Origin of the sequence: Streptomyces monomycini (assembly GCF_022271435.1) — a bacterium.
In the GTDB taxonomy this organism is placed as follows: Bacteria; Actinomycetota; Actinomycetes; order Streptomycetales; family Streptomycetaceae; genus Streptomyces; species Streptomyces monomycini.
Map to the genome: position 1 here is coordinate 1 of NZ_JAFIQY010000051.1, position 57,671 is coordinate 57,671.

The following is a 57,671-nucleotide window of genomic DNA, read 5'->3' on the forward strand; positions in this document are numbered from 1 at the left end:
GGCGGCGGCCCGCCCAGCCGGCCGCGGCCAGCGGCGGCTGCTGCGCGTCGCGGCGGGCCAGCGCCATGCCCGCCTTGTAGGCGTCGTACGCCTGCGGGCTGGTGAACCATGGCGCCGGGTCCTCGCCGAAGAGCAGCGCGCGCTTGGCGAGGACGTAACCGAACTCCTCCGGGGTCAGATAGCCCAGCTTCTGCGCGAACGGCCCGTGTTCGCGGTACGCGTCCAGCAGCAGCCAGCCCGCGCCCAGGTAGGCGGTGGCGGTGTCGGTGAGGATCTCGTTGTCGCGGGTGCCGGGGAAGGACAGGTCGAGGCGGTGCAGATAGACGTGCATCACCTCGTGGGCGAGGGCGGCGCCGATGTCCCGGCGGTGCGTCTTGAAGCGGGAGTTCAGCTCGACGAAGTACTCGGGGCCGGCGTTCAGTTCGACATTGGCGGCGAGGGTCATGTCGCGGAAGGCGACGATCACCCGTGCGTCGGGCAGCCGCAGGTGCTGCACCATGGCGCGGGCCACCCGCTGCGCGCCCGCGTACAGCTCCTCCCCGTCGTCGAAGGCGACTTCGGCGGGCGGCACGCTCGTGTCGAAGGTGCGCACCGTGTCGTACGACAGGCGTCTGTAGAGCGCGGTGACGGCCGCGCGCACCGTGTCCAGATGTGGATACCCGTGCTCGATGTCACCGCCGGAACTGCCCGGTCTTCCCGTCGCCGCCACCCGACCACTGTACGTCTCGCCAGGAACGTCCGGTATGGGCTGTAGGTGACATGGGTAGAACAGGAGTTGGCCAGATGTACACCCTTGCCACTGTGATCGCCGAGTCCACATAATCCAAGGGCGCTTTGCGGGCTCATCCCCCACTGGGTCCGGACGCCTTGCGGCGTGCTGCCGACTCATCGGCACGTTCTACGGCGGTCCTTTCCGGTTCTCGCGTTGGCATGGGCCTGACATCGACGTGCAACCCCCCACGAAAGGAAGCCCGTTGCGAAGCCAGCTGAAGAACCTGAAGAGAGCCACCGCCACCGCGGCCGTCGCCCTCGCGGCCGTCAGCCTCCAGCCCGCCGCCGCCCACGCTGCGCCCACCCCCACACCGCAGGCCGACGGCGTCCACACCAAGATCGTCGGCGGCACCAAGGCGAGCCAGGGCGAATTCCCGTTCATGGTCCGGCTCTCGATGGGCTGCGGCGGCGCCCTCTACGCCAAGGACGTCGTGCTCACCGCCGCCCACTGCGTGGACGGCAGCGGCCCCAACACCTCCATCACGGCCACCGCGGGCGTCGTCGACCTGGAGGACTCCAAGGCCGTCAGCGTCAAGTCCACCGAGGTCCTCCAGGCACCCGGTTACAACGGCAAGGGCAAGGACTGGGCGCTCATCAAGCTCGCCAAGCCCATCGACCTGCCGACCCTGAAGATCGCCACCGACGACAAGCTCACCTCCGGCGAATTCGACATAGCCGGCTGGGGCGCCGACAAGGAGGGCGGCCAGCAGCAGCGCTACCTCCTCAAGGCCAAGGTGCCCTTCGTCGACGACGCCACCTGCAAGAAGGCCTACGGCGACCAGCTCACCCCCGGCGAGGAGATCTGCGCCGGCCAGCTGGACACCGGCGGCACCGACACCTGCCAGGGCGACTCCGGCGGCCCGATGTTCCGCAAGGACGACGCCGGCCAGTGGCTCCAGGTCGGCATCGTCAGCTGGGGCGAAGGCTGCGCCCGCCCCGGCAAGCCCGGCGTCTACACCGAGGTGAGCACCTTCGCCGCGGACATCAAGAAGGCGGCCGAGGGACTGGCGGGCTGACGGGTTGGCCTGCTGACGGGCTGGCCCGCTGGCGGGCTGGCCGGCTGGCGGGTTGGCCTGCTGATGGCCTGGCCGGCTGGCGGGTTGCCTGCTGATGGGGTGGCCCGCTGGTGGACTGAGGCCTGGCCGGCTGGCGGTCCGGTGACTGATGGGTGGGCGGGCTGATGGTCCGGCGATTGATGGGTCGGCGGGCTGACGGTCACCACGTAGCGAGGTCGCCGCGTCCCGGTGCCGGAGGGCATCGGGGCGCGGTCGCGCCTTTCGGCCCTCGGGGTCCGCTGGTCCGCTGGTCCTGGCGGGGGCCTGACGGGCTTGGCCGGGGTGTATGGGGCCTTGTTGGGGCAGTCTGGCTGGGGTGTACCGGGGCTTGTCGGGCATTGGCCGGGGTGCGCTGAGCCTTGTTGGGGCCTGACGGGTCTGACGGGTCTGACGGGTCTGACGGGCCTGGCCATGGGGCCTTGTCAGGGCTTGGCCATGGGGTCTCGCCAGGGCTTGGCTGGGGTGTACCGGGGCTTGTCGGGGCTTGGCCAGGGTGTACTGGGCCTTGTTGGGATATCCGGGCTCGTACCGAGTCCTGCTGAAGCCTGGCCGGGTTGTAGCGGGTCCTGCTGGGGCCTGGGCGGGTCGTAGTGGGTCCTGCTGGGGCCTGACCGGGTTTGTAGTGGGTCCTGCCGGGGCCTGGCCGGGTTTGTAGTGGGTACTGCCGGGGCCTGGCGGGTCCTACTGGAGAGGTACCCCGCTCGTCCTTTCGACCGGGGTGCGGGCGCCGACGCCTGGCCGGAAGGCCGATACCCGTCCGCGTGCCTTCTTCCTAGCGTGGGCCGGGTGACCACCGAGCCCCGCCACCGCCGCACGCCACAGCCTCCGGGGCACGGCCCCGCCCGCCCTGGCGACCACCGGACGACGGCGATCGCCGCCCTGCTGCTGGCCGCCTCCGCCGCGGCCGTCACCTGGCTGCTGCTCGGCAGCGGCGGTCATGATCTTCGGCCTGTCCCCACGACGGCCTCCACCCTTGCCGGAACCGACCGGTCCGGCTGGGCCGACCGGTCCGGCTGGGCCGACCGGATCCCCTGGGCCCACCGAGCCGCCCATCCCGGCAGCGCCGCCCGCATCGGTGGCGACCGTGCCGTACGAGCACCTCGGCCCCGCGACTGCCCGGCCCCGCACTGTGCCGCTCGGGCTCCCAGACCCCGCGGCTTCGAGTACGCCGGACACCCGGACCCGCCCCCGCTGGCTTGCTGCCGACCCCTGTCCCCGCTGTCCTGCTGCCGACCCCTGCCCCCGCCGGCCTGCTACCGACCCCCGCCCCCGCTGTCCTGTTGCCGCCCCCCGCACCCGCCGCCCGCCTGCTGCCGCCCCTCCCACCACGACGGCCGGCCCGCCGCACCCGCGGCCCGCCGGTGACTGGTCCGGCCCGGTCCGGTCCGGTCCGGCCCCAGCGGTTGCGGGGCGCGAGCACCGAAGATCAGATGGAACGCAGCGGGAGCGGCCCGGACCGCTGCCGAGCACCGGGTACGGGGCGCGGCGCACGACGTACGACGCACGGACAGGGCGAGGGACACCGAGGCACATGGCGATCAGCGTGGTCATCGCGGACGACCAGGAAATGGTCCGGACGGGCTTCCGGATGATCCTGGAGAGCCAGCCGGACATCGAGGTCCTCGCCGACGTCGTGGACGGCGTGGCGGCCCTGTCCGCGGTGGAACGGCTGCGCCCCGACGTCCTGCTGCTCGACATCCGGATGCCCGAGGCCGACGGCCTGGAGGTCACCCGCCGGCTCGCCGAGCGCGCCGTCGCCCACCCCGAGTACGGGCACAAGCCGCGTATCGTCATCGTCACCACCTTCGACGTCGACGCCTATGTGCACGCCGCGCTGCACGGTGGCGCCTCCGGCTTCCTGCTCAAGGACGCCAGCCCCGCCATGCTCGTGGAGGCGGTACGCGCCGCCGCGGCCGGTGACGCGCTGATCTCGCCCGCGATCACCGTACGGCTGCTGCGCGAACTGGCCCCCGTGGCGGCCGGCGGTCCCACCCGTACCCTCACCGAGCCGCTGACCGACCGCGAACAGGACGTCGTACGCGCCCTCGCCCGCGGCCGGACCAACGCCGAAATCGCCGCCGAACTCTACGTCTCGCTGTCCACCGTCAAGACTCACCTCGCCAACGTCCAGGCCAAACTGGATGCCCGCAACCGCGTCGAGATCGCCGCCTGGGCCTGGGAGAGCGGACTCGCCACGGGCGGTACCGGCGGCGGACCGGCCGTACCGTGAGCCCGCTGACCGGTTGGGCACGCGCCCACCCGCGCAAGGCCACCGCCGGCAAAGCCGCCCTCGCCGCGGTCCTGCTCTTCCTCATCGGCTTCGAGAGCGTCGCGCTGGCCCGACAGCCCACCCGCCCGCACGCCACCGTCGTCGTCGCCGCTGTCGTCGTGTGCCTGTGCTCCGTACCCAACGCGCGGGTCCCGCTGCGCATCCGCGCCTGGACCGCCGCGAGCGTCTCCCTCGCCGCCTCGGTGGTCCTGATCGCCGGACAGCACGCCCTCGCGGTGTGGGGCCTCGGCGAAGGCATCGCCCTGCTGGTCCTGCTCACCGGCGTGGTGCACCGCGCCCCCGGACGCACCGCCGCCGTCCTCGGCCCCCTGCTGGGCCTGGCCTGCGTTCTCGCCCCGATGCGCGACATCCGGCTGGGTCTGTGGACCGTCGTCTACGGCGTGCTGACCGTCGTCGTCAGCGCCTATTCGATGATCCTGCGCTGGCAGGACGCCCAGCGGATACGCGACCTTGCCGCCGTACGGACCGCCGAGCGCCTGGAACTCGCCCGCGAACTGCACGACGTGGTCGCCCACCACGTCACCGGCATCGTCGTCCAGGCCCGCGCCGCCCGCTTCACCGCACTCGGCGGACCCCAGGCGGACGCCGCCTTCGAACGGATCGAGACCTCCGGCGGCGAGGCGCTGAGCGCGATGCGCCGCCTGGTCCACGTCCTGCGCGAGGGCGCCGCCCGCAGCCGGCCCCTCGCTGGGCTGGCCGACGTGCACACCCTCACGGAGACCTATGCGCGCACCGGCCCGCCCGTCACCCTACACATCGAAAAGGGCCTCGACGAGACGGTGCCCGCCGAAGTCGCCACCGCCGTCTACCGCATCGTCCGCGAAGGCCTCACCAACATCCGCAAGCACGCCGCGGACGCCACCGCCGTCCGCATCAAGCTCCGCACCGTACCGTCCGGCCTGGAACTGCGCGTCGCCGACGACGGCGGACACCCCGCCCCCCTCTCCGCACAGGCCGCCGGCGGCGGCTTCGGCCTGGCCGGCCTCACCGAACGCGCCGAGGCGCTGGGCGGCCGACTGACCGCCGGCCCCGCACCAGAGGGCGGCTGGGAGGTACGGGCCGTGCTGCCATTGGCGACGGTGAAGGACAGGGAGGACGGGGAGGATGGGCAGGACGGGGAGGCCTAGGTCGCTTCTTTCGGCTCATCTCGCCGACCAGATGAAGATGGCGGCGACGTGGAGTCCTGCGCGGTAGATGGTGGCGGTCTTGTCGTAGCGAGTGGCCAGGCCGCGCCACTGCTTGAGCTTGTTGATGCACCGCTCGACGGTGTTGCGTCGCTTGTATGCCTCGCGGTCGAAGGCTGGCGGACGGCCGCCTCGGCTGCCGCGGCGTTTGCGGTTGGTGGCCTGGTCGGAGGGCTGCGGGATCACCGCTCGAATCCCGCGCCGGCGGAGATGGGTCCGGATCGAGCGGGAGGAGTACGCCTTGTCGGCCAGGACCGTCTCCGGTGTGGTCCTGGGCCGGCCGACCGGCCGTGGCACCCGCAATCGAGACATGACCTCAGGGAACGCTGGAGCGTCACCTGCCTGGCCGGGTGTGAGGACGAAAGCGAGCGGGCGGCAGCGGCTGTCCGCGGCGAGGTGGATCTTGGTGGTCAGTGCGCCGCGGGACCGTCCGATGGCATGGTCGTCCGGTTCGCCGTCCGGGGCCCCTTTGGGCGGGCCCCGGCGGCGTGCTGGTGGGCACGGACGACGGCGGAGTCGACCGCGACGACCCAGGCGAGATCGCCTTCGGTGTCGGTCTGGGCGAGCAGGGCGGTGAAGATTCTCTCCCAGGTGCCGTCGGCGGCCCACTTCCGCAGGCGGTTGTGGGCGCCCTTCCACGACCCGAAGTGCTCGGGCAGGTCCGTCCACGGGGTCCGTGCGGTACTTGAACGCGATCGCGTCGATCAGCTGCCGGTGATCCCGCCAACGGCCACCCCGCTTCGGTGTCCGGTCCGGCAGTAGCGGCTCGATCCTCGCCCACTGGGCATCAGTCAACGACACACCAGGCCAACGATCAGATGATCCGAAGGCTACTGCTCAACTGCCTTGGCGCTGCTGACGCTCTCGCAGTCGCCGCACACGCCTGGCGTACTGCCCGGCCTGCGACCTCTGGGCACGATCAATCGAAAGCAGCTGGGGATCCGTCGCGCGCTCGTACAGCTCAACCTCGAAGGAGTCTGCGTCCGCCTCGACGAGCCGGGCCAGGGCGTCCCGATCCTGCTCAGCTGTCGGACGCGCTCGGACCTCGTCCCTCCACGCCTGGCCACTCGCCTCGACTTCGTCCATCTCGCCACTATATGAGCGGGTAGCAGCGTGCGAAGTCCTCCCGAACCAAGATCCGGAAGAAGCGCCCTAGGCCGCTGATGTGAAAGCTGCTGCCTAACTCCCTCGGCGCTGCCGGCGCTCTCGAAACCGTCGCACACGCCTGGCGTACTGCCCGGCCCGGGCCCTTCACACCTGACCGCTCGCCTCGGCTTCGTCCATCGCGCCAACATACGGGGGCAGCAGCGTGCGAAGTCGGCCCGAACCAAGATCCGGAAGAAGCGCCCTGGGAGCAAGGAGGGCACGAGGAGCAAGGAGGGTACGGGGCAAGTCCGTGCGGCCCGGCAACCAGTACGCGCCGCACCGGACGTACGAAACCTCCTCGGCACCGGTCCGTTAGTCCAACACCTCCCGCCCCTTTGTCCATGGGCGCGCCCGCCGCGCACCGAGCACCCTGTCCCGCGACGGACAGTGCCGGTGCGAAGGACGGAGAGCGCTCGTGAACGGACTGACAGGAGCGAAACAGCCGACGGGCGCGGAACAGCCGACGGGCGCGGGCCAACCGGCGGACGGGGGCCGACCGGTGGACGGGGGCCGACCGGTGGACGGGGAAGGCCCGTCCGCTGGGGGAGGAGCGGCGCCCGCGGACGTACCGGCACCCGCAGACGTACCGGCGCCCGTGGAAGCACCGATGCCCACGGAAGTACCGGCGGACGCCGGCCCACCGACCGGTGGGGAGCCCGGCCCCACCCGCAGAAAGCTCGTCGTCGGTACCGCGCTCGCCGGCATCGCCGCCACCCTCCCACTCGGCGCCACCAGCGCGTACGCCGGAAGCACCGGCTCCTACCCGCCACCCCGGGTTGGTGAGGCGGTGCTGCGGTCCGGAGCCCTGGAGGTCCGCGTCGACACCGGCTTTCCCCGCGTCCTCTCCTACACCGACCGGGGCACCGGCGCCGTCCTGTACGGCCAGCCCGACCTGGTCACCCGGCTCCTCGTCGACGGCACCGCCCGCGCGCCCCGGGTCACCCCCCGCCCGGCCGCCGACCGCATCACCTACACCCTCGCCTTCGACGGCGGCACCGAGATCGACGCCGAGATCACCGTCGGCGGATGGCGCGTCGACTGGCGCGTCACCAGGATCGCCGACACCCCGGCCCTCCGTGTAGGCACCCTCCAGATTCCCGGGCTCGCCCTGCTGAGCGTCCGCAGCGACCAGCCCGGCGCCGCCCTCCTGGCCGCCCGCATCGACCTGGACAAGGCCAAGAGCGGTGACACCCTCGTCCGGATCACGCCCGCCACCCCGTTGGACGCCGCCCCCACCGGGTGCGCGTACGCGGTCGCCGCCACCGGGAAGCTGGCCGCCGCCGTCGAGACCAACACTGTCTACGACACGCCCAGCGGCGCCACCACCTGGGAGAACGGGCGGCTGTGGCGGCAGACCACCGCGAGCGGCGGCCACCGCTACGCGCGTCTCGGCTGCGGCCAGTGGACCCACCGCGCGGCCACCGCGCCCCTGCACGACACCGAACCCCCGCCGTACGCCACCGTCGTCCTCACCCGCGACCGCAACGGCGACGGCACCGCCGACTGGCAGGACGCGGCCATCGCGCTGCGCGACATCATGGTCGACCCGCTCGGCGCCGACGAGCAGCACCTGCGCGTCGTCGCCCACATCCCCTTCAACTTCGCCAGCCAGGCCACCAACCCCTTCCTGACCACCCTCGACAACGTCAAACGGATCGCGCTCGCCACCGACGGGCTGCGGCAGTTCACCCTCCTGAAGGGCTACCAGTCCGAAGGCCACGACTCCGCCCACCCCGACTACGGCGGCAACCACAACACCCGCGCCGGGGGCCTCGCCGACCTCAACACCCTGCTGCGCGCCGGAAAGGCCTGGCACAGCGACTTCGCCGTGCACGTCAACGCCACCGAGTCCTACCCCGTCGCGCACGCCTTCTCCGAGACCCTCGTCGACAAGAACGACGCGCAATGGGACTGGCTCGACCAGTCCTACCGCATCGACGCCCGCCGCGACCTGGTCTCCGGCGACATCGTCCGCCGCTTCCGGCAGCTCCGCGAGGAGACCGACCCCGCCCTGAACACCCTCTACATCGACGTCTTCCGCGAATCCGGCTGGAACTCCGACCGCCTCCAGCGCCACCTGCGCGCCCAGGGCTGGCAGGTGACCACCGAATGGGGCCACGGCCTGGAGCGCTCCGCCCTGTGGGCGCACTGGGCCAACGAGACCGACTACGGAGGCGACACCTCCCGCGGCATCAACTCCCGGCTCATCCGCTTCGTCCGCAACCACCAGAAGGACGTGTTCGCGGACAAGTGGCCCACGCTGCTGGGCGGTGCCCGGATGGGCAACTTCGAAGGCTGGGTCGGCAAGACCGACTGGCACGCCTTCTACCGGATCATCTGGGTGGACGCGCTGCCCGCCAAGTACCTCCAGGCGTACCCGATCCGCACTTGGCGCGACCACGAGATCACCTTCGAGGGGCCGACCGGCACCGCCGTCACCGACACCGGCGGCACCCGCCGCATCACCACCGACGGACGCCTGGTGTACGACGGCGGCACCTACCTGCTGCCCTGGGAACCACGCTGCGCCACCGACCCCGAGAAGCTCTACCACTACAACCCCGGCGGCGGCACGACCACCTGGACGCTGCCCCGCGGCTGGTCCGGCACCCGGAGCGTGTACGCCTACCGACTCACCGACCAGGGCCGGAGCCGTCCGCAGCGGCTGTCCGTGCGCGGCGGCAAGGTCACCGTCACCGCCGCGGCCGGACAGCCGTACGTCCTCTACCGCCGCCCCGCCCCGGCCCAGGGCGGCCGCGGCTGGGGCCAGGGAAGCGGCGGACACGGCCGGCACGGGACCGGCCGGACCGGGCCCGGCTGGGGCGAGGGCACGCCGCTCGCCGACCCCGGCTTCCACTCCGGCACCCTCGACGCCTGGCAGGTCAGCGGCCCCGCCACCGTCGAGCCGAGCGCCCTCGGAGACTACGAACTGGTCGTCGGCGCGGGCGGCGCGGCAACCGTCAGCCAGCGGATCGCCCGCCTCGCGCCCGGCACGTACACGGCCTCCGTGCAGGTGGAGGTCGGCGCGCGGCCGGGGGAGCGGCGCCGGGCCGCACTGGAGGTACGCACCGGTGACGGCGTCACGGCCGCCAATTGGACCGACACCTCCACCGCCGCGAACTTCGTCGCCGCCGACCGTAAACACGGCACTCGCTTCCAACGGATGTTCACCCCCTTCACCGTCCCCGAGGGCGGCGGTCCCGTCACCCTCACCCTCCGCGTCGCGGCGGGCACTGTGCGTATTCGATTCGACAACGTGCGGGTCGTCGCCGCGGTTCCCGCGCACCGGCCGGGCACCGTCGCGTACGAGGATTTCGAGCACGTACCGCAAGGCTGGGGCCCCTTCGTCAAGGGCGACGCGGGCCAGGTCACCGACCCGCGCACGCACATCGCGCAGCGGCACGCGCCCTTCACCCAGCGCGGCTGGAACGGCAAGGCCGTCGACGACGTCATCGACGGCGGCCAGTCACTGAAGTCCCGCGGCGAGAACGCGGGACTGGTTTACCGGACCGTGCCGCACACCGTGCGTTTCCTGCCCGGACGCCGCTACCGGGTCAGCTTCCGCTATGCGAACGAGAAGGCCGGCCAGTACGCCTGGATCACGGCCGTCGACACCCCCGGAGCCCGCGAACTGAGCCGCACCCCGCTGCCCGTCGCCCCCCACCCCACCTCGCACACCTACGAGTTCACAGCCCCGGAGTGCGGCGAGGCGTGGGTGGGCCTGCGCAAGACGGGTGACGACGGGAAGGCGGAGTTCGTCCTGGACGTCTTCGAGGTACGGGAAGCCTGACGCGTCACACATCGGAGACCGGCCGGCCCGACGCGGAAGGCCGGCGCGTCGGGGCACGGACACCGACGTGTCAGGGCACCAGACGGGGCGCCCTTGCCCGCTCCCCCACACGGGCGGGGGCGCCCTCCAACTCCAGCAGGAGCAGCTGGTTGGCGCCCGGACACAGCACCGGGCCGGGGACGAACAGGGTCCGCTGCGGACCGGCCGCCCAGTAGCGGCCCAGGCAGAACCCGTTCACCCAGGCGAAGCCGCGCGTCCAGCCCGGCAGTTCGAGGGCGGCGTCCCCGGGGGAGGGAACGGTCAGCGTGGCCCGGTGGAGGCCCGGCCGCCCGGAACCGGAAGGACGGGCGCCGCATTCCCTGAACGGCACTTGCCGCACCGCCGCCGCGTCCTCCAACGCGTCCAGCCGCAGCCCCCGCGCCCGTACGCCGTGCAGGTACTGCCGCTCGTGCAGCACCCCGCCCGTGATGCCCTTCGACTCCCCGAGCCGCGGCCCGTAGTTGACCCGCCCCAGCGACTCCACCCACAGCTCCACGGTGGCGGGCCCGGCCACCGCCGCGCCGATCTCCGAGTCCTCCTCGTACAGGGTCGGCCCACGCACCCCGTCCACGTACGTCACCGCCAGATCGCGCAACCCCGCCACCCGCAACGGAAGCGGCCCGCGCGGCCCGGGAACCTCGAAGCGGTACCGCACCACACCACGGCCCACGTCCAGCTCCTCGAACGTCGGCGGCACACCCGACGTCACCTCGGGACCGCCGAGAACGTCCAGTACGTCCGCGAGCGGCGCCCACCCGCCGGACTCGGCCCGTACGGGCGCGGCGAGAACCGGCGGCGGAACGGGAACCTCCGGTAGCGGGCCCGGCGCGTACGCGGACAGGACGTCACGGAAACGGTGGAACTTCTCCGTAGGGCGCCCGCGTTCATCGATCGGCGCGTCGTAGTCGTACGACGTGACAGTGGGCCGCAGCGCCCCGTCGTGCAGCTCGCCGGAACGATTCGCCCCCGCCCACCCCCCGAAGTTCGTACCACCGTGCGCCATATAGACGTTGACCGACGCACCACACTCCAGGATCTCCCGCAGTGCGTCCGCCGCGTCCCCCGAAGAGCGCGCCACCGAAGCGTCACCCCAGTGGGAGAACCAGCCGCACCAGAACTCCATACACATCAGCGGGCCACGCGGCCGATGACGGCGCAACGCCGCGAACGCCTCCCGCGCCCCCGACCCGAAGTTCACCGTCGCCAGGACACCGGGCACCGAACCACCGGTCAGCATGTGGTCCTCCGGGCCGTCCGAGGTGAACAGCGGCACACTCACCCCCAGACCGCGCAGCAGCTCCACCATGTGCCCCAGGTACTCCCGGTCGCCGCCGTACGACCCGTACTCGTTCTCCGCCTGCACCATCACCACCGGGCCGCCGCGGTCGTACTGCCGCGCCACCACCTGCGGCAACAGCCGCCCGAACCACGCGTCCACCGCCCGCAGGTACTCCGTGTCACGGGTCCGCACCCGCCGCCCCGACGGGCCGGTCAGCCAGTGCGGCAGCCCGCCGTTCTCCCACTCCGCGCAGATGTACGGACCGGGCCTGACCAGCGCGAGCAACCCCGCCGCCCGCACCGCGTCCAGAAAGCGGCCCAGCGCCTCCGGGTCACGGTAGGTGCCGGGCCGCGGCTCGTGCAGATTCCAGGGCACGTACGTCTCGACGCAGTTCAGCCCCATGGCGCGCAGCATCGCCAACCGGTGCCCCCACTGCGCCTCGTGCACCCGGAAGTAGTGCAGGGCCCCCGACAGCAGCCGCACCGGCCGCCCGTCCCGCTCGAAGTCCCGCTCGCCCACCACGAACACGCCCATACCGCCCGCCCTGTCCCGTTCCGCCGTCCCGATCGGCCCGGCGTTCTGGTCCGTCCGCTGTCTCGTTCCGCCCGGTGCTCCGGTCCGTCCGCCGTCCCCGTCACCCTCAGCTCTGGCGGCACGGGAATCCATGGACAAAGATCGGCAGTGATTGGACGGAACTCAACCGGAACTCGGACGGAAATCGGGCGGCGCAGGGATCTCATCGGTCAGGAAACGCAAGCAACCGGCCGGACACGGACATGTCCCCGGTAGGCGGAGACGGGAGGACGTCCGCATGTACCACACCTGGATGCGGTACTTCACACCGCGCCCGGTCCACCACCGGCTCGGCCTGGTCTGCCTCGGCGTCGGACTCCAGCACGGCCCCCTGCCACCCGTCGGCCCCCGCGTCCTCGACCACCACGTCGCCGTCGTCGTCCACGCCGGCCGCGGCTGGTTCACCACCCCCGACGGCACCCGCACACCCGTCACCGCCCCCGCCCTCCTGTGGCTCCTCCCCGGCGTCCCCCACCACTACGGCGCCGACCCGCACACCGGCTGGGACGAGAGCTTCGTCGACTTCACCGGCCCCGCCACCACCACCTACACCGAACTCGGCTACATCGAACCCGACCGCCCCCTCGTCCCGCTCGCCGACACCGCCGCCGCCCGCACCGCCGTCGGCCGCATCACCCGCGCCGCCCGCCGCGGCAACCCCCTCCTGGAAGTCGAGACCGCCGCCGCCGTCCACGAACTCCTCGTCGCCCTGCGGCGCGCCCGCGCCGACACCGACGCGGACGGCGACCCCGTACTCCAGGCCCTCGCCCGCGACGCGTTCCTGCCCCTGTCCGTCGCCGAACACGCCGCCCGTCACGGCATGACCCCCGCCGCCCTGCGCACCGCCGTACGCCGCGGCGCCGGATGCAGCCCCAAGGACTACCTCCTGGCCATCCGCCTCGGCCACGCCAAAGAACTCCTCGCCGCCACCGAACTCCCCGTCGCCGCCGTCGCCCGCCGCGTCGGCTACACCGACCCGGCCTACTTCAGTCGCCTGTTCACCCGCCGCGTCGGCACCGCACCCGTCCGCTTCCGCGCCCGCCAGGGACACCACGTCCCCGGCGGCTGGTCCACCCGCGTACCCGACCCCGACGACCCGCCGCGGATCGGCTGAGAAAGCCCACGGCCCAGGGCGCGCCAAGGCCGCACCAAGGAGCGCCGGATCACGCGTCAAGGCGCGCGGAGCACCCGCCGAGCACGCCCGGGACCCGGCCGGGCCGGGAAAATCGCGGGTCGAGTGCGCGGTGTCAGTGCCGTACGGCAGCATGAGCACATGCCCGCACTGACGCGCGACGAGGCGCTGACCCGAGCCCGACTCCTCGACGTCCACCGCTACGCGATCGACCTCGACCTCACCCACGGACCCGACCACTTCGTGTCCCGCACGGCCGTCCGCTTCAGTGCGCGCACCCCGGGCGACACCTTCATCGACGTCGCACCGCACGAGCTGCGCTCCGCCACCCTCGACGGCCGCCCCCTCGATCCGGCCACCCTCGACGGCAACCGCCTGCCGCTCACCGGCCTCACCCGAGGCGACCACGAACTCCGCCTCGAAGCGACGATGCGCTACTCCCGCACCGGCGAGGGCATGCACCGCTTCACCGACCCCGCCGACGGCGAGACCTACGTCTACACCCAGCCGTTCCTGGACAACGCCCAGCGCGTCTTCGCCGCCTTCGACCAGCCCGACCTCAAGGCCGTCTTCGAAGTGGGCGTCACCGCGCCCGGCGGCTGGACCGTCCTCGGCAACGGCACCGCCACCCGCCAGGACGGCGAAGCCAACCACGTCGTCCTCGCCCCCACCCCGCTCATCAGCACCTACCTCGTCGCTGTCGCCGCCGGCCCCTGGCACACCGTCCGCACCGAGCACGCCGGACTGCCCTTCGGCATCCACTGCCGCCGCTCCCTGGCCCCCCACCTGACCGCGGACGCCGAAGAGATCTTCGACATCACCCGCCGCTGCTACGACCGCTACCACACCCTCTTCGACGAGCCCTACCCCTTCGACTCCTACGACCAGGCCTTCGTCCCCGAGTTCAACGCGGGCGCCATGGAGAACCCCGGCCTGGTCACCTTCCGCGAGGACTTCGTCTTCCGCTCCGCCGTCACCGACACCGAGCGCCAGAACCGCGGCGTGGTCATCGCCCACGAGATGGCCCACATGTGGTTCGGCGACCTGGTCACCCTCCAGTGGTGGGACGACATCTGGCTCAACGAGTCCTTCGCCGAATACATGAGCTACCAGGTGCTGTCCGAAGCCACCCGCTACACCGACACCTGGACCGACTTCGGCATCGCCCGCAAGAACTGGGGCTCCGACGCCGACCAGCGCCCCTCCACCCACCCCGTCGCCCCCGCCGCCGAGGACGTGCCCGACACCGACTCCGCCCTCCTCAACTTCGACGGCATCTCCTACGCCAAGGGCGCCTCCGCCCTGCGCCAGCTCGTCGCCTGGATGGGCGAGAAGGACTTCCTCGCCGGCGTCAACGACCACATCACCCGCCACCGCTTCGGCAACGCCACCCTCGCCGACTTCGTGGACTCCCTCGCCCAGGCCACCGACCGGGACGTGCACGCCTGGGCCGACAGCTGGCTGCGCACCACCGGCATCGACACCCTCACCCCCGTCGTCGACACCACGCCCGGTGGCGGCTGGACCCTGCGCGTCGACCGTGACGGCAGCCGCCCCCACCACCTCACCGCCGGCCTGTACGACCGCGACCCCACCGACCCCACCCGCCTCGTCGCCCGCGACCACCTCGCCTGGGACATCCCCGCAGCGGTACCCCAGGACCCCGGCACCGCACCGGCCGAAGGCACCGCCCTCACCGACACACGGGACGGCGCCCCGCAGCGCCGCCACACCGTGCCCGGCCCCCGCCCCGCCCTCGTCCTCCTCAACGACGGCGACCTCACCTACGCCAAGGTCCGCCTCGACCCCACCTCCTGGGACACCGTCCGCACCACCCTCTCCGGCCTGCCCGACGCCCTCACCCGCGCCGTCGTCTGGAACGCCGCCCGCGACATGGTCCGCGACGGCGAACTGCCCCCCACCGCCTACCTCGACGCCGCCCGCGCCCACCTCCCGTACGAAACCGACATCGCCGTCGTCTCCGGCGTCCTCGCCTTCGCCCGTGCCCAGATCGCCGACCGCTACCTTCCCGCCGCCGACCGGCCCGCCGCCCTGACCACCCTCAGCGCCATCGCCCGCGACATCCTGCGCCGCACCGAAGGCTCCGAGAACGGCGACGGCCAAGGACTGCGCCTGGCCGCCGTCCGCACCTTCATCGACAGCGCCACCACCCCCGACGGCATACAGGACTGGCTCTCCGGCGGCAGCGTCCCCGGCGGACCCGCCCTCGACCCGGAGCTGCGCTGGCGCATCCTCGGCCGGCTCGCCGTCCTCGGCGCCACCACCCCCGCCGCCATCGAGGACGAACTGGCCCGCGACCCCAGCGCCACCGGCCGCCAGGGCGCCGCCACCTGCCGCGCCGCCCTGCCCGACCCGGCCGCCAAACAAGCCGCCTGGGACGTCCTCTTCGCCTCCGACGAGCACACCGACCTGTCCAACTACCTCTTCAACGCCACCGCCGCCGGCTTCTGGGCCCCCGAACAGCTCGATCTCGTACGCCCCTACGTCACCCGCTACTTCCCCGAAGCGGTGGCCCTCGCCGCCCGCCGCGGCCCCGCCCTCGCCGATTCCGCCGGCCGCTACGCCTTCCCCACACCCTGCGTCGACCCGGCCACCCTCCACCTGGGCGAGGAGTGCCTGCGCACCACCGACCCGTCCCCGGCCCTGCGCCGCAAGCTCATCGACCAGCTCGACGACCTGAGGAGGGCGCTGCGGGTACGGGGCGAGTGACGGCACCGCGCGAGGGGCGGGCCGGCTGGGCCCACGGGTTCGACCGGTTCGGCAGATTCGGGCGGGCCGGCGGATTCGGGTGGCCCGGTGCGGCCGGTGGGTTCGGTGCGCCCGGCGGGGCCGTCGGCTCCGCCGGACCCGGTGGGACAGCCGGGGGAGTGACGGCGGGATCGAGGCCGCCGAGCCCACCGGGCCGCGCCCCCGTCCACCCCCGCCCCAACCCCTACGGACTGCATAGCAGGCAATCCGATCACCGCCGCCCCGCCCAGCACCTGGGTACCCCTTTCGGGTTGAGCTCGCCCAGCTCGGCAGGTACGCCACCCGGCCCCGGCCAGTCTGTGGTGTGCCCGCTGTCGCGCACCCGAAGGACTGCCCATGAACACCCCGCCCCTCGCCGGCGGAGCCGCAGGCCCCGATGCTCTGCGGCCCCTCCTCGGCACCGTCCTCGACGCACTGCGGGACGGTGCGGAAGCCCGGGGAGGGCCCCTGCCCGCCGGGGGCCCCGGCCGCGTCGCCGCGCGGCTGCGGGAGGTCACCGGGCCCGTCCTTCCCGAGACCGGCCGCGGTCCGCACGAAGCGCTGCGCGCCCTCGTCCACGCCCTGGCCGAAGGCGCGGCCGACCCCGCCGACCCGCACTGCGCGGCCCACCTGCACTGCCCGCCGCTGGCCCTCGCCGCCGCGGCCGACCTGGCCGCCGCCGCCCTCAACCCGTCCATGGACTCCTGGGACCAGGCCCCCGCGGCCTCCGCCCTCGAAGCCCGCACGACCCGCGAACTCGCCGCCCTCGTGTACCCGTACGGGCCGGACGACCCCACGCATCCGTACGGGCCCGGCAGCCCCACTCACCTGTACGGAGCTGGCGGCCTCACACCCCCGTACGGGCCCGGCGGTCCCACGCCCCCGTACGGACCGGAAGGCCCAACGCCCCCGTACGAGCCTTGCGGCCCCACGCCCCCGTACGGACCGGACGGCCTCACACCCACGTACCGACCCAGCAGCCCCCCACGCCCGTACGGACCCAAGAGCCACACGCCCCCATACGGACCCGGCGCCCCCGCCCACCCCTACAGGCCCGACACCCCCGCGACCCCCGGACGCCCGCACGAGGACGAACAGCCCGACGCCCTCGTCACCACCGGCGGCACCGAGGCCAACCAGCTCGGCCTCCTCCTCGCCCGCGAACACGCCCGTACCCGCCACACCGAGCCCCTGCGCGTCGTCTGCGGCGCCAACGCCCACCACAGCATCCACCGCGCCGCCTGGCTCCTCGGCCTCCCCGAACCCCTCACCCTGCCCACCCCCGACGGCACCCTCGACCCCCACACCCTCCACACCGCCCTCACCGACCTCCGCCACCCCGGCAGCCCCGGAGCCCCCACCGTCCCCGTTCTCGTCTGCGCCACCGCGGGCACCACCGACACCGGAGCCATCGACCCGCTGCCCGCCCTCGCCGACCTCACCCGCACCCACGGCGCCCGCCTCCACATCGACGCCGCGTACGGCGGCCCGCTCCTCTTCAGCACCACCCACCGCGCCCTCCTCGACGGCCTGCACCGCGCCCACACCGTCACCCTCGACCTGCACAAACTCGGCTGGCAACCGGTCGCCGCCGGCCTCCTCGCCGTCCCCCGCACCGCCGACCTCGCCGCGCTCACCCACCGCGCCGCCTACCTCAACGCCGACGACGACACCGAAGCCGGCCTCCCCGACCTCCTCGGCCGCTCCCTGCGCACCACCCGCCGCCCCGACATCCTCAAAATGGCCGTCACCCTCCAGGCCCTCGGCCGTACGGGCCTCGCCGACCTCGTCGACCGCACCCTCGCCGCCGCCCGCACCCTCGCCGGCCTCATCGACGGCCACCCCGCCTTCGAACTCCACTCCCACCCCACCCTCAGCACCGTCCTCTTCCGCCCCACCGGCACCGACGACACCACCGTCGCCACCATCCGCCGCCGCCTCCTGCACCACGGCCGCGCCGTCCTCGGCCGCGCCGCCACCCCCACCGGCCTCTGGCTCAAGGCCACCCTCCTCAACCCCTACACCACCACCGACGACCTCGCCTCGCTCCTCAAACTCGTGGAAGGCCACACCCCCCGATGAGCACCACCCCCCACCCCGAAGCCATCACCCTCCAACTGCCGTCCCCGGACCCCGGACGCCCCGCACACACCGGTCTCCACGCCACCGCCACCCGGCCCCCCGCTCCCGAACCCGCCACCACCCGGCCGCCCACCGACCCCGACACACCACTGGACCTCGCCGGCATCGGCATCGGCCCCTTCAACCTCTCCCTCGCTGCCCTCGCCCAGCCCCTCACCCACCTGCGCACCGCCTTCTACGACCAGCGCCCCGCCTTCCGCTGGCACCCCGGCCTCCTCATCGAGGACGCCACCCTCCAAGTCCCCTTCCTCGCCGACCTCGTCACCCTCGCCGACCCCGCCAGCCCCTGGAGCTTCCTGAACTACCTCAAGCACCGGGAACGCCTCTTCCCCTTCTACTTCGCCGAACGCTTCCACATCCACCGCGCCGAATACGACGCCTACTGCCGCTGGGTCAGCGAAAACCTCCCCGGCCTGCACTTCCGCCACCAGGTCGACGCCGTCCGGTGGAACAGCGACCGCGCCTCCTTCGAAGTCGACTACACCCAGCTGGGCGACGACGGCGAAGCCGAAGCCCTCGGCCGCACCCACGCCCGCAGCCTCGCCCTCGGCATCGGCACCGTCCCCCACGTACCCGACCCCCTCAAACCCCTCGTCGACGCCCCCGCCGTCCCCGTCCTGCACGCCGCCGACTACCTCGCCCACCGCGAACGCCTGCTGACCGCCGACCACATCACCGTCGTCGGCGCGGGACAGTCCGGCGCCGAAGTCTTCCTCGACCTGCTGCGCTCCCGCCCCGCCGGCCGCGAAGGCCTCCACTGGCTGGCCCGTACCGCCGCCTTCGCCCCCATGGAATACAGCAAACTCGGCCTCGAACACTTCACCCCCGACTACACCCGCTACTTCCACGCCCTCCCCGAACCCGTACGCGACCAGCTCCTCCCCGGCCAGTGGCAGCTCCACAAAGGCATCGACCACGCCACCCTCGCCGCCATCCACGACGAGCTCTACCGGCGCACCCTGCACGGCGGCTGGCCCGACGCCACCCTCACCCCCGGCGTCACCGTCCGCACCGCGGGACGCGTCGGCACCACCAAGGTCGAACTCCACCTCGACCACCCCCACCAGGGCGCCCGCTCCCGCCTGACCACCGACGCCGTCGTCCTCGCCACCGGCTACCGCGAAGGCCGTACCGACACCCTGCTCGCCGCCCTCGACCCCTACATGCGCCGCGACGCCGCCGGACGCCCCCGTATCGACGCCGACCAGCGCCTCCTCCTCGACCCCTGCGTCACCGGCTCCGTCTACGTGCAGAACGCCGAACACCACACCCACGGCGTCGGCACCCCCGACCTCGGCCTCTCCGCCTGGCGCAGCGCCACCATCCTCAACTCCCTCACCGACAGCACCACCTACCCCCTCCCCTCCCGCACCGCCTTCACCACCTTCGGCCTGCGCCCCTCCCCGCCCCGCAACCTCACCGACATCCCCCGCCCCAACTCCACCCTCATCGAAAACCCCTGACCCACCCGGCCCAGGCTCCACCCCTGCGGACACCTGGGCCGCCGCACACCGCGCCGGGTCAGCACACCCCGGGCTCACAACACCGGCACCCCACCCCGGGTCAGCACACCCCGTGGCTCAGAACACCGGCACCCCGTCCCGGGTCAGCCGCCAGTCCTCGGACGCGAACCGCGCCGGGTCGATCTCCCCGGTCTCCTTCACCCACCCGATGATCACATTTCGGATCTCCTCCGACGTCGACCACACCTGCGGCGCCTTCGCCACATGCGGGAAGTTGCCGCCGCCGCTCGCCCGGTAGTTGTTCACCGCCAGCACGAACCGCGCGTCGTCCGCCACCGGCTTCCCCGCGAACGACAGCTTCCCGATCCGCCGGCCCGGCTCCCTCGCGATGTCGATCTCGTACGACACACCGCTCACCGCGTCGTAGTTGTAATCCGGAATGCCGTCCGCATTCGTCAGCTTCGCCGGATCGACCGGACCGCCCGTCGGCGTCCGCACGTAATACCGCGCGGAGAACTCCAGATACTCCCGCAGCTGCTTCCCGGTCAGCACCCGCGCCTCCAGCGTATTGTCGAACGGATACAGCGCGGCCATCGACCGGATCGTCACCTCACCCGCCGGAACCGCCGCCGACCGCGAGAAACACGAAGCCTGCGACAGCACCGGCAACGTCGCGTACTCGCCACCAGCCAACGCTTCTCGCACCGCCTCCGCCTGCACGAACGCGATGAAATCCAGCACCGGCGTGTCCTTGTACGGCGCCTGCGCCGCGGTCATCTCCGCCTTCGACCGCCCGATGGCCTGATTGACGTACGCCACCACCTTCCGCTGCTCGGCACGCAGCAGCCGAGTGATCCGCGAATCCTCCGGCACGGTACGGGAATTCAGCACCTTCGCGGACACCGACTCCACCGACCAGCGTCCCCGCGACCGCACCAGCTCGAAGTCGAACAGGGTCAGCCGCTGCCCCCACTTCAGCGGCTCCGACAGCACCACCGCACGCCCCGACTCACGGTTCACCACCCGCCGCTCCGGCACCTCCACATGCGCGTGCCCCACCAGAATCGCGTCGATCCCCGGCACCCGCTCCGCCACCAGCGCCGCCGCGTTCTCCACATGCGGCAGCTGATCCCCGTACGACGACGTACCGCTCGTCCCCGAATGCGCCGACACGATCACCACGTCCGCACCCATCGACCGCAGCTTCGGCACCCACTTCGCTGCCTGCTCCTCCAGCCCCGGAAACGCCAGCTTCCCCTGCACATGCGCCTTGTCCCAGATCGCGACCCCCGGATTCGTCAGCCCCAGCACCGCCACCTTCACCTGGCCACCGCACGGCGTACGGAGCCGCTTCATCCAGTACGGCGGAAAAGCCGGCCGCAACGACTTCGCGTCCACCGCGTTCGCCCCCAGCAACGGGAAGTCGCAGTGCTCCTCGAACTTCCGCAGCACCTTCAGGCCGTAATTGAACTCGTGATTGCCGAGCGCCGCCGCGTCATATCCGATGGCGTTCATCGCCTTCGCCATCGGATGCACCGGGCCGTTCGGACCCGTGATCGGATCGACCTTCGCGTAGTAATACGCCAGCTGCGTACCCTGAATCGTGTCACCCGCGTCGATCAGCAGTGTATTGCGGGCACCCTTCTCCTCCCGGACCCGCCGCACCAGCGTGGAAATCTTCGCCAGCCCCACATCGTTGTGGTCCTTGTCGTCGAATTCCGCGTCGGCCGCGTAATCCCAGTTGAAGACATTGCCGTGCAGATCCGTGGTCCCCATGACCGTGAAGGCGTAACGCCGCGCGGGCCGCGCCCCGCCGCCGGACACCGGTGCGGCTGCCGCCGACGGTGCCCCCGTACCGATGAGCGCGGCCCCCGCGCCCGTGGCGACCGAACTCCCCAGGAACTTCCTACGGCCGAGCGGCATGAACATCTCCTTCGACGAAACACGGCGGCGGCGGGCATCGGCGGCGGACCGGCGGCGGGAACCGCGACGGGACCGCCGCCCAACGCGACACACCTGCCACCGCAACACTCATGGACAACGCGCGTAGATTCTGGCTCAGCAACCCCACCCGCAACAGCCCCCACAGGTTGCGATCAGATGACCGCCCACCCCGGGCCCTCCCTGACAAACACCCCGCCCCGTGCCAGGCTGCCCCCATGACCGACCCCGACACCCGGCCCGCCGCCCACCCGTACGGCACCCCCGACGCGCCCCGCCTCGCCGTACGCGGCGAAGCCCGCATCGAGGCCGACCCCGAGATCGCCCGCATCGACATCACCGTCCAGGCCCGCGGCACCGACCGCACCGCCACCCTCCACGACCTCACCCACCGCAACGACCAGGTCCTCACCCTCGTCAAGAGCTACGGCGACGCCGTCGAGAAACTCGACACCGGCGCCTTCTCCGTCACCCCCGAAATCACTGCCAAAGGCCGCCACGAACGCGTACGCGCCTACCACGGACGCGTCCGCGTCACCGCCACCCTCGCCGACTTCACCGCCCTCGGCGAACTCACCACCCGCCTCGCCGACCTCGACCTCACCCGCGTCGACGGCCCCTGGTGGGCCCTGCGCCCCGACTCGCCCGCCCACCGCGAAGCCCGCCGCCAGGCCGTCCACGACGCTGTCCAGCGCGCCCGCGAATACGCCGAAGCCCTCGGCGCGCGCCTCGACGCCGTCCTCGAACTCGCCGACACCGGCGCCGACGACGCCACGCCGATGCCGGGCCCTGGCGGCATGTTCCGCTCCGTCGCCTACGGGGGAGCGGCCGAGACCGAAAGCACCCCCGCCCTGGACCTCGAACCCGCCCGCCAAGAGGTGTACGCACAGATCAACGCCCGCTTCACGATGACCCGCCCCACCTTGTGACCCCGAGCGTCACCACTGGCACTTATCCGCTCATAGGAGCACCGGCGCGCGCATTCAACTACTTGTCAAGAGCCTTTCATGTAAAGGCCGTTGGGCAGTCACTTCCCCACAGTTCCCTACCTATGAGTAGGTCGTAGGGTCGAACCATGCGCCGAGCAAAGATCGTCTGCACACTGGGACCCGCCACCGACTCGTACGAGCAGATCAAGGCACTCGTCGAAGCCGGCATGGACGTGGCCCGCTTCAACCTCAGCCACGGCACCTACGCCGACCACGAGGCGCGGTACGAGCGGGTACGCAAAGCGTCCGAGGAGACCGGCTACAGCGTCGGCGTCCTCGCGGATCTTCAAGGTCCGAAGATCCGACTCGGCCGGTTCCGCGAAGGCCCCGTACTTCTCGAACGCGACGACGCCTTCACCATCACCGTCCGCCCCGGCGTCCAGGGCGACCGCCACTGCTGCGGCACCACCTACGAAGGCCTCGCCGACGACGTCACCCCCGGCGAACGCATCCTCGTCGACGACGGCAAGGTCACCCTCCAGGTCACCGACGTCCGCGACACCGAGGTCCACACCAAGGTCGTCGAAGGCGGCATGGTCTCCGACCACAAGGGCCTCAACCTCCCCGGCGTCGCCGTCTCCGTCCCCGCCCTCTCCGAGAAGGACTGCGAAGACCTCCGCTGGGCCCTGCGCATCGGCGCCGACATCATCGCCCTCTCCTTCGTCCGCAGCGGCGACGACATCGACGACGTCCACCGCATCATGCGCCAGGAGAACTGCTTCCGGCCCGTCATCGCCAAGGTCGAAAAACCCCAGGCCGTCGACGCCATCGACGACATCGTCGCCGCCTTCGACGGCATCATGGTCGCCCGCGGCGACCTCGGCGTCGAAATGCCCCTGGAAACGGTCCCGATCGTCCAGAAGCGCGCCATCAAACTCGCCAAACGCAATGCGAAGCCGGTCATCGTCGCCACCCAGATGCTCGACTCCATGATCGAGAACTCCCGGCCCACCCGCGCCGAAGCCTCCGACGTCGCCAACGCCGTCATCGACGGCACCGACGCGGTGATGCTCTCCGGCGAGACCAGCGTCGGCAAGTACGCCACCGAAACCGTACGCACCATGGCCCGCATCGTCGCCGCGGCCGAGGAGGACATCCTCACCAAGGGCCTGCCCCCGCTCACCGACCGCAGCAAACCCCGCACCCAGGGCGGCGCCGTCGCCCGCGCCGCCGCCGAGATGGGCGACTTCCTCGGCGCCAAGTTCCTCGTCGCCTTCACCCAGTCCGGCGACACCGTCCGCCGCCTGTCCCGCTACCGCTCACCCATCCCCCTCCTCGCCTTCACCCCCGAACCGGCCACCCGCTCCCAGCTCAACCTCACCTGGGGCGTCGAAACCTTCCTCGGCCCCAAGGTCGACTCCACCGACGAGATGGTCGCCCAGGTCGACGAGGAACTCCTGCGCATCGGCCGCTGCGAACGCGGCGACGTCGTCATCATCACCGCCGGCTCCCCACCCGGCGTCGCAGGCTCCACCAACCTCGTCCGTGTCCACCACATCGGCGAGGACGACTCCCCGAAGTAACCCGCCACCCGCGGACACCGCTTCAGTACTTGGGCCCGACGTGCGCATCCATCAGCGCCACAGACGCACGGCGGGCCACCGACACATTCTGCGCGCGCCGACTGTGACGGGCCTGCCGCCAGGCCACCCCCACCGCGTCCAACGTGTCCGTACAGAGCCGGACGATGTCGGCCGAGGCGTTGGTGAAGAAATACCGCGGATACTCGTACCGCTTGCGCACGCCGCCTACGAGGCGGGTCGCCCAATTGGTGATCCGGCAGCCGTCGGAATGGAAGAGGCCCCGGAGGAATTCCCAGGGGTGAGCGTCGACGATGCGCTGCTGCCAGGGCTCCAGAAGAATCGGGCGGTCGTGCTTCTTACCGGGCCCGTGCTGTGGGAACAGACAGGGCCAGTGCGCGCTGTAACAGGACACCATGACGCAGCCCTGCTTACGCACCAGGCAGACGCTGTTGCCGGTCCCCGCACGCAGCACGGCCGTACGGCATGCGTCGATGAGCCCCGGCCACGCATCCGCGCACGCGATCCGCATGACGAAGCCGCCGTGCGGGTGAGGACTGATGCAGCCGTCCCCCAAGTAGAGCCCGAGCAGATACGCGTACGCGGCGGCATCGGCGGGCGGCCGCGGCTCACTCGCGCACCGCACGCACTCCGTCCTCGGGCGGGCGAGAGGTTCCAGCCTGACGCGCCACTCGCGCATCGCCGACCGCGATATCCCGGTCTCCTTGCTGACGGAGTTGAGGCTGCGCCCTTGAGCCAGGAGGGCGAGGGCGCGTTTGCGGGTGGGGATGTCGTACATGGCCGAGTTCCGCCTTCAGGAGATCAGTATTTCGGACCGATGTGGGTGTCCATGAGGGCTACGGAGGCCCGCTGCGCCACGGAGATGTTGAACGGGTCGTCGAACTTCCGGGTGATCTTCCATTCGATGCCCACGGCCGTCAGGGTGTCGGAGCAGATTTTCAGGATGTCCTCGGATTTGTTGGTGAAGAAGTAGCGCGGGTATTCATACCGCTTGGACTGGCCACCGACGAGCTGTGTGGTCCAGTTGGTGACCCGGCAGCCGTCCGAGTGGATCAGGCCGCGGATCAGTTCCCACGGGTAGGCGTCGACGATCTCCTGTTGCCACGGCTCCAGGACGATGGGCCGCTCGTGCTTCCTGCCGGGACCGTGCTGAGGAAACAGGCACGTCCAGTGCCGGGTGTAGGACTTCACCTCCACGCACCCCGGCTTCTGGCGTCGGCCCGTGGAAGGAGTGGCCATCACCTTGCGCATGGCCTCCTCGGCCTCGTCGACGAGGCCGGGCCAGGCATCACCGCAGTAGATGGACAAGTGGTGCTGTTTCTTTTTCGAGACAATGTGGCCGTCGCCGAGGTAGAGGCCGAGTAAGTACGCATAGGCCCTGCGGTCGAAGGGCCGGGGTGCGCAACGGGGGCAGTCGTGGACGCGCTCGAACGGCTCGCCGCGGCGCTTGCGGTCTTCATGGCGCCACCAGCCGACGGTCCCGCGCGGGACGTCGAGTTGCTGCGCTACCTCGCGATTGGTGACACCCTGCCGAAGGAGGGCCAGAGCTCGCTGACGTGCATCAAGGTCGTACATGAATACGAGCTTGGCGAGATGTTTGCCCGAGCGGGCCGATTCACTACGGTGTTCACCGCGTAGAGTGAAGATCGCCAACCGGTGAATTGCCTTCGAATCGAAGGTAAAGTGCCCTGGGTGGGATTCGAACCCACGCTGTCGGTGGTTTGAGCACCGTGTCTCTTCCGCTGGACTACCAGGGCTTACCTTGAAAACCAAGGTTCGCGGAGACCCGCCGTGCCTCAAACATACAGGAGATAGGTAGGCTCATGGGGCACCACCTGCCTGGAACGAGGAGACCCGTGAGCGCCGCCGAGCCCGAGCAGCCCGTCGCCGAGGACGATCAGTCGCATGTCCCGCCGCAGACCACCCGTGTGGTCATCGCCGAGGACGAGGCCCTCATCCGTCTCGATCTCAAGGAGATGCTGGAGGAGGAGGGGTACACCGTCGTCGGCGAGGCCGGGGACGGGGCGAAAGCCGTGGAGCTGGCCCGGGAGCACCGGCCGGACCTGGTGATCCTGGACGTGAAGATGCCGATTCTCGACGGGATCTCCGCCGCCGAGAAGATCGCCGAGGAGAGCATCGCCCCGGTGCTGATGCTCACCGCGTTCTCGCAGCGCGAACTGGTGGAGCGGGCGCGGGACGCCGGGGCCATGGCGTACCTCGTCAAGCCGTTCAGCAAGAGCGACGTGGTGCCGGCGATCGAGATGGCGGTGAGCCGGTTCACGGAGTTGAAGACGCTGGAGAAGGAGGTCGCCGACCTCACCCAGCGGCTGGAGACCCGCAAGCTGGTGGACCGGGCGAAGAGCGTTCTGCAGACCCAGTACGGGCTGACCGAGCCGGCCGCCTTCCGCTGGATCCAGAAGACGTCGATGGACCGACGGCTGTCCATGCAGCAGGTCGCCGAGGCGGTCATCGAGGACGCCGAGGAGAAGAAGCAGCAGAAGGAACAGCAGAAGGACAAGAAGGTCAAGGAAGGCGAGTAGCGGTCAGGGCAGGCGCGCGGCGGCGGGGGTGCGCGGTGCCGGGAGGCCGAGCAGGGCGCGTACGTCGTCGGCCTCGGGGGCGCGCAGCGTCGTGAAGAGCCGTAGCGCCTCCTGCCAGGCGGCGTGCGCACGTTCCGACCGGTCTGCTGCCCGCAGGGCGTGGCCGAGGGTGACGAGGACTTTGGCGCGTCGCCAGGTGCCGCCGTTGCTCCGGAGTGCGCCGAGGGCGGTTTCCGCGTGGCGTGCGGCTTCTAGGGGCTGCCCGGCTTCGAGGCAGGCTTCGGCGAGCCGGTAGAGGGTGAGTCCGGCCCACAGGCTCTGGCGTTCTTCGTGGAAGAGCGCCAGAGCTTCGGTGTACCGGGACCGTGCCGTGTCCAGTCGGCCGGCCGCGGCCAGGGTGACGCCTGTTGTGTACAGGCCGTGCGCCAGCCGGGCGGAGGCGCCGAGGTCGCGGTGGTGGCGGAGGGCGCGGTCCGCGGCGGCCAGGGCTTCCGCTTCGCGTCCGAGCCCGAGCAGGGCGCGCGCCTGGTAGGCGAGTACCGCGGCTTCGCCGTACCGGTCGCCGTCGCGCCGGAAGGCGTCGAGGGCCTGGGCGAAGTGCGTGAGGGCGTCCCCGTGGCGGTGGGCGGTGAGTGCTTCGACGCCGCGGAGGTTCAGGGCTCGGCCGCGTACGACGGGGTCGTCGGCGAGCTGTCCGAGGGCGAGGGCGGCGCGGGACTGGTTCTCGGCTTCCCGGAAGCGTCCGAGCCGGGCGTGGGCGCGGCTCAGGAGGAGGCGGGCGCGGGCTTCGGCGGTGGTGTCTCCTGCTTCGTGGGCGGCTTCGGCCAGGGTGTGGGCGGTCTGCTCGTACTGGGGGAGGAGGGCGGCGGAGGCGAGCAGGTCCTGGGCGAGGAGGAGCAGGTCGGCGGCGGGGCGCAGCTCGTGGGGGTTCCGCTCGGGGGCGGTGGCTTGCCGTACGGCGGCCAGGAGGTTGTGGCCCTGGGTGAACACCCAGTCCAGTGCGGCGTTGCGGCTGGTGAACACGGTGCCGGGCCGAGTGGCCGGGGTGAGGTGGTCGAGCAGCCGGTCTCCGGGGCATTTGAGCTGGTGGGCGTCGGTGGCGGTGGCGAGGTAGTGGTGGAGCAACCGGGTGAGGGCTGCTGAGCGCGCTTTTGGGTGCTCGTCGCGTTCGGCGCAGGAGCGGGCGTAGAGGCGTACGAGATTGTGGAAGCGGTAGCGGCCAGGGGCGGCGGTCTCCAGGAGTGAGGTGTCGACGAGGGATTCGAGGAGTTCCTCGGTGCCGCTGGTCCCGTCGGTGTCGGTGTCCGTGTCGAGCAGGGCGGCCGCCGCGGGGAGCGAGATGTCCGGGCCGTCGGCGAGGCCGAGGAGCCGGAAGGCCCGTGCCTGCCGTGGTGTCAGCAGTCCGTAGGTGGGTTCCAGGGCGGCTGCCACGGCGAGGTCGCCGGCGCGCAGTTCGTCGAGTCGGCGGCGTCCGTCGGCGAGTTTGGCGGCGAGGGTGGAGACGGTCCAGGTGCGGCGGGCGGCGAGCCGGGCGGCGGCGATGCGGATGGCGAGCGGCAGGTGGCCGCAGGCGTGGACCACCTCCCTGGCGGCTTCGGGTTCGGCGGCGGCACGCTGTTCGCCGACGATCCGGGTGAAGAGGGTCACGCTCTGGGCCGGGCTCATGACGTCGAGGTCGACGAACCGGGCGCCGGCGAGGTCGACGAGGCGGGAGCGGCTGGTGACGAGGGCCGCGGAGCCGTCCGTGCTGGGCAGGAGGGGGCGGACCTGGGCGGCGTCGTGGGCGTCGTCGAGGACGACGAGGACGCGGCGGTCCGCGAGGAGGGCGCGGTAGTGGGCGGCGCGTTCGTGGGTGCCGTCGGGAATGTCGGGTTCGTGGGTGCCGAGGGCGCGGAGGAAGGAGCCGAGGACGGTTCCGGGGTCGGCGGGGGTGCGGGTGGCCTGGAGGTCGGCGTAGAGCTGGCCGTCGGGGAAGCGGTCGCGGGCGAGGTGGGCGACGTGGACGGCGAGGGTGGTTTTGCCGACGCCGGGAAGGCCGCTGACGGCCGCGATCGGTGTGAACAGCCCGTCGGTGGTGGTGAGGTGGTCGTGCAGGTGGGTCAGGGTGGTGTCGGGGGCGACGAAGTCCGGGACGGTGGCGGGCAGTTGCAGGGGGATGGTGGGGTTCGGTTCGTCGGTGTTCCGGGGCGCGGGGGGGCCCAGTTCGGGGTCGGCGGTCAGGATGCGCTGCTGGAGGTCGGAGAGGGCGGGGGCGGGGTCGACGCCGAGTTCGTCGGCGAGCAGGCGGCGGGTGTCGGCGAAGACGGCGAGTGCTTCGGCCTGCCGGCCGCTGCGGTACAGGGCGAGCATGAGGAGTTCGCGGAGGCGTTCGCGCAGGGGGTGGGCGGCGGTGAGCGCGGTGAGTTCCGAGACGGCTTCGGTGTGGTTGCCGAGTTCGAGGTCGAGTTCCAGGCGCGTCTCCGTGAGGGACAGGTGCCATTCCTCCAGGCGGGTGCGCTGGTTCTCGGCGTACGGTCCGGCGAGGTTGGCCAGCGGTTCGCCGTCCCACAGGGCGAGGGCGGAGTCCAGGAGGCGGCGGGCGGCGTGGCGGTCGCCGGCGGCGCGGGCGGTCTCGGCTTCGGCGGCGTACCTTTCCGCGTGATCGAGGTCGAGGTCGAGTGGCTGGTCGCGCAACCCGCGCAGCGCGTAGCCGCCGGATTCGGCGACCATCATGTCCGCGTGCGCTCCGAGTGATTTGCGGATGCGTGAGGCGTACGTGCGCAGTGCCGCGAGGGCGGCGTGCGGTGGTTCGTCGCCCCAGAGGGCGTCGACGAGTTCGGCCGCGGTGGCGGCCCGTCCGCCGCGGAGCAGCAGGATGGCGAGGAGGGCGCGCTGCTGCGGGGAGCCGGCCGCGAGTGGTGTCGTGCCGCGCCAGGCCCGTACGGGTCCGAGGACGGTGAAGCGGACGGAGTCCTGGTGGGCGGGGGGTGCGTCGGGGCTCGGCGGGGAGCTTCGGGAGGGGGCTGGAGGGTCTGGAGTGGTGGCGGGGCGGGGAGGGGTGGCAGTGACCGGGGCGGGTACGGCCGGGGCCTTCGCGTCGTTCTTGATCGCGGAATGGAGTGCCCGGAGGCGTGGCGGCAGCCCGGTTCCGTGTGCCGCCTCCAGGGCGTCCCCGAACTTTTCCAGGACGTGCAGTGCTTCCAGGGGGTGGTCGGTGGTGTGCAGGGCCGTCACGAGGTGGGTGTGGAGAGTTTCGTCGTAGGGGTGTTCGTCTATGAGGGCGCGGAGTCTGGGGATCGTCCGTGCGGCCCGGCCGGTTCGGATGTCGGCTTCGATGCGCAGGCCGAGGGCTTCGATGCGCAGGTCTTCCAGGCGTTGTACGTGGGGGGCGAGGCCGGTGCCGCTGTCCAGGCCGGCGAGTGCGGGGCCGCGCCAGGTGCTGAGGGCGTCGGCGAGCAGGGTGCGGGCGTTGTCGGGGCGGTCTTCGGACAGTTGGGTCCTGGCTTCGTCGAGGGCGGTGAGGAAGCGGGTCAGGTCGATGTGGTGGGCGGGGAGGCGGAGGGTGTAGCCGTCGTGTTCCCAGGTGAGGGTCCGGTGCCCGGTGCCGCGGCCGGTGGCCTGGTCGAGCCGGCGCCGGATGCGGTGGACGTGGGTGTGGATCTGTTCCTTGGGGGTGGCGGGTGGGGCGGTGCCCCAGACGTCCGTGGTGAGGGCGGTGACGGGGACGTGTCGGCCGTGGTGCAGCAGGAGGGAGGCGAGCAGGGCCTGTTGGCGGAGGGCGGAGGGGGTGACGTCGATGCCGCCGATGGCGAGCCGGAGCGGCCCGAGGAGCCGTGCTTCAAGATCCATCGCGCTGGTCCGTCGTGCCGGAGAGGAGGGTCGCACGAGCGCGTGCCAGGGCAGGTGGCCGGACGCCGTCGGTCCGGTGCCGTCGTTCGAGTTCTTCGCCGAGCAGGCGGGCGGCGCGGCTTTCGACCCCGGCCGCGCACAGGGCGCGGGCCAGGGCGACGACGGTGCTCTCGTCGTCAGGGTGCCGGTCGTGCAGTTCCTGGAGGGCGTGGGTGGCGCGGGAGACGGCTCCGGTCGCGAGCAGCGCGGCGGCCCGGCGTCTGCCGGTGTCCAGGTGGATCTCGGTGAGGGTGCGCCGGGTGGTGCGTACGAACGCGGAGGGCCGGAGGCCGGTGAGGGGTTCGCCGCGCCAGAGGGCCAGTGCCGCGTCGAAGTGGTCGAGGGCGCCGTGGTGGTCGCCCCGGGCCTGGCGGTCCGCGCCGTCGTCCGCGAGGCGCCGGAAGCGGTCGGCGTCGATCTGGCCGGGCGCGATGTGGAAGAGGTAGCTGACGGTTTCCGGGCTGTGCCCCGGGTGGGTGGTCAGACGGACCGGATGCTCGTCGTCCGGTCCGTCGTACGGCGCGAGGGCGCGGCGCAGGTGGTGGATGTGCAGGTGGATCGCGGAGATCGCCGAGGCGGGGGGCGGGCCGGGCCAGACGCGTCCGCGGAGGGCGGCGACGGTGAGGGCCTGTCCCGGGGGGAGGAGCAGGGCGGCGAGGACGGCCCGGCGCTGCGGTGGCCCCAGAGGGACGGGGACGTCGGCGTGGTGGGCGGTCACCGGTCCCAGCAGACCGAAGTGAAGCGTTGCCACGTTCGTGTGCCCCTTTCGGTGCTTCGGTGCTTCGGTGCTTCGGTGCTTCGGTGCTTCGGTGCGCGGACACGGCGCTGCTGTACGCGCTGTCAGGGAAGATAGCAGGGCGTTCAGTGGACGTTAAGTGGCTGTGGATCGCCGCTGGTTGTAGCCTTGGACTTGGCTGCTCGGAGTGGGTGGGTGCAGCGTTCATCGTTCGTTTACAGGCGGCCACCACTCTTGCAGGACAGCGTCCTGAGACTCATGCCTGGTCCGGCACGCTTTCGGCAGGGCCCCGGGGGTGGTAGCCCGGGCGCTCTGCCGTGCCGTATTTCTTCGCCAACTGTGGCCCATGGGGCCTGGTTTGGGCTACCGTCGTTCCGACTCTTCGCATCGCCGTGCACCGGTCGCGGGCTCCCTTACCACGGGCCTGTCCGGAGCGTTCCGCGGTCGTGCGCCGAGGTCGTCCGCTGGACCGGGCATGGTCGAAGGGAGAGTGTGTCGTGCACTCGGAAGTCTGGATGTGGCTTGCCGCCGGGGTGGTGGTGACACTGGCCTTCTTCGGGCTGGTCGCCTATCTCGTACGGGAGTTGAAGTCGACGCGTCGGCTGCCGGCGGTGCTCGCGGCCGTCGCGGTGCTCATCGGGGCGCTGCCGGCGGTGCTCTACGCGCTGTATCACGTCCTGGTGGCGACTCAGTAGAACGCGGCGGCCCCGGGTGGGCGTCGATCCGCCCGGGGCCGCCGCCGCGTTCAGTCCTCCCCCAGATAGGCCTTCCGCACGGACTCGTCGTGCAGAAGCTCCTGCCCGGTGCCGGACAGGACCACGGTGCCGGTCTCCATGACGTGGCCGTGGTCGGCGAGGGAGAGGGCGGCCTGGGCGTTCTGTTCGACCAGGAGGATGGTGGTGCCCTGGGTGCGCAGTTCGCGGATGGTGTCCATGATCTTCTGCATCATGATGGGGGACAGGCCCATGGAGGGTTCGTCCAGCATCAGCAGTCTGGGCCGGGACATCAGGGCGCGGCCCATGGCGAGCATCTGCTGTTCGCCGCCGGAGAGGGTGCCGGAGGCCTGGCGGCTGCGTTCGCCGAGGATGGGGAAGAGCTCGTAGACGCGCCGGATGTCGGCCTCGATGCCGTCCGGGTCCTTGCGCAGGAACGCGCCGAGCTTGAGGTTTTCGGCGATGGTCAGGCGGGGGAAGAGGCGGCGGCCTTCGGGGGAGTGGGCCAGGCCGCGCTCGACGATCTTGTGGGCGGGGACGCCGATGAGTGGCGCGCCGTTGAAGGTGATCTTTCCGGTGAGGGGTTTGAGGAGGCCGGAGAGGGTGCGCAGGGTGGTGGTCTTGCCGGCGCCGTTGGTGCCGATGAGGGTGACGACCTGGCCGGCCTCGACGGTGAAGGAGATGCCTTTGACGGCTTCGATCTTGCCGTAGGCGACGCGCAGGTCCTCGACCTGGAGAAGCGGGGGCGTGGTCATCGGGCGTCTCCTTCCGGGGTGTGGTTCCCGGGTGGGGAGTCGCCCGGTGGGCGGTCCTCGGGCGGGCGGTCGGCGCGGGGAGCGTCCTCCGGGGCGGCGGCGCGGGGGGTGTCCTCCTGGACGGCGGGGCCGTGGCCGGCGGCGCGGGCCTGTTCCTCCGCGGCCCGTACCTCGGCGGCCTCTTCGGCGCCGGGTGCGTCCTCGAAGGGCGTACCGAGGTAGGCGGCGACGACGCGTTCGTCGGCCTGGACGGCCTCGGAGCTGCCTTCGACGAGTTTCTCGCCCTGGACGAGGACGGCGACGCGGTCGCAGAGGTTGAAGATGAAGCGCATGTCGTGCTCGATGACGAGGACGGCGGTGCCCTGGTCGCGGATGGCGAGGACGAGGTCGCGGGTGGCGCGGGTCTCCTGGGGGTTCATGCCGGCGGTGGGTTCGTCGAGGAGGAGCAGGCCGGGGTCGCTGGCGAGGGCGCGGGCGATCTCCAGCTTGCGCTGTTCGCCGTAGGGCAGATTGCGGGCGAGGTGGTCGCGTTTGGCGGCGAGGCCGGTGAACTCCAGGAGCTGCATGGCGCGTTCCTCGGAGGAGCGTTCGGCCTTGCGGAAGCCGGGGCCGCGCAGGAGGGCGGACCAGAGCCCTTCCTTGGTACGGGTGTGGCGGCCGACGAGGGTGTTCTCCAGGACGGTCATGTTGGCGAAGAGACGGATGTTCTGGAAGGTGCGGGCGACACCGGCCTTGGTGACGAGGTGGGGTTTGCGGGAGAGGCGGGTGCCTCGGTAGCTGACGGTGCCTTCGGTGGGGATGTAGAGGCCGGTGAGGCAGTTGAAGAAGGTGGTCTTTCCGGCGCCGTTGGGGCCGATGAGGCCGACGATCTCGCCGGCCCGGACGGTCAGGTCGACGCCGCGTACGGCGGTCAGACCGCCGAAGCGCATGGTGACGCCGGCGGCTTCGAGGACGGTGTCGGCGGTACCGGTGGATGCCGTGGGTGTGGTCATGGTCTCGTCACGCCTTCGCCTGGTTGCCGCCGCCGAGGGCCTGGTCCCCGGCGGGCAGGCGCGTATCGGGTACGTCGAGCTGGCCGGTCTCGTGGAATTCGAGCTGTTTCCTGCGGTCGGGGATCAGGCCCTCGGGGCGGAAGCGCATGAGCAGGACGAGGGCGAGGCCGAACAGGAACAGCTGGTAGTCCTGGAGGAAGTCGAGTTTGGCGGGGATCAGGAAGAGCAGGGCCGCGCCGACGAGGGGGCCGCTGAGGGTGCCCATGCCGCCGAGGATGACGGCGGCGAGCAGGAACGCGGAGTTGGGCGGGGTGGGGCCGGCGAACTGGAACTGCTCGGGGGTGGCGGTGGTGACGACGTGGACGTGCACGGTGCCGGCGAATCCGGCGAGGGCGGCGCCGAGGGCGAAGGCGAGCAGGCGCAGCCGGAAGCTGTTGACGCCCATGGCGACGGCGGCGGTCTCGTCCTCCCGGATGGCGATCCAGGCGCGGCCGATGCGGGAGGCGGCGGCCCGGCGGAAGACCAGCACGACGACGGCGGTCACGAGGATCATCAGGAGGTAGTAGTTGCCGTAGGTGGCGATGGTGAAGCCGAGGATCTGGTGGGGTTCGCCGAAGTTGAAGCCGAAGATCTCCAGGTTGGGGATGTTCGGGATGCCCATGGCGCCGTTGGTGACGTCGGGGCCGGTGGTGCCGTTGAGGTTGAGCATGGCGATACGGAAGATCTCGCCGAAGCCGAGGGTGACGATGGCGAGGTAGTCGCCGCGCAGGCGCAGGGTGGGGGCGCCGATCAGCACGCCGAAGGCGAGCGAGGCGGCGGCGCCGGTCAGCAGGGCGGCCCAGAACGGGAAGTGGAGTCCGAGGGCCGATTCGGGGCTGCCGGAGACGAGGGCGGCCGCGTAGGCGCCGACGCCGAGGAAGGCCACGTAGCCGAGGTCGAGCAGGCCGGCGAGGCCGACGACGACGTTCAGGCCGAGCGCGACGGTGGCGAAGATCAGGATGTTGGCGCCGATGATCGTGTACTGGTCGGTGTCCTGGGTGAACGGGAAGCAGGCCGCGGCGACGAAGGCCGCGGCGAGCGCGACGCCGCGGTGCCGGGCGGTGATCTCCGTGAGGCGGCGGACGAGTCCGGCGCGGAGCAGGGCGGGCGTGGCGAGCGCGACGAAGATCAGGTAGCCGACGAAGGGCGCGCCGTCCTCCGCGTCGATGCCGTACGTGAAGACGTACAGCCCGGCGCCGAAGGCCGCGGCGATGACCAGGATCTCGCCCCAGGAGGGCAGCGGCCGTGCGGGTTCGCGCGGCGGTACGGAGGCCAGGGCGTCCGTGAAGCGCTGCCAGGCGCCGGGGGCCGGGGCGGTCTCCCAGCCTGCCGGGACGGGGCGGTCGGCGGGCAGGCCGAGGGCGCCGAGGAACGTGGCGAGCGCGGCGGCGCCCGCGATGTAGCCGCCGGCTTCTAGGTTGACCAGGCCGCCGAGCTGGACGGCGATGGCGCCGAGGGTGAACCAGGTGGCGGCCAGAGTGGCGAGGGACGCGAACAGGACGGGGGAGGTGCGGCCGGCCGGGGTGAGCCGGCCGAGGCCGCGGACGCCGAGGCCGGAGAGGGCGAAGAGGAGGGTGAGGACGCCGCCGGCGAAGGTGATCAGTTGCAGGCCGGCCGGGGAGCCGTAGTAGGTGAGGTCGCCGGGGAAGTCGCTGCTCCAGGTCCAGGGCAGGGCGGTGGAGGCGGCGGTGGCGAGGGCGGCGGCCGCGGTGCCGAGGAGGGCGCCGCGTTCGGGGAGACGGAAGACGCCCGGGGGGCGCCGCGTCGCGGTCCCGGCCGTCTTCCCGGGGCCGTTGCCGCCGTTGGCGGGTGTGGTGGTGGTCATCGCTATCACGCCCGATCCGCGACGCGTTCGCCGAGCAGGCCCTGTGGCCTGAGCAGGAGGACGAGGATGAGGAGGACGAAGGCCCAGACGTCCTTCCAGGCGCCGCCGCCGAACTGCTGCATGCCGGGTATGTCCTCGACGTAGCCGGTGGCGAGCGCTTCGGCGACGCCGAGGACGAGGCCGCCGAGCATGGCGCCGTAGATGTTGCCGATGCCGCCGAGGACGGCCGCGGTGAAGGCCTTGAGGCCGAGGATGAAGCCCATCCGGAACTGCACCTCGCCGGTGCGCAGCCCGTAGGCGACGGCGGCGATGCCCGCGAAGACCGCGCCGATGGCGAAGGCCAGCACGATGATCCGGTCGGTGTTGATGCCCATGAGCTTGGCGGTGTCCGGGTCCTGGGCGGTGGCCTGCATGGCGCGGCCGCTGCGGGTGCGGGCGACGAAGAAGCCGAGGGCGATCATGCAGACCGGGGCGGCGACGATCACGAAGATGTCGCCGCGCTGGACGGTGGCGCCCAGGATCTCGAAGGAGTCCCCTTTGAACTGCGGGAAGACCCGGGCCTTGTTGCCCTCGGGGTACCACATCCAGACGGCCTGCTGGAGGGCGATGGACAGGCCGATGGCGGTGATCAGGGGCGCGAGGCGGGGCGCGCCGCGCAGCGGCCGGTAGGCGAAACGTTCCGCTGCCACGCCGACGACACCGGAGACGAGGACGGCCCCGAGGAGCATCAGGGGCAGCGCGAGGAGGAGGGACGTGCCGGACGGCATGACGAGGTAGACGGTGAGCGCGCCGAAGCCGCCGACCATGAAGATCTCGCCGTGCGCGAAGTTGATGAGCTGGACGATGCCGTAGACCATCGTGTAGCCGATCGCGATGAGTCCGTACATCGCGCCGAGGATGAGTCCGTTGGCCAGCTGTTGCGGCAGTTCGTTCACCGCAGGGCCTCCGAGGGGTGGGAAGACGGTACGGGCGGTGGCGGCAAGCCCGTGTGCCTGAGGGCTGCGCCGGAGGGCGTTCGTGGCGTCCTGGCGCGGCCCGGGGGCACTGGCCGGTGGGGTGGAGCGGCGGGGTCCGGCGGCCCCGGGACCGCGGACGGTCCGGGCCCGCCGGCCTCGGCGGTACGGGACGGCCGGCCCTGTCGGTACGGGCCGGCCCGGCCGGGTCAGCTCTTGCCGGCCTTGTCGAACTTCTTGAACTCGGCGCTGAAGCGGGCGACCCACTTGCCCTGGTCGACCTGGTAGGCGGTGATCATGGTGTTGGTGGTGTCGCCGTACTTGTCGAAGGAGACGTGGCCGGTGACGCCGTCGAAGGAGACCTGGTTCATGGCGTCGACGACCTTCTTGCGCGCGTCCGCGGGCAGCTTGCCGCCGTTGTCGCCGACGACCTTCTTGACGGCCTGGATCAGGGCCCAGGTGGCGTCGTAGGTGGAGCCGCCGTACGCCTCGTAGCGGTCCTTGTAGCCGGCGGCCTGGTAGTCCTCGATGAACTTCTTCGCGGAAGCGAGCTCTTCGACGGGCTTGCCGACGGAGGAGGCGTAGTCGCCCTGCGCCTTCTTGTTGAGCTTGATGTAGTCGGCGCTGTACATGCCGTCGCCGCCCATCAGGGGCACGGTGACGCCGCCGTCCTTGAGCTGCTGGCTCAGCGGTCCGGACGCGGGGTACTCGCCGCCGTAGAAGACGACGTCCGGCTTGGCCGCCTTGACCTTGGCGACGACGGCCTTGAAGTCGCGGTCCTCCGGGTTGACGTGCTCGGAGCCGACGATCTTGCCGCCCAGCTTGGTGAACTGGGTGCGGAAGGAGGCGGCGAGGCCGGCGCCGTAGGTCTTCTGGTCGTCGATCACGTACGCGTTCTTGAACTTGGCCTTCTCCCAGGCGAACTGGCCGTCGAAGGCGCCCTGCACCTCGTCGGTGGTGGCCGTGCGGAAGTAGGTGGAGAACTGCCGCACGCGCTTGTTCTGCTTCCAGTCCTTGCCCTGGGTGAGGTCCGGGGTGGTGTTGGCGGGGGAGATCAGCGCCACGCCGTTCTGCTGGGCGACCTGCTGCATGGACTGGGCGACGCTGGAGTTCAGCGGGCCGACGATGCCCAGGACGTCCTTGTCGCCGGCCAGCTTGGTGGCGTTCTGCTGGCCGACGTTGGCCTGCGCCTTGTCGTCGAGCGGTTCGAGCTTGAACTCGACGCCCTTGACCTCGCCGGCCTTGTTGGCGTTGTCGACGGCGAGCTGGGCGGAGTTGCGGATACCGAGGCCGAGGGCGGAGAGTTCGCCGGTGATCGGGGCGTCGAGTCCGATGGTCACGGACGTCTTGGACCCCTCGCCGCCCTTCTTGTCGTCGCCGCGGGAACCGCATGCGGAGAGCGTGAGGGCGCCTGCGGTGACCGTGGTGGTGAGTATGAGCAAGGAACGGTGACGCACGATCAGTCCTTTCCCTGGCGCGGTCGGGCGCGTCGCACGACCGTTTCGCGCGCCGGGCTGTACGGGTGGTACAGGGTCCGTGCTCACAACGCGCGCCCGGCGGCGCGGTGACTGGCGGTGACTCTAGAGCGGTGCCCGGCGACCTGACAGCGGCGCTGACCGGGATGTGACGCTCTTGTTATGACCGTCGATGAGCGTTTTGCCCTCATGCTCCTTACATTCGGCGCGGACGCCGAGCGGAGCGTGAACTGGCACTTCCCGCAGGGGATTTGAGGCTGATCATGGTCCGGACGTCCGCATATCGGATGGGGCGCGCGGGGCGGGGGAGGGGCCGGTGCAGCGGAGGGGGCCCGGCGGCGGTGGCGCCCTCCGCGTGCGCTACGGAGCGTTACGGTGCGCGGGGGCGTACGGCGTGGCGCGCACGACGGGGCTCAGGCGCCCGGGGGCGTACGGCGGCGGCTCCGCTCCCTCTTCGGGAACGGGGCCGCCGGGACGCCGTGGGTGCCGCGCGGAGCACGGCAGTGCTGTCAGGGGATCAGCCGCGGTGGTACACCGACGCGTCCACGTCGCGCAGCATGCAGGTCAGCCGGGCGCTGCAGACGCGCTTGCCGTCCTCGTCGGTGATCGCGATCTCGTACGTGGCGGACGAGCGGCCGCGGTGCAGCGGGGTGGCGACGCCGGTGACCAGGCCGGAGCGGGCGCCGCGGTGGTGGGTGCAGTTCAGGTCGACGCCGACCGCCAGCTTGGTGGGGCCGCCGTGCAGCATCGCGCCCACCGAGCCGAGGGTCTCGGCGAGCACCGCGGAGGCGCCGCCGTGCAGCAGCCCGTACGGCTGGGTGTTGCCCTCGACCGGCATGGTGCCGACGATCCGCTCCGGCGCGGCCTCCAGGACCTGCACGCTCATCCGCGTACCGAGGTGACCGGCGGAGAACAGTGCGGCGAGGTCCAGGCCGAGACCGGCCCACTGGTCGATGATCTCCTGCGGAAACGTGGTCGCGCGCTGCTCGCCCATGTCCTGCGGCTCCGTTCGTGTGCCGGTGGCGGCGGTCGTGGCGCGCCGGAGCGGCGCCGGTCCGACGCCGGTCGTTGAGTCGTGCACGTTCTTATCAGGCCAGGGAGCGGCGGTACGGGCCGGGGCGGCGGCCCGTACCGTACGCGCCGTCCGGCCAGGTCCGTGCCGTCCGGTCAGGTCCGTGCCGTCCGGTCAGGTCTGCGGCGGCACCGGCTCCAGGCGGACCACCAGCGACTTCGAGGCGGGGGTGTTGCTGGTGTCGGCGGTGTGGTCGAGCGGCACCAGGACGTTGGTCTCCGGGTAGTACGCCGCCGCGCAGCCACGCGCCGTCGGGTAGTGGACGACGCGGAAGCCGGGCGCGCGCCGCTCCGTGCCGTCGGTCCACTCGCTGACGAGGTCCGTGTACGAGCCGTCGGCCAGGCCGAGCGCGCGGGCGTCCTCGGGGTTGACCAGGACGACGCGGCGGCCGTTCTTGATGCCGCGGTAGCGGTCGTCGAGGCCGTAGATCGTGGTGTTGTACTGGTCGTGCGAGCGCAGCGTCTGGAGGAGCAGCCGGCCTTCGGGCAGGTGCGGGTACTCCACGGGCGCGGCCGTGAAGTTGGCCTTGCCGGTGGCCGTGGGGAAGCTGCGGCTGTCGCGCGGGGCGTGCGGGAGGGCGAAGCCGCCGGGGCGGGCCACCTTGGCGTTGAAGTCCTCGAAGCCGGGGACGACGCGGGCGATCCGGTCGCGGACCGTGCCGTAGTCCTTCTCGAAGTCCTCCCAGGGCGTGCGGCTGTCCGGCCCGAGGGCGCGGCGCGCGAGGCGGGCCACGATGGCGGGCTCGGAGAGCAGGTGGGGGCTGGCGGGCGCGAGGCGGCCGCGCGAGGCGTGCACCATGCCCATGGAGTCCTCGACGGTCACGAACTGCTCGCCGCCCGCCTGCACGTCGCGCTCGGTGCGGCCCAGGGTGGGCAGGATCAGGGCGCGGGCGCCGGTGACGACGTGCGAGCGGTTGAGCTTGGTGGAGACGTGGACGGTCAGCCGGGCGCGGCGTACGGCGGCCTCGGTGACATCCGTGTCGGGGGTGGCGGAGACGAAGTTGCCGCCCATCGCGAAGAAGACCTTGGCGTCGCCGTCGCGCAGCGCGCGGATGGCCCGTACGACGTCGTAGCCGTGCTCGCGGGGCGGCGCGAAGCCGAACTCCTTCTCCAGGGCGTCCAGGAAGGCCGGTGCGGGGCGTTCGAAGATGCCCATCGTGCGGTCGCCCTGCACGTTGCTGTGGCCGCGCACCGGGCACACGCCCGCGCCGGGGCGGCCGATGTTGCCGCGCAGCAGCAGGAAGTTGACGACTTCCTGGATGGTGGGGACGGAGTGCTTGTGCTGGGTCAGGCCCATCGCCCAGCAGACGATCGTGCGGCGCGACGCCAGAACCATCTCCAGCGCGCGCTCGATCTCCTCGCGGGTCAGGCCTGTGGCGGCGAGCGTGGCGTCCCAGTCGTCGTCTGCGCGGGCGGCCGCGGCGAATTCCTCGAAGCCGTGAGTGTGCTCCTCGACGAACTCGGTGTCGACGGCGCCCTCGGTCTCCAGGATGAGCCGGTTCAGCGTACGGAAGAGGGCCTGGTCGCCGCCGAGGCGCACCTGGAGGAAGAGGTCGGTCAGGGCCGTGCCGCGCCCGGCGAGGCCGCGCGGGCTCTGCGGGTTCTTGAAGCGCTCCAGGCCCGCCTCGGGCAGCGGGTTGATCGAGATGATCTTCGCGCCGCCGGCCTTGGCCTGCTCCAGGGCGGAGAGCATCCGGGGGTGGTTGGTGCCCGGGTTCTGCCCGGCGACGATGATCAGATCGGCCTTGTACAGGTCCTCCAGCAGGACGCTGCCCTTGCCGATGCCGATGGTCTCGGTCAGCGCGGAGCCGGACGACTCGTGGCACATGTTCGAGCAGTCGGGCAGGTTGTTCGTGCCGAATTCGCGGGCGAAGAGCTGGTAGAGGAAGGCGGCCTCGTTGCTCGTACGGCCGGAGGTGTAGAAGACGGCCTCGTCGGGGGAGGTGAGCGCGGTCAGCTCCTCGCCGATGATGTCGAAGGCCCGCTCCCAGGACACCGGTACGTACCGGTCGGCGCCCTCGGCCAGATACATCGGCTGGGTCAGCCGGCCCTGCTGGCCGAGCCAGTAGCCGCTGCGGTCCGCGAGGTCGGAGACCGGGTGGGCGGCGAAGAAGTCGGGGGTGACGCGGCGCAGCGTGGCCTCCTCGGCCACGGCCTTGGCGCCGTTCTCGCAGAACTCGGCCGCGTGCCGGTGCTCGGGCTCGGGCCAGGCGCAGCCGGGGCAGTCGAAGCCGTCCTTCTGGTTGACCCGGAGCAGCGTCAGAGCCGTGCGGCGCACGCCCATCTGCTGCTGGGACACGCGCAGCGCATGGCCGATGGCCGGCAGGCCGACGGCGTAGTGCTCGGGCGGCGTGACCTCGGGCGAGTCCTGGATCGGGTCCGAAGCGGGCGGCTTGCCTGCCATGGCGCTCTCCCTTGAGCCGAGTGGTGTGCTGTTGGGGTACGGCGCCGCCGACACCGCGGGGCGACGATAGGTGCCGTATACAGAATCCTGTCACGGACGGCTGACGGCGGCGCCGCCGCGGTCGTCGCGGCGGGGATTGTCAGTGGGGCGTGGCAGGATCGGGGTGTGGCAGCAAAGGCAGCGAAGAAGAGCGAAGCGACCGGCACCGAAGCGGTGGGGGGCGGCCGTCCCCGGCTGCTCCTGATGGACGGGCATTCCATGGCGTACCGGGCGTTCTTCGCCCTGCCCGTGGAGAATTTCACCACCGCCACCGGGCAACCGACCAATGCGATCTACGGCTTCGCGTCGATGCTCGCGAACACCCTGCGTGACGAGGCACCCACGCACTTCGCGGTGGCCTTCGACGTCTCCCGCAAGACCTGGCGCTCCGAGGAGTTCCCCGACTACAAGGCGAACCGCACCAAGACGCCCGACGAGTTCAAGGGCCAGGTCGAGCTGATCGGCGAGATGCTGGACGCGATGCACGTCAAGCGTTTCGCCGTGGAGGGCTTCGAGGCCGACGACGTCATCGCCACCCTCGCCACCCAGGCCACCGCCCAGGGCTTCGAGGTCTCCATCGTCACCGGTGACCGCGACTCCTTCCAGCTGGTCACCGACGACGTCACGGTGCTGTACCCGACCAAGGGCGTCTCCGAGCTGACCCGCTTCACCCCGGAGAAGGTCCAGGAGAAGTACGGCCTGAGCCCCGCCCAGTACCCGGACTTCGCGGCGCTGCGCGGCGACCCGTCCGACAACCTGCCCGGCATCCCCGGCGTCGGCGAGAAGACCGCCGCGAAGTGGATCAACCAGTTCGGTTCGTTCGCGGAGCTGGTGGAGCGGGCCGAGGAGGTCAAGGGCAAGGCCGGGCAGAATTTCCGCGACCACCTGGAGGCGGTCAAGCTCAACCGCGTCCTGACCGAGATGGTGCGCGACGTGGAGCTGCCCTGCGGCCCCGCCGAGCTGGCGCGCGCGGCGTACGACCGCTCGGCGCTGACCGTCTTCCTGGAGGGCCTGGAGATCCGCAACCAGGGGTTGCGGGAGCGGCTGCTCGCCGCCGACCCGGGCGCGGCGGAGGCCGAGGACACCGGGCCCGCGCCCGCCGAGGTGGAGATCGACGGCACGGTCGCCGGCGCCGGCGAGCTGGCCCCCTGGCTGGCCGAGCACGGCGGCAAGCTGCTGGGCGTCTCCACGGTCGACACCTGGACGGTGGGCAGCGGCAGCGTCGCCGAGGTCGCCCTGGCCACCGCCGAGGGGCCGGCCGTCTGGTTCGACCCCACCGAGCTGGACGAGGCCGACGAGCGGGCCTTCGCCGCCTGGAGCGCCGACCCGACGCGCCACAAGGTCATGCACAACGTCAAGGGCCTGATGCGGGTCTTCGGCGAGCACGGCTGGAGCATCGAGGGCGTCACGATGGACACCGCCCTCGCCGCCTACCTGGTCAAGCCCGGCCGCCGCTCCTTCGCGCTGGACGCGCTGTCCGTCGAGTACCTGGGCCGCGACCTGGCCCCGGCCGCCGAGAGCGACGGCCAGCTGGCCTTCGGCGCCGACGACCGCGCCCAGGCGGACGCCCTGATGAACCAGGCCCGCACGGTCCTGGACCTCGGCGCCGCCATGACCACCAAGCTCGACGAGGTCGGCGCGGCCGGTCTGCTGCGCGACCTGGAGCTGCCCACCAGCGTGCTGCTGGCCCGGATGGAGCGGGCCGGCATCGCCGCCGACCGCGGCTGGCTGGAGCGCATCGAGCAGCAGTTCGCCGCCGCCGTCCAGCAGGCCGTGCAGGAGGCGCACGCCGCGGCGGGCCACGAGTTCAACCTCGGCTCGCCCAAGCAGCTCCAGGAAGTCCTCTTCGGCGAGCTGGGCCTGCCCAAGACCAAGAAGACCAAGACCGGTTACACCACCGACGCCGACGCCCTGGCCTGGCTCGCCGCGCAGACCGAGAACGAACTCCCCGTGATCATGCTGCGCCACCGGGAGCAGTCCAAGCTGCGCACCACGGTCGAGGGTCTGATCAAGACGATCGCGGCGGACGGCCGCATCCACACCACCTTCAACCAGACCGTCGCCGCCACCGGCCGCCTCTCCTCCACCGAGCCGAACCTGCAGAACATCCCGGTCCGCACCGACGAGGGCCGCGCGATCCGCCGCGGCTTCGTCGTCGGCGAGGGGTACGAATCCCTGCTGACCGCCGACTACAGCCAGATCGAGCTGCGCGTGATGGCCCACCTCTCCGAGGACGCGGGCCTGATCGAGGCGTTCACCTCCGGCGAGGACCTGCACACCACCGTCGCCTCCCAGGTCTTCTCGGTCGCCAAGACCGAGGTGGACCCGGAGATGCGCCGCAAGATCAAGGCGATGTCCTACGGCCTGGCGTACGGCCTGTCGGCGTTCGGCCTCTCCCAGCAGCTCGGCATCCAGCCCGACGAGGCCCGCCGCCTGATGGACACCTTCTTCGAGCGGTTCGGCGGAGTGCGCGACTACCTCCAGGACGTCGTCGACAAGGCCCGCGCCACCGGCTACACCGAGACGATCATGGGCCGCCGCCGCTACCTCCCCGACCTGAACAGCGACAACCGCCAGCGCCGCGAGATGGCCGAGCGGATGGCGCTGAACGCCCCCATCCAGGGCACCGCCGCCGACATCGTCAAGGTGGCCATGCTGCGGGTCGACGAGGCGATGCGGGCGGCCGGTCTCACCTCCCGGATGCTGCTCCAGGTGCACGACGAAATCGTGGTCGAGGTGGCGCCCGGCGAGCGCAAGCAGGTCGAGGAGCTGGTGCGGCGCGAGATGGCGGGCGCCGTGGAGCTGCGCGCCCCGCTGGACGTGTCGGTCGGCTCCGGCGGGGACTGGGAGTCGGCGGCGCACTGAGCCGTGTGACGAGTGGTGCACTGAGCCGTGTGCCGGAGGGGAGGCGCCGCGCGTACGGACGGGGGTGCGGCGCCTCTGCCGTCCGGCCGCGCGTGCGGCGCCTCCGCCTTCTGGCCGCTCGGGTGATGCCGCTGCCTCCCGGCCGCTTGCGCGGCGCCCTCGCCTCCCGGCCGCGCGGACGGCCGTTTACGGCCGCGCGCCGGAGCGGTCGTACGCGACTGTGCCGTCGGCCCGGCGCGTGCGGCGGTGCAGCAGCCGTACCGCCACCGCGTACAGCGGCAGCCCGAGGGCGAGCCCCGCTCCCGCGCCGAAGAGCACGGTCGGCACGTAGTCGAACCAGGTCACGGCCAGCTCCCCGAACTGGGCGCGGGCCCGCAGCGTACGGTGCACACCGCCGCCGACCAGGCACAGCGCGACCAGGGCCACGCCGAGCAGCCGCCGCCCTCCGGTCAGTACCGGCAGCCCGGCCGGAGCGGGGGTCTTTGGCGCCTGCCGCAGTGCGGTCCACAGGAACCAGCCGATCAGGGCCAGGGCCAGCGCCGACGTGCCGTACTGGACGTACGTGCAGAGCGGGAAGCCCCCGACGACCTCGTTGAGGACGGGCACCAGCCGGGTGCCCCAGCGGCCCGGATGTGTGAACGCGTCCCAGACGATGTGGGTCAGCGCGCCCAGCACCGCCGAGACGTAGAACCACACGGTGAACGCCGCGAGCGGCCTGCCGCCCGCCGGCCAAGGGCGGCCGCGCACCACCGCGTACACCCCGCCGCGCCAGGCCTCCGGCAGCAGTGCCACCAGCGGTTCGCGCAGCAGCAGCCAGCCGCCCACGAGCAGCGCGGTGACCAGCACGTCCACCGTGAGCATGCCCGGCAGCCCGTGCGTGACGTCGCCGAAGAGCATGGCACCGGGCACCACGGAGTCCGCGTAGTAGGTCAGGTCCGGCGCGAACGATCCGGCGACGAGAGCCGAGGCGACCAGCGGCCCGCGCGCCGTCCCGGTCCGCCGCAGGGCCGGGAGCACCGCGGCGGCATGGCTGAGTGTGAACGGCATGACTCTCTCCCTGATCGTTTAAGATCAGTATGTCTGGCGTTGAGAGCAGTAGATGCTCGCCGGAAGTTGTCGTAGTGTCACGTGAGTTGGGAGCGCCGGGGAGCGCATCACGGCGCCGTGCGCGCGGTGGATCAACGCGGAGGGGACGGGCAGCAGATGGCAGCCACATTCGGGCGGCGGCTCCGCAAAGGAGCGGCCTCGACGGCGGTGGCGGCGCTCGCGCTGGCCGCCCTGACCGCGTCCCAGGCGCCGGGCGCGGCCGAGGCCAGGACCGGGAACACCAACGGGGAGCCCACCGCGCCGTCGGGCGACACACCCATCGACGGCGGCTCGCCCTACTTCACCGACCTGCCGCCCCTGAACAGCCCGGTCAAGCCCGGGGGTACGCCCGGCACCGGCGGCCCGGCCGCCACCGGACCGGCCGAGGCCGGCATCCCCGCCACCGTCCTGGACGCGTACAAGAAGGCCGAGGCCCGCGTCGCCCAGTCCGACCCCGGCTGCCGGCTGCCCTGGCAACTGCTCGCCGCCATCGGCAAGGTGGAATCCGGCCACGCCCGCGGCGGCGCCGTGGACGACGAGGGCACCACCATCCAGCGCATCACCGGCCCGCAACTCAACGGCAACGGCTTCGCGAAGATCACCGACACCGACCACGGCGTCTTCGACGGCGACACCACGCACGACCGCGCGGTCGGCCCGATGCAGTTCATCCCCTCGACCTGGTCCACGGGCGGCCCCGACGGCACCGGCTGGGGCGCCGACGGCAACGGCGACGGCAAGAAGGACCCCAACAACATCTACGACGCCGCCCTCGGCGCCGGCCGCTACCTCTGCGCCAACAACCGGGATCTGTCCGTGCAGGGCGATCTGGACAAGGCGATCCTCGGCTACAACCCGTCGAGGGAGTACCTGAACACGGTCCTGTCCTGGGTCGCCTTCTACCGCAAGGGCACCCACGAGGTCCCCGACGGCAAGGGCCTGCTGCCGGTGCACCGCGGTGGCACGGGCAGCGGCCGGGACGTCGCCGCGGGCGCCGGGCCCACTCCGGGCCGTACGACGTTCCCCGGCCCCCGGACCGGCACCGGACACGGCGACGGCGGCAAGGACACCGGCGGCAAGACCACCGAGCCCGGCCCCGGCGGCAGCAAGCCGGGCGGCGGCACGCCGGGCGGCGGCAAGCCGACGACCCCGCCCACCGGCCCCGGCCCTGCCAAGCCCGACCCCACCAAGCCGCCGACCACCCCGCCCACCAAGCCGCCGACCAAGCCCGCGCCGGTCACCGCACTGGAGCGGCTCGGCGCCAAGGACCTCACGGCCACCGCGGGCGAGGACTTCGCCGAGCCGGTACGCGTACGGGCGAAGAACGCCGACGGCAAGCGGGTCGCGGGCGTACCGGTCGACTTCCGTGTCGTCGGCGAGACCGGCGCCCGTTTCGCGGGCAAGACCGACCACGCCACCGTCCTGACCGGCGCCGACGGCATCGCCACCGCGCCGAAGCTCAGCGCGGGCGACCGGGCCGGCAGCTTCACCGTCCGGGCGACCGCGGTGGGCCGCCAGGTGCCGCCGACCGACGTCCGCGCCACCGTCAAGGCCGAGCCCGCGCCCGAGCCCAAGGCCGACGCGCTGGCCCGCACCTCCGACAAGGAGCTGACGGCCAAGGCCGGCACGTCCTTCGCCGAGGGCGCCGTCGAGGTCAAGGCCACCTACCAGGGCAAGATCGCGGCGGGTGTCGCGGTGACCGCGACCATGGTCACCGACGACCCGAAGCAGCCCGTGGAGAACGACGAAGGGCCGTACTTCGCGGGTGGCGGCACGGGTGCGACCACTGGTGGTGCTGCCGGTGCTGCCGGTGCGGGCAAGGACTCCGGCACGGATGCGGGCAAGGCCAAGGCCGACGGCAAGGACAAGGCCGAGGACAAGCCGGTCCGCAGCCTCACCCTCAAGACCGGCGCCGACGGCCTGCTCAAGCTGCCGGAGATCCGCACCGACGGGCGGGCCGGCACCTTCCTGCTGCGCCTGACCACCGCCGACGGCGCGGTCCTGACCGTGAAGCTGACCGTCACGCCGTAACGGCCGCGCGTACGCCGAAGCCACTGCCACCGCCGTCCCGCTCCCACCGAGCCGGACGGCGGTGGCATTCGCGGTCCCGGGAGGCGGCCGTGGTGCAACGTGTTCTCATCTGCGCCGCCCGTTGCTACGGTGCCCCAGCCCTGATGCCCTGACGCCTTGGCGACGACCCGTTGACGCCCTGACAGCTCAAGGGAGGCCGACCATGCGCGCACTGACAGCCGTCGCGATCGGACTGGCCGCGGCCTTCGCCCTCGTCCTCGCCGTCACCGCGGCCGGTGTGCCCAGCGGCGAGACCTCACCCGAACCGCTGCGCACCACGGTCCCCGCACACCCCTGAGAGGGAGGGCGCCACCGCCATGCGACGCAAAGCCAGCCTGGTCCTGCTCGCCTTCGCCGTCTTCTTCGCCACGCTGTCCCCGCTGCTGCGCTGGTACGCCTTCCCCCGGCTCGCCAAGATCCCGCCGAACCAGTACCAGGACATGGTCCTGGAGGCGAAACCCGCCACCCTCCTCGACTACGGCACGATGCGGGCCCGCCAGGTCCCCAAGGTCTCCATCGTCCAGACCCTCAAGGGCAACGTCGAGGAGTCCGAACGCATCGAGCGGACCGCCGGCCGCGACGTCGTGGTCTGGGACGCCCTCTCCCACGTCGTGGGCCCCGACGGCAAGATGGTCTCCCAGATCCCCGAGCGCTACATCTTCGACGCCCACACCCAGGAACCCGTGCACGCCACCGGGGAAATGGTCGACGGCGATCCCGTACGGCGCACCGGCATCGAGTTCAAGTGGCCCTTCCTCACGGAGCCGCGCGACTACGACTATTTCGACGCGCAGACCCGTACCTCCGCCCCCATCCACTACCGGGGCACCCGCACCTTCCGTGGCCTGGACGTGTACTACTTCGAGCAGACCATCCCCTGGACCAAGGTCCCGCTCCCGAAGAAGATGCCGGTCCAGGGCATCACCCCGCAGGCCGTCGAGAAGGCCGGCACCAGCCGCTGGTACAGCACCAAGCGGATGTTCTGGGTGGATCCGGTCACCGGCGCGCCCGTCAACGGGGAAGAACTCCACCGCGAGGAGCTGCGCGGCGGCAGCCTCGTCCCCGGCGGCGGCAAGGTCACCGCCTTCTCCGGACACGTCAAGATGCGGCCGGACTACGTGGCGGCCACCGTCGACCTCGTGACCTCGCAGCGCCGGCTCGTCCTGCTCCTCACCAGCTACCTGCCCTGGGGTTTCCTCGGCCTCGGCGCCGCGCTCCTCACCCTGAGCCTCGTACTGGAGGCACGCGGCCGCCGCCCGGACCGGGGGCGCCCGGAGCCGGAGCGTGCCGAGCCCGTCAGCTCCGCGTGATACCGAGCCCGTCAGCTCTGCTGAACCGAGGGGGCCGGCTCTGCTGGCACCGAGCGGGTCAGCTCCGCTTGAACCGAGCGGGTCAGCTCCGCTTGAGGCGCGCCGTCGTGTACCGGGTCGGCTGGGCGCCCGACGGGTCCTCGGGCCAGGGGTGCTTCGGGTACCGGCCGCGCAACTCAGCCCGTACGGACCGGTAACCGTCCTTCCAGAAGGACGCCAGATCGGCCGTGACGGCCGCCGGACGTCCGGCGGGGGACAGCAGGTGTACGAGGACGGGGACGCGGCCGCCCGCAACCCGGGGAGACTCCTGCCAGCCGAACAGTTCCTGGAGCTTGACGGCCAGCACGGGCTGCTCGCCGCCGTAGTCCACCCGGATCCGCGACCCGCTCGGCACCTCGATGCGCTCCGGCGCCAGCTCGTCGAACCGGACCGCCGCCCCGCTCGCCCACGGCAGCAGCCGCGCCAGCGCCTGGCCCGCGTCGATCCGCTCCAGGTCGGCGCGCCGCCGTGCCCGGCCCAGCTCCACGCCGAGCCAGGCGTCGAGCTGGTTCAGGAGCGCCTCGTCCGAGACGTCGGGCCAGTCGCCGTCCAGTACCCGGTGCAGGAAGGCCATCCGCTGCCGCAGCGACCGGGCGCCGTCGGTCCAGCGCAGCAGGCCGAGGCCGTCCCCGCGCAGCCCGTCCCCGCGCAGACCGTCCTCCAGGGCCTCCCGGACGAGGGCGGGGGCCGGGGAGCGCAGTGGGCGGGCCACCAGTTCGACGGCGCCGAGCCGTTCGACGGAACGGGCCACCACGTCCCCGTCGGCCCAGCGGACCTCCTCGCCCGACGCGTACAGCGCTCCGGCCGCAGCGCGCGCGGTGTCCTCGTCGATCACGGCCGCCAGCCGGACCCGCGCGGACGCCGCCGCCACGGGCCGGTCGGCGACCGCCACGGCCAGCCACGGCGCGCTGCGCAGCCGTGAACCGTCCGTCAGCTCGGCTCCGGTCCCCGACGCCATCAGGAACGCGCCCGCGCCCCGGGCCCGCGCCACCCGCTCGGGGAACGCGAGGGCGGCCACCAGCCCGGCGGCCGCGTCGTCACCTTCACCGGCACCGGCGTCCGTACCAGCCCCCGTACTGGCCTTTGTACCCGCACCGGCCCTTGCGCCGGCACCGTTGGCGGAACGGTCCGGGCCGGCCTCCGGCGCCGCGTCCGTGCGCTCTTCGGGCCGCTTCCGCGAGCCGGTAGTCACCGCCGAGGCCAGCCGGCGGGCCTCCTGGCGCCAGCGGGCACCGTACGCGTCCTGCCCCCGCCGGGCCGTACGCCACGCGGCCGCCAGATCGTCCCCGTACTCGCGCGGCGGCTCCTCGCTCAGCAGCGCGACCACCTCGGCGGCACGGCGCTCACCGATCTGGTGTGCGCCGTCCAGCAGCGCGCGCGCCAGGCGCGGGTGCAGGCCGAGCCGGGACATCCGTACGCCCCGGTCCGTGACCCGGCCGTCCGCACCCACCGCGCCGATCGCCGTCAGCACCTCGCGCGCGGCGGCCAGCGCACCGGCGGGCGGCGCGTCGAGCAGGGCCAGGCCCGCCACGTCCGGATCACCCCAGCAGGCGGCCTGCAACGCGAACGCGGTGAGGTCCGCGACCTTGATCTCCGGCGCCGGGAAGCGCGGCAGCCGCCCGTCCTCGCCCTCGGACCAGCAGCGGTAGACCGTTCCCGGCGCCTCCCGCCCGGCCCGCCCCGCACGCTGCCGCGCCGACGCCTGGGAGGCCCGTACGGTCGTCAGCGCGCTCAGTCCCCGCGCATGATCGGTACGGGGTTCCCGCGCCAGTCCGCAGTCCACGACCACCCGCACACCCGGCACCGTCAGGCTCGACTCGGCCACCGAGGTCGCCAGCACCACCCGGCGCCGGTCGGCGTCCCCGGCCAGCACCGCGTCCTGGACGGCGGCCGGCGCCCGCCCGTGCACCTGCAACACCTCGGTACCGGCGTCCGCGACCTCACCCAACTGCCCCGCCACCCGCGCGATCTCGCCGACCCCCGGCAGGAAACACAGCACGTCCCCCGACTGCTCGCGCAGCGCCCGCCGCACCGTCGCCGCGACGTGCCCGAGCAGCGCCGGATCGACCCGCATACCGTGCGCGGGCCGCACCGGCCGCTCCGGCGGCGCCCAGACGACCTCCACGGGATGGGACACTCCGGCGGCCTCGACCACCGGGGCTGCGCCTTCCGCGCCGCTCGCGGTGCCGTCGCCACTGCCCAGCAGACGGGCCCAGCCCGCCGCGTCCGTCGTCGCCGAGGCCGCGATCAGCCGCAGCTCCGGGCGCAGCGTCGCCCGTACGTCCAGGAGGAAGGCGGCGGCGGTGTCGGCGTCCAGATGCCGCTCGTGACACTCGTCGAGCAGCACGGCGTCGACGCCCGACAGCTCGGGGTCCCGCTGCAACCGTTGCAGCAGCACACCGGTGGTCACGACCTCGACGACCGTACGGGGCCCGGCCCGGCGCTCGCCGCGCACGGTGAAGCCGACCCGGTCGCCCACCTGCTCACCCAGCAGCCAGGCCATCCGCCGGGCGGCGGCACGGGCCGCGATCCGGCGCGGCTCGGCGACGAGCACGCGGCGGGGGGCGTGCGCAGCGGTTCCCGAACCGTTCTGACTGGTCAGGCCGGCCAGCGCCAGCGGCACCAGGGTCGTCTTGCCGGTGCCCGGGGGCGCGCAGAGCACCGCCGCGCCGTGCCCGGCCAGCGCTTGCTCCAGGGCGGGCAGGGCGGTCCGTACGGGCAACTGGGCGAGGGCGTCGTGGCGGATCACGCCACCAGTTTCCCGGAACGGTCGGGGCGGGGTGGTGCGGGGCGTTGCCGGACCGTTCCTTCAGACCACGGCCCGGACCGTTCCTTCAGTCCGCGACGCAGACCCGTTTCTTCCGTCCGCGACGCAGACCGTTCCTTCAGTCCGCGACGCAGACGATCTCAGCCCGCGACGCAGGCCACCGCAGCCCGCGACGCAGGCCACCTCGGGCCCTGACGCAGGCCGCCTCCGCCCGCGGCCAGAGCCACCTCAGTCCGCGACGCACACGAAGATCGCCGTGCCGGGGATCAGGTTCCCGCGCAGCGGCGACCAGCCGCCCCATTCCTGGGTGTTCCACTCCGGCCACTCCGGCTCGACCAGGTCCACCAGCCGGAAGCCCGCGGCAGCCACGTCCCGCACCCGGTCGCCCAGCGTCCGGTGGTGCTCCACGTACACCGCCCGGCCCGTCTCGTCCTGTTCGACGTAGGGCGTGCGGTCGAAGTAGGACGCGCCGACGCTCAGGCCCTCCGGGCCCGGCTCGTCGGGGAAGGCCCAGCGGATCGGGTGGGTCACCGAGAACACCCAGCGACCACCCGGCCGCAGCACCCGCCGTACCTCCCGCAGCACGCGCACCGGGTCGGCGACGAAGGGGATCGCCCCGTAGGCGGAGCACGCGAGGTCGAAGGAGGCGTCACGGAAGGGCAGCGCGCCCGCGTCCGCCTCGACCAGTCCGACCTGCGCCGACACGCCCGGGGCCGGGCCCGGGCCGGTGGGCTCCGCCGGTTCGGCGGTGGGCTCCGCCCCCGTACCGATCCGCAGCGCGTGCTGGAGCTGCCGGTGCGAGAGGTCGAGGGCCACCGGGTGGGCGCCCTGCGCCGCCAGCCAGCGGGAACACTGGGCCGCACCCGCCCCGATCTCCAGGACGCGCCGTCCCTTCAGCTCGGTCGCGGGCCCCAGGAGCCCGGCCTCCGCCTCGTCCAGCCCCTCGGGGCCCCAGACGAACCGGTCGTCCCCCAGGAACGCACCGTGATCGTTCTGGTACTCGTCCGCATTGCGGTCCCACCAGCCGCGGCTGGCCCGGCTGCTCTCCGTGTCCGAGGCGGCACGTCGTGTCGCCTCCGGTTCGTACTCTTGGATCATTGCGCCCGTCGTCGTACTCTTCGCTGAGCTTGTGGCTGCCGGTGGCCCAGAGGCCCGCACGGCCTCGCGGAACATGGCGTGTGCCGGTTATGGGGCGTTCCGCCCCGGGTGTGCGTCTTCGCGCATTGACCGTGTCCGGCTGCCCCCGTATGCTACAAGTTGCGCTGCGGGCCTGCGCACCTCAGACGGAGCAGGTCGCGCTCGCATCTGTATGTATGTCCCCTCGGTTTTCGGGACGCTGCCGGTGCTTCGGTTGGTTAGGAGTGCCGGGTTCAGCCGTCCCTGACGCTGTCCGGTCTTATGCAGAAGCGATACAGGCTCTCGGCGTAGCAGTACCTACGACTTCAATGTCCGTACCGGAGCCCTTTCCCACATGACGAGCAGCACCGAGACCACCGCCACCACCCCGCAGGTTGCGGTCAACGACATCGGTAACGAGGAAGCCTTCCTCGCCGCGATCGACGAGACGATCAAGTACTTCAACGACGGCGACATCGTCGACGGCGTCATCGTGAAGGTCGACCGGGACGAGGTCCTGCTCGACATCGGTTACAAGACCGAAGGCGTTATCCCGAGCCGCGAGCTCTCGATCAAGCACGACGTCGACCCCAACGAGGTCGTCGCCGTGGGTGACGAGATCGAGGCCCTTGTTCTCCAGAAGGAGGACAAGGAAGGCCGCCTGATCCTCTCGAAGAAGCGCGCCCAGTACGAGCGTGCCTGGGGCACCATCGAGAAGATCAAGGAAGAGGACGGGATCGTCACCGGTACCGTCATCGAGGTCGTCAAGGGTGGTCTCATCCTCGACATCGGCCTTCGTGGCTTCCTGCCGGCCTCCCTGGTCGAGATGCGCCGCGTGCGCGACCTGCAGCCCTACGTGGGCAAGGAGCTCGAGGCCAAGATCATCGAGCTGGACAAGAACCGCAACAACGTGGTCCTGTCCCGCCGTGCCTGGCTGGAGCAGACCCAGAGCGAGGTCCGTCAGACCTTCCTCACCACCCTCCAGAAGGGTCAGGTGCGCTCCGGCGTCGTCTCCTCCATCGTCAACTTCGGTGCCTTCGTGGACCTGGGTGGCGTGGACGGCCTGGTGCACGTCTCCGAGCTGTCCTGGAAGCACATCGACCACCCCTCCGAGGTCGTCGAGGTCGGCCAGGAGGTCACGGTCGAGGTCCTGGACGTCGACATGGACCGCGAGCGCGTCTCCCTGTCGCTCAAGGCGACCCAGGAAGACCCGTGGCAGCAGTTCGCCCGGACCCACCAGATCGGTCAGGTCGTCCCGGGTAAGGTCACCAAGCTCGTTCCGTTCGGTGCGTTCGTGCGCGTCGACGAGGGCATCGAGGGCCTGGTCCACATCTCCGAGCTGGCCGAGCGCCACGTGGAGATCCCGGAGCAGGTCGTCCAGGTCAACGACGAGATCTTCGTCAAGGTCATCGACATCGACCTGGAGCGTCGCCGGATCTCGCTGTCGCTGAAGCAGGCCAACGAGTCCTTCGGCGCCGACCCGACGGCGGTCGAGTTCGACCCGACCCTGTACGGCATGGCCGCGTCCTACGACGACCAGGGCAACTACATCTACCCCGAGGGCTTCGACCCGGAGACCAACGACTGGCTGGAGGGCTACGAGGCCCAGCGCGAGGCGTGGGAGACCCAGTACGCCGAGGCGCAGCAGCGCTTCGAGCAGCACCAGGCCCAGGTCATCAAGTCGCGCGAGGCCGACGAGCAGGCTGCGGCCGAGGGCGCGGCGGCTCCGGCCGCGGGCGGCTCGGGCAACGCCGGCGGCGGCAACGTCTCCGGTGGCTCGTACTCCTCGGAGTCGGCGGACAACTCCGGCGCCCTGGCGTCGGACGAGGCCCTGGCCGCGCTGCGCGAGAAGCTGGCCGGCGGCCAGAGCTGATCGCGTCCCGGTGCCGGTGAGCGCCGTCGGCAGGAGCCGGTGAGCGCTGACAGGTAGGACATGGAAGGCCCGCTCCCCTTGTGGGGGCGGGCCTTCGTCGTGTTCGGGGCGGAAGGTGTTCGGGGTGGAGGGAGCCCGGGGGCGGGGGTGTCTGGGGCAGGGGTTGTTCTACGGGAGGCGGGGGCTTATCCGACCGGGACGCCCGGGGTGGCGGTCCCGCGTCCGCCCGTGACCGCGTTGTCGCCGGAAATCGTCACTGGACAGTTGGACGCGTTGTAGTTGGTGATGTGGAAGCTGTAGCGGTTCGGGCCCGACGCTCCGCTGAGGTCGGACCGGTTGCCGCGGAAGACCGTGCCGCAGCCCCAGCCCGGCTGCTGGCTGTGCGTCTCGTAACCGTTGTTACGGGTGTGCTTGCCGGTGTTGCCCTCCACCAGGACCTTGTTGCCCTTGATGTCGGCCCACGAGTCGTCGTAGTGGGCGCCGGTCAGCCCGCTGCCGTCGAACGTGTTACCGATGATCTTCGCCCCGGTGGTGCCCTCCTTGATGTCGATGTTCTCGCCACCGACACCGGGCCCGATGGTGTTGCGCAGGATCTGCACGTTGTCGCTCTTGTCCCCGGTCCCGCCCGCGCTGCCCACGTACACCCCCTCGCCCATGCCGCTGCCGTCCCGCCCGGTGTCGTAGATCCGCGAGTCCTTGATGACGCCGTCCTTGCTGGACTTGCGGAAGTGCACCCCCTCCATGTCCAGGCCGTGCACGGTGACGGAGTCGAGGACCACACCGTTCGCCGCGTCCGTCACGATGCCCTTCTGACCGCCGGTGACGGTGATGCCCCGTACCGTCCAGTACGAGGCGCCGTTCAGGTGGAGCCCGTAACCGCCGCCCGCGGTCAGTACGGCCTTGGCCGAGCCGGTGAGAGTGATCCGCGCGGAGGCGCCGGCCGCGGTGGCGGCCTTGAAATTGCCCTTGTACGCACCGTCCGCGAGCCTGATGGTGTCGCCGGGCTTGGCAGCTGACAGCGCGCTCTTGAGCTGCGCGGCGGTGGAGACCTCGATGGTGCGGGCAGGGACCGGAATGACGGCCGAGGCGGAGGCTGGGGCAGGCCCCGGAGTGCTCCCGTGCGCCGAGGCGGAGTCCGGGAGCAGAGCGCCGACGCTCAGCAGCGCGGCGGCGGGGAGCGGCAGAAGAAAACGCGTACGCATCGAGGCGCCTTCCTGTACGTGAACGGAGAACGTCACCATGAACAGGGAACGGTGGTGAAGGTAGCACCGATCGATGCGCGGTCAACTGTGGGAGGCCGGTGAGGTGTTGGGGGAGCGGTGGCGGCAGGATCGACCTCAGGGGCCGGATGGGAATCGACCGGCGTGGCGCGTCAGCCCGGGCGTCGGTGTGGCTGACTGGCCCACCAGGCTCCACCGCCCCACCAGCCCCCATCGCCCCAGACCTCCCTGACCTCGGATGTTCACCGACATGAACGTCCGAGTGTGTGTCTCGCCTCCGTCCCGAAACCTGCGACCCATGACCCGCGATCTATGACCCGCGACCCGTGACCCGCGACCCGCAAGGCGACGGTCGGCGTAGCGATCACGTACCCCCGTCCGTGCGGCACCGGCGGGTGGTGGATCGCCGCGGGAATGCCGGGAGCACGTACGACGTTCTGGGGGACGGACATCGAGGAGGAGCGGTCACTGTGTTGGATCCCCAGGGTTTGTACGAATGGGAGCCGAGCGGGCTCGCGGCGGTAGAGGCGATCACCGCGCGGGACTCCGCGGGGTTGGTGCTGCTGTACCACTTCGACGGCTACATCGACGCCGGTGAGACCGGCGACCAGATCGTGGAGCGGCTGCTGGGCAGCCTCACCCACCGGGTCGTCGCCCGCTTCGACCACGACCGCCTCGTCGACTACCGCGCCCGCCGGCCGCTGCTCACCTTCGAGCGCCACCGCTGGACCGCGTTCGAGACCCCGAGCATCGAACTGCGGCTCGTCGAGGACGCCACCGGTGCGCCGTTCCTGCTGCTGTCCGGCCCGGAGCCGGACGTGGAGTGGGAGCGTTTCGCCGCCGCGGTGCGGCAGATGGTGGAGCGGCTCGGCGTACGGCTGGCGGTCAACTTCCACGGCATCCCGATGGGCGTCCCCCACACCCGCCCCGTGGGCATCACCCCGCACGGCAACCGCACCGACCTCATGCCCGGCCACAGCAGCTTCTTCGACGAGGCCCAGGTACCGGGCAGTGCCGAGTCGCTGATCGAGTTCCGGCTCGCGGAGGCAGGGCACGACGTGCTGGGCGTGGCCGCGCACGTACCGCACTACGTGGCCCGTTCCCCGTACCCGGACGCGGCGCTGACGGCGCTGGAAGCGGTGACGGCCGCCACCGGACTCGTGCTGCCGACCGCGGCACACTCGCTCCGCACGGAGGCGTTGCGCACCCAGGAGGAGATCGAGCGGCAGATCTCCGAGGGGGACGAGGAACTGGTCGCGCTGGTGAGCGGCCTTGAGCACCAGTACGACGCCGTGGCCGGTGCGGAGAGCCGGGGCAACCTGGTCGCCGAGCCGATGGAACTGCCGTCCGCGGACGAGATCGGCCGGGAACTGGAGCGCTTCCTCGCGGAACGCGAAGGCGAGAACGGCGGCGCCTGAGGGCAAACCTTGAGGGCAGGCATTGAGGGCAGGCATTGAGGAACATCTGCTGCCCGTCGGTCGCCGGTCCGATGCCCGTGGCCGGGAGCGGACCGAGCCGTATAGCGTGGGCCCCATGGTGAAGGTGGGGCTTACGGGCGGTATCGGCGCAGGCAAGAGCGAGGTGTCGCGGCTGCTGGCGTCGTACGGCGCGGTGATCGTGGACGCAGACAAGATCGCACGTGAGGTGGTCGAGCCCGGCACGCCCGGACTCGCCGCCGTGACCGCCGAGTTCGGTGAGGACGTGCTGTCCGCGGACGGCACACTGGACCGCCCCAAACTGGGTGCGATCGTCTTCGCCGACCCGGAGAAACTCCAGGCCCTGAACGCGATCGTGCACCCGCTGGTGGGCGCCCGCTCGGCCGAACTGGAAGCG

The 57,671-nt window shown here is 71.9% G+C and carries 38 protein-coding genes, 1 tRNA gene and 2 pseudogenes (1 of these 41 running past the window's edge); 19 read left to right on the forward strand and 22 right to left on the reverse strand.

Annotation, left to right across the window (positions count from 1 at the left end; all coding sequences use genetic code 11):
• A partial coding sequence (locus JXZ78_RS35665) for a hypothetical protein (protein ID WP_372498474.1) occupies nt 1-709 on the reverse strand: 709 nt, incomplete at its 3' end.
• A gap of 265 nt (nt 710-974) precedes the next feature.
• Here JXZ78_RS35665 and JXZ78_RS35670 point away from each other — a divergent pair.
• The 3 genes from JXZ78_RS35670 (at nt 975) to JXZ78_RS35680 (ending at nt 5,243) form a co-directional block, all read left to right on the forward strand.
• Nucleotides 975-1,787 carry a S1 family peptidase gene (locus JXZ78_RS35670; RefSeq protein WP_238783600.1) on the forward strand — a complete coding sequence of 271 codons (813 nt, stop codon included), beginning with the start codon at nt 975-977 and terminating at the stop codon, nt 1,785-1,787.
• Nucleotides 1,788-3,357: 1,570 nt separating this feature from the next.
• Complete coding sequence (locus tag JXZ78_RS35675; RefSeq protein WP_030020970.1) at nt 3,358-4,056, forward strand: response regulator; 699 nt, start codon at nt 3,358-3,360, stop codon at nt 4,054-4,056.
• A 5-nt stretch (nt 4,057-4,061) separates the two neighbouring features.
• The gene (locus JXZ78_RS35680) at nt 4,062-5,243 is read left to right on the forward strand and encodes a sensor histidine kinase (RefSeq protein WP_050502605.1); all 1,182 of its coding nucleotides are present in this window, start codon (nt 4,062-4,064) and stop codon (nt 5,241-5,243) included.
• Nucleotides 5,244-5,258: 15 nt separating this feature from the next.
• Here JXZ78_RS35680 and JXZ78_RS35685 read toward each other — a convergent pair.
• Both JXZ78_RS35685 and JXZ78_RS35690 read right to left on the reverse strand, forming a co-directional pair.
• Nucleotides 5,259-6,101: pseudogene (locus tag JXZ78_RS35685) on the reverse strand (IS5 family transposase).
• A 36-nt stretch (nt 6,102-6,137) separates the two neighbouring features.
• Entirely contained in the window at nt 6,138-6,386 is a 249-nt protein-coding gene (locus tag JXZ78_RS35690; protein WP_030020974.1) for a hypothetical protein, read from the reverse strand.
• Between the two features lie 667 nt (nt 6,387-7,053).
• Here JXZ78_RS35690 and JXZ78_RS35695 point away from each other — a divergent pair.
• Complete coding sequence (locus JXZ78_RS35695; protein ID WP_050502597.1) at nt 7,054-10,236, forward strand: endo-alpha-N-acetylgalactosaminidase family protein; 3,183 nt, start codon at nt 7,054-7,056, stop codon at nt 10,234-10,236.
• A 70-nt stretch (nt 10,237-10,306) separates the two neighbouring features.
• On the opposite strand, the gene JXZ78_RS35700 is transcribed toward JXZ78_RS35695, so the two are convergent.
• Nucleotides 10,307-12,088 carry a glycoside hydrolase family 35 protein gene (locus JXZ78_RS35700; RefSeq protein ID WP_030020977.1) on the reverse strand — a complete coding sequence of 594 codons (1,782 nt, stop codon included), beginning with the start codon at nt 12,086-12,088 and terminating at the stop codon, nt 10,307-10,309.
• Between the two features lie 277 nt (nt 12,089-12,365).
• Here JXZ78_RS35700 and JXZ78_RS35705 point away from each other — a divergent pair, with 277 nt between their 5' ends.
• The 4 genes from JXZ78_RS35705 to JXZ78_RS35720 all read left to right on the forward strand — a co-directional run bounded on the left by JXZ78_RS35705 (nt 12,366) and on the right by JXZ78_RS35720 (nt 19,612).
• Nucleotides 12,366-13,241 carry a helix-turn-helix domain-containing protein gene (locus JXZ78_RS35705; protein WP_030020978.1) on the forward strand — a complete coding sequence of 292 codons (876 nt, stop codon included), beginning with the start codon at nt 12,366-12,368 and terminating at the stop codon, nt 13,239-13,241.
• 159 nt (nt 13,242-13,400) lie between these two features.
• Complete coding sequence (pepN, locus tag JXZ78_RS35710) at nt 13,401-15,989, forward strand: aminopeptidase N (RefSeq protein ID WP_030020979.1); 2,589 nt, start codon at nt 13,401-13,403, stop codon at nt 15,987-15,989.
• Between the two features lie 375 nt (nt 15,990-16,364).
• Nucleotides 16,365-18,089, forward strand: coding sequence for a pyridoxal phosphate-dependent decarboxylase family protein (locus tag JXZ78_RS35715; RefSeq protein ID WP_050502598.1), 1,725 nt, complete (start codon nt 16,365-16,367; stop codon nt 18,087-18,089).
• Complete coding sequence (locus tag JXZ78_RS35720) at nt 18,086-19,612, forward strand: lysine N(6)-hydroxylase/L-ornithine N(5)-oxygenase family protein (RefSeq protein WP_030020981.1); 1,527 nt, start codon at nt 18,086-18,088, stop codon at nt 19,610-19,612. Before JXZ78_RS35715 ends, JXZ78_RS35720 begins: the two co-directional genes overlap by 4 nt.
• Nucleotides 19,613-19,729: 117 nt before the next feature.
• Here JXZ78_RS35720 and JXZ78_RS35725 read toward each other — a convergent pair whose 3' ends face one another.
• Nucleotides 19,730-21,535: a bifunctional metallophosphatase/5'-nucleotidase gene (locus JXZ78_RS35725; RefSeq protein ID WP_030020982.1), complete on the reverse strand. Its 1,806-nt coding sequence runs from the start codon at nt 21,533-21,535 to the stop codon at nt 19,730-19,732.
• 236 nt (nt 21,536-21,771) lie between these two features.
• Here JXZ78_RS35725 and JXZ78_RS35730 point away from each other — a divergent pair, with 236 nt between their 5' ends.
• Nucleotides 21,772-22,482, forward strand: coding sequence for an SIMPL domain-containing protein (locus JXZ78_RS35730; protein WP_030020983.1), 711 nt, complete (start codon nt 21,772-21,774; stop codon nt 22,480-22,482).
• A gap of 146 nt (nt 22,483-22,628) precedes the next feature.
• Entirely contained in the window at nt 22,629-24,065 is a 1,437-nt protein-coding gene (gene pyk / locus JXZ78_RS35735) for a pyruvate kinase (RefSeq protein ID WP_030020984.1), read from the forward strand.
• A 22-nt stretch (nt 24,066-24,087) separates the two neighbouring features.
• On the opposite strand, the gene JXZ78_RS35740 is transcribed toward pyk, so the two are convergent.
• The 3 genes from JXZ78_RS35740 to JXZ78_RS35750 form a co-directional block, all read right to left on the reverse strand.
• Nucleotides 24,088-24,861, reverse strand: coding sequence for a helix-turn-helix domain containing protein (locus tag JXZ78_RS35740; protein WP_030020985.1), 774 nt, complete (start codon nt 24,859-24,861; stop codon nt 24,088-24,090).
• A 23-nt stretch (nt 24,862-24,884) separates the two neighbouring features.
• Nucleotides 24,885-25,658, reverse strand: coding sequence for a helix-turn-helix domain-containing protein (locus tag JXZ78_RS35745; RefSeq protein ID WP_030020986.1), 774 nt, complete (start codon nt 25,656-25,658; stop codon nt 24,885-24,887).
• 109 nt (nt 25,659-25,767) lie between these two features.
• Nucleotides 25,768-25,840, reverse strand: a tRNA-Leu gene (locus JXZ78_RS35750).
• Nucleotides 25,841-25,939: 99 nt separating this feature from the next.
• Here JXZ78_RS35750 and JXZ78_RS35755 point away from each other — a divergent pair.
• Nucleotides 25,940-26,623: an ANTAR domain-containing response regulator gene (locus JXZ78_RS35755; protein ID WP_030020987.1), complete on the forward strand. Its 684-nt coding sequence runs from the start codon at nt 25,940-25,942 to the stop codon at nt 26,621-26,623.
• 3 nt (nt 26,624-26,626) lie between these two features.
• On the opposite strand, the gene JXZ78_RS35760 is transcribed toward JXZ78_RS35755, so the two are convergent.
• The 3 genes and pseudogenes from JXZ78_RS35760 to JXZ78_RS35770 form a co-directional block, all read right to left on the reverse strand.
• Nucleotides 26,627-29,710, reverse strand: a complete 3,084-nt coding sequence (locus JXZ78_RS35760; protein ID WP_372498475.1) for an AfsR/SARP family transcriptional regulator — start codon at nt 29,708-29,710, stop codon at nt 26,627-26,629.
• A gap of 57 nt (nt 29,711-29,767) precedes the next feature.
• Nucleotides 29,768-30,451: pseudogene (locus JXZ78_RS35765) on the reverse strand (AfsR/SARP family transcriptional regulator); the annotation flags it as partial.
• Complete coding sequence (locus tag JXZ78_RS35770; protein ID WP_106968815.1) at nt 30,441-31,241, reverse strand: AfsR/SARP family transcriptional regulator; 801 nt, start codon at nt 31,239-31,241, stop codon at nt 30,441-30,443. The gene JXZ78_RS35770 and the pseudogene JXZ78_RS35765, both read right to left, overlap by 11 nt.
• A 482-nt stretch (nt 31,242-31,723) precedes the next feature.
• On the opposite strand from JXZ78_RS35770, the gene JXZ78_RS35775 reads away from it, so the two are divergent.
• Nucleotides 31,724-31,921 (forward strand): hypothetical protein, encoded by a 198-nt coding sequence (locus tag JXZ78_RS35775; RefSeq protein WP_238783601.1) that lies wholly within the window; start codon nt 31,724-31,726, stop codon nt 31,919-31,921.
• 50 nt (nt 31,922-31,971) lie between these two features.
• Here the strand turns inward: JXZ78_RS35775 and JXZ78_RS35780 are convergent, their stop codons facing one another.
• The 7 genes from JXZ78_RS35780 to JXZ78_RS35810 form a co-directional block, all read right to left on the reverse strand.
• The gene (locus JXZ78_RS35780) at nt 31,972-32,694 is read right to left on the reverse strand and encodes an ABC transporter ATP-binding protein (protein WP_030020992.1); all 723 of its coding nucleotides are present in this window, start codon (nt 32,692-32,694) and stop codon (nt 31,972-31,974) included.
• Entirely contained in the window at nt 32,691-33,686 is a 996-nt protein-coding gene (locus tag JXZ78_RS35785; RefSeq protein ID WP_030020993.1) for an ABC transporter ATP-binding protein, read from the reverse strand. The genes JXZ78_RS35780 and JXZ78_RS35785 overlap by 4 nt, the downstream gene beginning before the upstream one ends.
• Before the next feature lie 7 nt (nt 33,687-33,693).
• On the reverse strand, nt 33,694-35,550 hold the full coding sequence (locus JXZ78_RS35790) for a branched-chain amino acid ABC transporter permease (RefSeq protein ID WP_050502601.1): 1,857 nt from the start codon (nt 35,548-35,550) through the stop codon (nt 33,694-33,696).
• Nucleotides 35,551-35,555: 5 nt separating this feature from the next.
• Entirely contained in the window at nt 35,556-36,485 is a 930-nt protein-coding gene (locus tag JXZ78_RS35795; protein WP_030020995.1) for a branched-chain amino acid ABC transporter permease, read from the reverse strand.
• A gap of 227 nt (nt 36,486-36,712) precedes the next feature.
• On the reverse strand, nt 36,713-37,945 hold the full coding sequence (locus tag JXZ78_RS35800; RefSeq protein ID WP_030020996.1) for a branched-chain amino acid ABC transporter substrate-binding protein: 1,233 nt from the start codon (nt 37,943-37,945) through the stop codon (nt 36,713-36,715).
• Nucleotides 37,946-38,495: 550 nt separating this feature from the next.
• A complete protein-coding gene (locus JXZ78_RS35805) occupies nt 38,496-38,972 on the reverse strand; it encodes a PaaI family thioesterase (protein ID WP_030020997.1) in 477 nt (158 codons plus the stop codon).
• Nucleotides 38,973-39,164: 192 nt separating this feature from the next.
• Nucleotides 39,165-41,453: an FdhF/YdeP family oxidoreductase gene (locus JXZ78_RS35810; RefSeq protein WP_030020998.1), complete on the reverse strand. Its 2,289-nt coding sequence runs from the start codon at nt 41,451-41,453 to the stop codon at nt 39,165-39,167.
• Between the two features lie 165 nt (nt 41,454-41,618).
• On the opposite strand from JXZ78_RS35810, the gene polA reads away from it, so the two are divergent.
• Entirely contained in the window at nt 41,619-44,357 is a 2,739-nt protein-coding gene (polA, locus tag JXZ78_RS35815) for a DNA polymerase I (protein WP_030020999.1), read from the forward strand.
• A 186-nt stretch (nt 44,358-44,543) separates the two neighbouring features.
• Here the strand turns inward: polA and JXZ78_RS35820 are convergent, their stop codons facing one another.
• Nucleotides 44,544-45,404, reverse strand: coding sequence for a DUF4184 family protein (locus JXZ78_RS35820; RefSeq protein WP_030021000.1), 861 nt, complete (start codon nt 45,402-45,404; stop codon nt 44,544-44,546).
• Nucleotides 45,405-45,560: 156 nt separating this feature from the next.
• On the opposite strand from JXZ78_RS35820, the gene JXZ78_RS35825 reads away from it, so the two are divergent.
• From JXZ78_RS35825 to pgfA, 3 genes are all read left to right on the forward strand, one after another.
• Nucleotides 45,561-47,474, forward strand: coding sequence for a lytic transglycosylase domain-containing protein (locus JXZ78_RS35825; RefSeq protein ID WP_030021001.1), 1,914 nt, complete (start codon nt 45,561-45,563; stop codon nt 47,472-47,474).
• Nucleotides 47,475-47,676: 202 nt separating this feature from the next.
• The gene (locus JXZ78_RS35830) at nt 47,677-47,811 is read left to right on the forward strand and encodes an SPW_0924 family protein (RefSeq protein WP_106968817.1); all 135 of its coding nucleotides are present in this window, start codon (nt 47,677-47,679) and stop codon (nt 47,809-47,811) included.
• A gap of 19 nt (nt 47,812-47,830) precedes the next feature.
• On the forward strand, nt 47,831-48,823 hold the full coding sequence (gene pgfA, locus JXZ78_RS35835; RefSeq protein ID WP_030021002.1) for a cell envelope lipid trafficking protein PgfA: 993 nt from the start codon (nt 47,831-47,833) through the stop codon (nt 48,821-48,823).
• A gap of 82 nt (nt 48,824-48,905) precedes the next feature.
• On the opposite strand, the gene hrpB is transcribed toward pgfA, so the two are convergent.
• Complete coding sequence (hrpB, locus tag JXZ78_RS35840; RefSeq protein ID WP_030021003.1) at nt 48,906-51,611, reverse strand: ATP-dependent helicase HrpB; 2,706 nt, start codon at nt 51,609-51,611, stop codon at nt 48,906-48,908.
• Nucleotides 51,612-51,857: 246 nt separating this feature from the next.
• Nucleotides 51,858-52,727 carry a class I SAM-dependent methyltransferase gene (locus JXZ78_RS35845; protein WP_030021004.1) on the reverse strand — a complete coding sequence of 290 codons (870 nt, stop codon included), beginning with the start codon at nt 52,725-52,727 and terminating at the stop codon, nt 51,858-51,860.
• Between the two features lie 373 nt (nt 52,728-53,100).
• Between JXZ78_RS35845 and rpsA the strand changes: the two genes are divergently transcribed.
• Nucleotides 53,101-54,618 carry a 30S ribosomal protein S1 gene (gene rpsA, locus JXZ78_RS35850; protein ID WP_030021005.1) on the forward strand — a complete coding sequence of 506 codons (1,518 nt, stop codon included), beginning with the start codon at nt 53,101-53,103 and terminating at the stop codon, nt 54,616-54,618.
• Nucleotides 54,619-54,803: 185 nt separating this feature from the next.
• On the opposite strand, the gene JXZ78_RS35855 is transcribed toward rpsA, so the two are convergent.
• Nucleotides 54,804-55,820, reverse strand: a complete 1,017-nt coding sequence (locus tag JXZ78_RS35855; RefSeq protein ID WP_238783602.1) for a right-handed parallel beta-helix repeat-containing protein — start codon at nt 55,818-55,820, stop codon at nt 54,804-54,806.
• Between the two features lie 488 nt (nt 55,821-56,308).
• Between JXZ78_RS35855 and JXZ78_RS35860 the strand changes: the two genes are divergently transcribed.
• Both JXZ78_RS35860 and coaE read left to right on the forward strand, forming a co-directional pair.
• The gene (locus tag JXZ78_RS35860; RefSeq protein WP_030021007.1) at nt 56,309-57,256 is read left to right on the forward strand and encodes a proteasome assembly chaperone family protein; all 948 of its coding nucleotides are present in this window, start codon (nt 56,309-56,311) and stop codon (nt 57,254-57,256) included.
• Nucleotides 57,257-57,371: 115 nt separating this feature from the next.
• Nucleotides 57,372-57,671: the 5' portion of a dephospho-CoA kinase gene (gene coaE, locus JXZ78_RS35865; protein WP_030021008.1), read on the forward strand. 297 nt of this gene lie beyond the right edge of the window; 300 of the gene's 597 nt are visible here — the first part of the coding sequence; it begins with the start codon at nt 57,372-57,374; its stop codon lies beyond the right edge, outside the window.

What these genes read in the sequence shown, in the direction of transcription:
- pepN (WP_030020979.1), top strand. Translation starts at nt 13,401, where the DNA reads ATGCCCGCACTGACGCGCGACGAGGCGCTGACCCGAGCCCGACTCCTC.
- JXZ78_RS35720 (WP_030020981.1), top strand. Translation starts at nt 18,086, where the DNA reads ATGAGCACCACCCCCCACCCCGAAGCCATCACCCTCCAACTGCCGTCC.
- pgfA (WP_030021002.1), top strand. Translation starts at nt 47,831, where the DNA reads ATGCGACGCAAAGCCAGCCTGGTCCTGCTCGCCTTCGCCGTCTTCTTC.
- JXZ78_RS35820 (WP_030021000.1), bottom strand. Translation starts at nt 45,404, where the DNA reads ATGCCGTTCACACTCAGCCATGCCGCCGCGGTGCTCCCGGCCCTGCGG.
- JXZ78_RS35845 (WP_030021004.1), bottom strand. Translation starts at nt 52,727, where the DNA reads ATGATCCAAGAGTACGAACCGGAGGCGACACGACGTGCCGCCTCGGAC.
- JXZ78_RS35830 (WP_106968817.1), top strand. Translation starts at nt 47,677, where the DNA reads ATGCGCGCACTGACAGCCGTCGCGATCGGACTGGCCGCGGCCTTCGCC.
- rpsA (WP_030021005.1), top strand. Translation starts at nt 53,101, where the DNA reads ATGACGAGCAGCACCGAGACCACCGCCACCACCCCGCAGGTTGCGGTC.
- JXZ78_RS35725 (WP_030020982.1), bottom strand. Translation starts at nt 21,535, where the DNA reads ATGCCGCTCGGCCGTAGGAAGTTCCTGGGGAGTTCGGTCGCCACGGGC.
- JXZ78_RS35695 (WP_050502597.1), top strand. Translation starts at nt 7,054, where the DNA reads ATGCCCACGGAAGTACCGGCGGACGCCGGCCCACCGACCGGTGGGGAG.
- JXZ78_RS35810 (WP_030020998.1), bottom strand. Translation starts at nt 41,453, where the DNA reads ATGGCAGGCAAGCCGCCCGCTTCGGACCCGATCCAGGACTCGCCCGAG.
- pyk (WP_030020984.1), top strand. Translation starts at nt 22,629, where the DNA reads ATGCGCCGAGCAAAGATCGTCTGCACACTGGGACCCGCCACCGACTCG.
- JXZ78_RS35730 (WP_030020983.1), top strand. Translation starts at nt 21,772, where the DNA reads ATGACCGACCCCGACACCCGGCCCGCCGCCCACCCGTACGGCACCCCC.
- JXZ78_RS35745 (WP_030020986.1), bottom strand. Translation starts at nt 25,658, where the DNA reads ATGTACGACCTTGATGCACGTCAGCGAGCTCTGGCCCTCCTTCGGCAG.
- JXZ78_RS35780 (WP_030020992.1), bottom strand. Translation starts at nt 32,694, where the DNA reads ATGACCACGCCCCCGCTTCTCCAGGTCGAGGACCTGCGCGTCGCCTAC.
- JXZ78_RS35700 (WP_030020977.1), bottom strand. Translation starts at nt 12,088, where the DNA reads ATGGGCGTGTTCGTGGTGGGCGAGCGGGACTTCGAGCGGGACGGGCGG.
- JXZ78_RS35785 (WP_030020993.1), bottom strand. Translation starts at nt 33,686, where the DNA reads ATGACCACACCCACGGCATCCACCGGTACCGCCGACACCGTCCTCGAA.
- JXZ78_RS35790 (WP_050502601.1), bottom strand. Translation starts at nt 35,550, where the DNA reads ATGACCACCACCACACCCGCCAACGGCGGCAACGGCCCCGGGAAGACG.
- JXZ78_RS35715 (WP_050502598.1), top strand. Translation starts at nt 16,365, where the DNA reads ATGAACACCCCGCCCCTCGCCGGCGGAGCCGCAGGCCCCGATGCTCTG.
- JXZ78_RS35705 (WP_030020978.1), top strand. Translation starts at nt 12,366, where the DNA reads ATGTACCACACCTGGATGCGGTACTTCACACCGCGCCCGGTCCACCAC.
- JXZ78_RS35740 (WP_030020985.1), bottom strand. Translation starts at nt 24,861, where the DNA reads ATGTACGACATCCCCACCCGCAAACGCGCCCTCGCCCTCCTGGCTCAA.
- JXZ78_RS35855 (WP_238783602.1), bottom strand. Translation starts at nt 55,820, where the DNA reads ATGCGTACGCGTTTTCTTCTGCCGCTCCCCGCCGCCGCGCTGCTGAGC.
- JXZ78_RS35805 (WP_030020997.1), bottom strand. Translation starts at nt 38,972, where the DNA reads ATGGGCGAGCAGCGCGCGACCACGTTTCCGCAGGAGATCATCGACCAG.
- JXZ78_RS35690 (WP_030020974.1), bottom strand. Translation starts at nt 6,386, where the DNA reads ATGGACGAAGTCGAGGCGAGTGGCCAGGCGTGGAGGGACGAGGTCCGA.
- JXZ78_RS35675 (WP_030020970.1), top strand. Translation starts at nt 3,358, where the DNA reads ATGGCGATCAGCGTGGTCATCGCGGACGACCAGGAAATGGTCCGGACG.
- JXZ78_RS35825 (WP_030021001.1), top strand. Translation starts at nt 45,561, where the DNA reads ATGGCAGCCACATTCGGGCGGCGGCTCCGCAAAGGAGCGGCCTCGACG.